45 protein-coding genes and 1 riboswitch are annotated in these 43,944 nt (G+C 72.0%); of the genes, 33 read left to right on the plus strand and 12 right to left on the minus strand.

The features are described from left to right. Positions 1 to 527, minus strand: a 527-nt coding sequence (locus AOJ26_RS03665; RefSeq protein WP_053846708.1) for a hypothetical protein, incomplete at its 3' end; no start/stop codon positions are given. A 293-nt stretch (positions 528 to 820) separates the two neighbouring features. On the opposite strand from AOJ26_RS03665, the gene fmt reads away from it, so the two are divergent. Together fmt and AOJ26_RS03675 are read left to right on the plus strand one after the other, a co-directional pair. Further along, positions 821 to 1,753: a methionyl-tRNA formyltransferase gene (gene fmt / locus AOJ26_RS03670; RefSeq protein WP_053846709.1), complete on the plus strand. Its 933-nt coding sequence runs from the start codon at positions 821 to 823 to the stop codon at positions 1,751 to 1,753. A 106-nt stretch (positions 1,754 to 1,859) separates the two neighbouring features. Next, positions 1,860 to 3,278, plus strand: a complete 1,419-nt coding sequence (locus AOJ26_RS03675; RefSeq protein WP_053846710.1) for an RsmB/NOP family class I SAM-dependent RNA methyltransferase — start codon at positions 1,860 to 1,862, stop codon at positions 3,276 to 3,278. Position 3,279: 1 nt separating this feature from the next. Here AOJ26_RS03675 and AOJ26_RS03680 read toward each other — a convergent pair whose 3' ends face one another. Continuing rightward, a complete protein-coding gene (locus AOJ26_RS03680; RefSeq protein ID WP_053846741.1) occupies positions 3,280 to 5,436 on the minus strand; it encodes an MMPL family transporter in 2,157 nt (718 codons plus the stop codon). Between the two features lie 134 nt (positions 5,437 to 5,570). Here AOJ26_RS03680 and rpe point away from each other — a divergent pair, with 134 nt between their 5' ends. From rpe to AOJ26_RS03720, 8 genes are all read left to right on the plus strand, one after another. Further along, complete coding sequence (gene rpe / locus AOJ26_RS03685) at positions 5,571 to 6,257, plus strand: ribulose-phosphate 3-epimerase (protein WP_053846711.1); 687 nt, start codon at positions 5,571 to 5,573, stop codon at positions 6,255 to 6,257. Between the two features lie 78 nt (positions 6,258 to 6,335). Continuing rightward, positions 6,336 to 7,379, plus strand: a complete 1,044-nt coding sequence (locus AOJ26_RS03690; RefSeq protein WP_053846712.1) for a sugar-binding transcriptional regulator — start codon at positions 6,336 to 6,338, stop codon at positions 7,377 to 7,379. A 40-nt stretch (positions 7,380 to 7,419) separates the two neighbouring features. Next, positions 7,420 to 7,785, plus strand: a complete 366-nt coding sequence (locus tag AOJ26_RS03695; RefSeq protein ID WP_053846713.1) for a ribonuclease domain-containing protein — start codon at positions 7,420 to 7,422, stop codon at positions 7,783 to 7,785. After that, complete coding sequence (locus AOJ26_RS03700; RefSeq protein ID WP_053846714.1) at positions 7,782 to 8,084, plus strand: barstar family protein; 303 nt, start codon at positions 7,782 to 7,784, stop codon at positions 8,082 to 8,084. Before AOJ26_RS03695 ends, AOJ26_RS03700 begins: the two co-directional genes overlap by 4 nt. Positions 8,085 to 8,216: 132 nt before the next feature. Then, complete coding sequence (locus tag AOJ26_RS03705) at positions 8,217 to 9,659, plus strand: GuaB1 family IMP dehydrogenase-related protein (protein WP_053846742.1); 1,443 nt, start codon at positions 8,217 to 8,219, stop codon at positions 9,657 to 9,659. Positions 9,660 to 9,757: 98 nt separating this feature from the next. Continuing rightward, entirely contained in the window at positions 9,758 to 10,021 is a 264-nt protein-coding gene (locus AOJ26_RS03710) for a hypothetical protein (RefSeq protein ID WP_234358431.1), read from the plus strand. A gap of 167 nt (positions 10,022 to 10,188) precedes the next feature. Then, positions 10,189 to 11,646, plus strand: a complete 1,458-nt coding sequence (locus tag AOJ26_RS03715) for an amino acid permease (RefSeq protein WP_053846715.1) — start codon at positions 10,189 to 10,191, stop codon at positions 11,644 to 11,646. A 10-nt stretch (positions 11,647 to 11,656) separates the two neighbouring features. Then, complete coding sequence (locus AOJ26_RS03720; RefSeq protein WP_020117426.1) at positions 11,657 to 12,109, plus strand: Lrp/AsnC family transcriptional regulator; 453 nt, start codon at positions 11,657 to 11,659, stop codon at positions 12,107 to 12,109. Here AOJ26_RS03720 and AOJ26_RS43745 read toward each other — a convergent pair. Next, a complete protein-coding gene (locus tag AOJ26_RS43745) occupies positions 12,102 to 12,560 on the minus strand; it encodes a hypothetical protein (RefSeq protein ID WP_053846716.1) in 459 nt (152 codons plus the stop codon). The two genes, AOJ26_RS03720 and AOJ26_RS43745, sit on opposite strands and share 8 nt — an antisense overlap. Before the next feature lie 202 nt (positions 12,561 to 12,762). Here AOJ26_RS43745 and AOJ26_RS03730 point away from each other — a divergent pair, with 202 nt between their 5' ends. The 3 genes from AOJ26_RS03730 to AOJ26_RS03740 all read left to right on the plus strand — a co-directional run bounded on the left by AOJ26_RS03730 (position 12,763) and on the right by AOJ26_RS03740 (position 16,619). Continuing rightward, a complete protein-coding gene (locus AOJ26_RS03730; protein WP_053846717.1) occupies positions 12,763 to 13,986 on the plus strand; it encodes an MFS transporter in 1,224 nt (407 codons plus the stop codon). A gap of 114 nt (positions 13,987 to 14,100) precedes the next feature. Further along, positions 14,101 to 14,889, plus strand: a complete 789-nt coding sequence (locus AOJ26_RS03735; protein ID WP_053846718.1) for a carbon-nitrogen hydrolase family protein — start codon at positions 14,101 to 14,103, stop codon at positions 14,887 to 14,889. Positions 14,890 to 14,921: 32 nt separating this feature from the next. Continuing rightward, a complete protein-coding gene (locus AOJ26_RS03740) occupies positions 14,922 to 16,619 on the plus strand; it encodes a flavin monoamine oxidase family protein (protein ID WP_053846719.1) in 1,698 nt (565 codons plus the stop codon). On the opposite strand, the gene AOJ26_RS03745 is transcribed toward AOJ26_RS03740, so the two are convergent. Both AOJ26_RS03745 and AOJ26_RS03750 read right to left on the minus strand, forming a co-directional pair. Further along, positions 16,616 to 17,548, minus strand: a complete 933-nt coding sequence (locus tag AOJ26_RS03745; protein WP_053846720.1) for an LLM class F420-dependent oxidoreductase — start codon at positions 17,546 to 17,548, stop codon at positions 16,616 to 16,618. The genes AOJ26_RS03740 and AOJ26_RS03745 overlap by 4 nt on opposite strands. A 76-nt stretch (positions 17,549 to 17,624) precedes the next feature. Continuing rightward, positions 17,625 to 18,311 (minus strand): DUF5995 family protein, encoded by a 687-nt coding sequence (locus AOJ26_RS03750; protein ID WP_053846721.1) that lies wholly within the window; start codon positions 18,309 to 18,311, stop codon positions 17,625 to 17,627. 158 nt (positions 18,312 to 18,469) lie between these two features. Here AOJ26_RS03750 and AOJ26_RS03755 point away from each other — a divergent pair, with 158 nt between their 5' ends. Beyond that, a complete protein-coding gene (locus AOJ26_RS03755) occupies positions 18,470 to 19,615 on the plus strand; it encodes a glycoside hydrolase family 6 protein (RefSeq protein ID WP_373413194.1) in 1,146 nt (381 codons plus the stop codon). Between the two features lie 88 nt (positions 19,616 to 19,703). Beyond that, on the plus strand, positions 19,704 to 20,162 hold the full coding sequence (locus tag AOJ26_RS03760; protein WP_053846723.1) for an acyl-CoA thioesterase: 459 nt from the start codon (positions 19,704 to 19,706) through the stop codon (positions 20,160 to 20,162). Here the strand turns inward: AOJ26_RS03760 and AOJ26_RS03765 are convergent. Then, positions 20,122 to 21,333 carry an MFS transporter gene (locus tag AOJ26_RS03765; protein ID WP_053846724.1) on the minus strand — a complete coding sequence of 404 codons (1,212 nt, stop codon included), beginning with the start codon at positions 21,331 to 21,333 and terminating at the stop codon, positions 20,122 to 20,124. The genes AOJ26_RS03760 and AOJ26_RS03765 overlap by 41 nt on opposite strands. A 113-nt stretch (positions 21,334 to 21,446) precedes the next feature. On the opposite strand from AOJ26_RS03765, the gene AOJ26_RS03770 reads away from it, so the two are divergent. Then, entirely contained in the window at positions 21,447 to 22,664 is a 1,218-nt protein-coding gene (locus tag AOJ26_RS03770; RefSeq protein ID WP_053846725.1) for an ROK family transcriptional regulator, read from the plus strand. Here AOJ26_RS03770 and AOJ26_RS43305 read toward each other — a convergent pair. After that, positions 22,640 to 22,807 carry a hypothetical protein gene (locus tag AOJ26_RS43305; RefSeq protein WP_159044205.1) on the minus strand — a complete coding sequence of 56 codons (168 nt, stop codon included), beginning with the start codon at positions 22,805 to 22,807 and terminating at the stop codon, positions 22,640 to 22,642. The genes AOJ26_RS03770 and AOJ26_RS43305 overlap by 25 nt on opposite strands. 200 nt (positions 22,808 to 23,007) lie before the next feature. Further along, positions 23,008 to 23,138, plus strand: a riboswitch (FMN riboswitch). Positions 23,139 to 23,285: 147 nt separating this feature from the next. On the opposite strand from AOJ26_RS43305, the gene AOJ26_RS03775 reads away from it, so the two are divergent. The 9 genes from AOJ26_RS03775 to AOJ26_RS03815 all read left to right on the plus strand — a co-directional run bounded on the left by AOJ26_RS03775 (position 23,286) and on the right by AOJ26_RS03815 (position 30,585). Next, positions 23,286 to 23,891 (plus strand): riboflavin synthase, encoded by a 606-nt coding sequence (locus tag AOJ26_RS03775; protein ID WP_053846726.1) that lies wholly within the window; start codon positions 23,286 to 23,288, stop codon positions 23,889 to 23,891. Then, entirely contained in the window at positions 23,888 to 24,529 is a 642-nt protein-coding gene (locus AOJ26_RS03780; RefSeq protein ID WP_053846727.1) for a nicotinamide mononucleotide transporter family protein, read from the plus strand. Before AOJ26_RS03775 ends, AOJ26_RS03780 begins: the two co-directional genes overlap by 4 nt. Further along, positions 24,526 to 25,815 carry a bifunctional 3,4-dihydroxy-2-butanone-4-phosphate synthase/GTP cyclohydrolase II gene (locus tag AOJ26_RS03785; RefSeq protein ID WP_053846728.1) on the plus strand — a complete coding sequence of 430 codons (1,290 nt, stop codon included), beginning with the start codon at positions 24,526 to 24,528 and terminating at the stop codon, positions 25,813 to 25,815. The genes AOJ26_RS03780 and AOJ26_RS03785 overlap by 4 nt, the downstream gene beginning before the upstream one ends. 24 nt (positions 25,816 to 25,839) lie before the next feature. After that, complete coding sequence (gene ribH, locus AOJ26_RS03790; RefSeq protein WP_020138141.1) at positions 25,840 to 26,325, plus strand: 6,7-dimethyl-8-ribityllumazine synthase; 486 nt, start codon at positions 25,840 to 25,842, stop codon at positions 26,323 to 26,325. Positions 26,326 to 26,359: 34 nt separating this feature from the next. Continuing rightward, a complete protein-coding gene (locus AOJ26_RS03795) occupies positions 26,360 to 26,632 on the plus strand; it encodes a phosphoribosyl-ATP diphosphatase (protein ID WP_020117406.1) in 273 nt (90 codons plus the stop codon). A gap of 44 nt (positions 26,633 to 26,676) precedes the next feature. Then, the gene (gene hisG / locus AOJ26_RS03800; RefSeq protein WP_053846729.1) at positions 26,677 to 27,525 is read left to right on the plus strand and encodes an ATP phosphoribosyltransferase; all 849 of its coding nucleotides are present in this window, start codon (positions 26,677 to 26,679) and stop codon (positions 27,523 to 27,525) included. Between the two features lie 14 nt (positions 27,526 to 27,539). Continuing rightward, on the plus strand, positions 27,540 to 27,998 hold the full coding sequence (locus AOJ26_RS03805) for a PH domain-containing protein (protein ID WP_053846730.1): 459 nt from the start codon (positions 27,540 to 27,542) through the stop codon (positions 27,996 to 27,998). Positions 27,999 to 28,177: 179 nt separating this feature from the next. Next, positions 28,178 to 29,512 (plus strand): hemolysin family protein, encoded by a 1,335-nt coding sequence (locus AOJ26_RS03810; protein ID WP_053846731.1) that lies wholly within the window; start codon positions 28,178 to 28,180, stop codon positions 29,510 to 29,512. Then, positions 29,509 to 30,585, plus strand: a complete 1,077-nt coding sequence (locus AOJ26_RS03815; protein WP_053846732.1) for a hemolysin family protein — start codon at positions 29,509 to 29,511, stop codon at positions 30,583 to 30,585. Before AOJ26_RS03810 ends, AOJ26_RS03815 begins: the two co-directional genes overlap by 4 nt. Before the next feature lie 146 nt (positions 30,586 to 30,731). On the opposite strand, the gene AOJ26_RS03820 is transcribed toward AOJ26_RS03815, so the two are convergent. Together AOJ26_RS03820 and AOJ26_RS03825 are read right to left on the minus strand one after the other, a co-directional pair. Next, positions 30,732 to 32,612: an AAA family ATPase gene (locus AOJ26_RS03820; RefSeq protein ID WP_053846733.1), complete on the minus strand. Its 1,881-nt coding sequence runs from the start codon at positions 32,610 to 32,612 to the stop codon at positions 30,732 to 30,734. Between the two features lie 432 nt (positions 32,613 to 33,044). After that, the gene (locus AOJ26_RS03825) at positions 33,045 to 33,752 is read right to left on the minus strand and encodes a uridine kinase family protein (protein ID WP_234358432.1); all 708 of its coding nucleotides are present in this window, start codon (positions 33,750 to 33,752) and stop codon (positions 33,045 to 33,047) included. A 135-nt stretch (positions 33,753 to 33,887) separates the two neighbouring features. Between AOJ26_RS03825 and AOJ26_RS03830 the strand changes: the two genes are divergently transcribed. The 3 genes from AOJ26_RS03830 to AOJ26_RS03835 all read left to right on the plus strand — a co-directional run bounded on the left by AOJ26_RS03830 (position 33,888) and on the right by AOJ26_RS03835 (position 36,261). After that, a complete protein-coding gene (locus AOJ26_RS03830) occupies positions 33,888 to 35,249 on the plus strand; it encodes a peptidase C39 family protein (protein WP_053846735.1) in 1,362 nt (453 codons plus the stop codon). Between the two features lie 141 nt (positions 35,250 to 35,390). Then, positions 35,391 to 35,531 carry an SCO1431 family membrane protein gene (locus tag AOJ26_RS42660; RefSeq protein ID WP_107092806.1) on the plus strand — a complete coding sequence of 47 codons (141 nt, stop codon included), beginning with the start codon at positions 35,391 to 35,393 and terminating at the stop codon, positions 35,529 to 35,531. A gap of 67 nt (positions 35,532 to 35,598) precedes the next feature. After that, positions 35,599 to 36,261 (plus strand): TetR/AcrR family transcriptional regulator, encoded by a 663-nt coding sequence (locus tag AOJ26_RS03835; RefSeq protein WP_053846743.1) that lies wholly within the window; start codon positions 35,599 to 35,601, stop codon positions 36,259 to 36,261. Between the two features lie 102 nt (positions 36,262 to 36,363). Here AOJ26_RS03835 and AOJ26_RS03840 read toward each other — a convergent pair whose 3' ends face one another. Next, on the minus strand, positions 36,364 to 37,596 hold the full coding sequence (locus AOJ26_RS03840) for a glycoside hydrolase family 18 protein (protein WP_053846736.1): 1,233 nt from the start codon (positions 37,594 to 37,596) through the stop codon (positions 36,364 to 36,366). 343 nt (positions 37,597 to 37,939) lie between these two features. On the opposite strand from AOJ26_RS03840, the gene AOJ26_RS03845 reads away from it, so the two are divergent. Further along, a complete protein-coding gene (locus tag AOJ26_RS03845; RefSeq protein WP_053846737.1) occupies positions 37,940 to 39,112 on the plus strand; it encodes an acyl-CoA dehydrogenase in 1,173 nt (390 codons plus the stop codon). On the opposite strand, the gene AOJ26_RS44100 is transcribed toward AOJ26_RS03845, so the two are convergent. Beyond that, on the minus strand, positions 39,075 to 39,308 hold the full coding sequence (locus AOJ26_RS44100; RefSeq protein WP_078959733.1) for a hypothetical protein: 234 nt from the start codon (positions 39,306 to 39,308) through the stop codon (positions 39,075 to 39,077). The two genes, AOJ26_RS03845 and AOJ26_RS44100, sit on opposite strands and share 38 nt — an antisense overlap. A gap of 169 nt (positions 39,309 to 39,477) precedes the next feature. Here AOJ26_RS44100 and AOJ26_RS44105 point away from each other — a divergent pair, with 169 nt between their 5' ends. After that, positions 39,478 to 39,642, plus strand: a complete 165-nt coding sequence (locus tag AOJ26_RS44105) for a hypothetical protein (RefSeq protein WP_234358433.1) — start codon at positions 39,478 to 39,480, stop codon at positions 39,640 to 39,642. Positions 39,643 to 39,652: 10 nt separating this feature from the next. Here AOJ26_RS44105 and AOJ26_RS03850 read toward each other — a convergent pair whose 3' ends face one another. Continuing rightward, entirely contained in the window at positions 39,653 to 40,087 is a 435-nt protein-coding gene (locus AOJ26_RS03850; RefSeq protein ID WP_053846738.1) for a hypothetical protein, read from the minus strand. 268 nt (positions 40,088 to 40,355) lie between these two features. On the opposite strand from AOJ26_RS03850, the gene AOJ26_RS03855 reads away from it, so the two are divergent. The 3 genes from AOJ26_RS03855 (at position 40,356) to AOJ26_RS03865 (ending at position 43,856) form a co-directional block, all read left to right on the plus strand. Next, the gene (locus tag AOJ26_RS03855) at positions 40,356 to 40,796 is read left to right on the plus strand and encodes an Lrp/AsnC family transcriptional regulator (RefSeq protein WP_037714765.1); all 441 of its coding nucleotides are present in this window, start codon (positions 40,356 to 40,358) and stop codon (positions 40,794 to 40,796) included. Positions 40,797 to 40,913: 117 nt separating this feature from the next. Beyond that, positions 40,914 to 42,509 carry an amidohydrolase gene (locus AOJ26_RS03860; RefSeq protein WP_053846739.1) on the plus strand — a complete coding sequence of 532 codons (1,596 nt, stop codon included), beginning with the start codon at positions 40,914 to 40,916 and terminating at the stop codon, positions 42,507 to 42,509. Between the two features lie 552 nt (positions 42,510 to 43,061). Continuing rightward, positions 43,062 to 43,856, plus strand: a complete 795-nt coding sequence (locus AOJ26_RS03865; protein WP_053846740.1) for a polyprenol monophosphomannose synthase — start codon at positions 43,062 to 43,064, stop codon at positions 43,854 to 43,856. The last annotated feature ends 88 nt before the right edge of the window (positions 43,857 to 43,944 follow it).

A 43,944-nucleotide genomic window follows, 5' to 3' on the forward strand; every position in this document is an offset into this window, starting at 1 on the left:
GCTGTGGGTCCAGCCTCCTCGCGGAGGGCGGGGCTGCCCGCGGTCGGCTGGGTCGGCATGGAGCGGGCCGCGGGCACCGTGGGGACCGACGGCACGCTGGGGACACCGGTGTTGACGCTGACCGTGCGGGTTCCCGACGGCTCCGTGGCGCGCTCGGCGTCGGCCGTCGCCTGGGCGGCGGCGCGGCGGGCGCCGTAACGACGGTGGACCGCCTGCTTGGTGACGCCGAGGGCGGAACCCACCGCGTCCCACGAGAAGCCGAGCGAGCGGTCGAAGTCGACCGCGGCCGTCACCAGGGTCTCGACGCTGTCCCGCAGTTCCTGCGCGAGACGGACCGTGGGGGCGGGGGCGCGTCCGTAGACGACGAAGCCCGTGGAGGGACCGGAGCGGCGCGGGCGGTAGACGTTGCCCAACTGGGCGGTGAGGGTGCGCAGTGCGTCCACCTGCCGGCGGACCCGCTCGATGTCCCGCACCAGCAAGTGCAGGCTGGCCCGAGCCTGGGCGTCGTGGGTTGCGTGGTCGGCCATGAACAAGCCTCTCGAACCGGCGTTGAAAAGGACGTTGAAAAGGACGTTGCGAAGGACGGGGCCGCGCCAGCGGCCCGTTGTGGTCAACTCTTTCTTGACCAACGCGTCTACGCTCCGCTGGTCACGCAGTGGGGGCGTACCGGCATATGCGTGCGCCGGGGGTGGGGGGTTCGCGCCTTGGCCGCAAGGGCGGGTCTCGTCTGCGGGGGCGCTCTCCGGCGGTGCGGCGATCGTGCCTCGCCATAGACTTGTGTGCTGCCCGTCGTCACCCGTCCGAGAGGCCCTGCCCACCCATGAAGCTCGTCTTCGCCGGCACCCCCGAGGTCGCCGTTCCCGCTCTGGACGCTCTCATCGCCTCCGGGCGGCACGAGGTCGCCGCCGTCGTCACGCGTCCCGACGCGCCGGCCGGGCGGGGGCGCAGGCTGGTCGCGAGCCCGGTCGCGGAGCGGGCCGAGGAGGCGGGCATCGAGGTGCTGAAGCCCGTCAGGCCGCGGGACCCGGAGTTCCTGGAGCGGCTGCGCGAGATCGCCCCGGACTGCTGCCCCGTCGTCGCCTACGGCGCCCTGCTGCCCCGCGTCGCCCTCGACATCCCCGCCCACGGCTGGGTCAACCTGCACTTCTCGCTGCTGCCCGCCTGGCGCGGGGCCGCGCCCGTGCAGCACTCCATCATGGCGGGGGACGAGATCACCGGCGCCTCGACCTTCCTGATCGAGGAGGGCCTGGACTCCGGGCCCGTCTACGGAACCGTCACCGAGGAGATCCGGTCCACCGACACCAGCGGTGACCTGCTCACACGGCTCGCCTTCGCCGGGGCGGGACTGCTGGCCGCGACGATGGACGGCATCGCCGACGGCACGCTGAAGGCCGTACCGCAGCCGGCCGAGGGCATCACCGTCGCCCCGAAGATCACCGTCGAGGACGCCCGGATCGACTGGGCCGCGCCCGCGCTGCGGGTGGACCGGGTCGTGCGGGGGTGCCACCCGTCGCCCGGCGCCTGGACGACCTTCCGCGGCGAGCGGCTCAAGCTCATCCAGGTCCAGCCGGTTCCCGACCGTACGGATCTCGCTCCCGGCGCGCTGTCCGTCGGCAAGAACAGCGTGCACGTCGGGACCGGGTCGTACGGTGTGGAGCTGCTGTGGGTGCAGGCGCAGGGGAAGAAGCCGATGAAGGCCGCCGACTGGGCGCGGGGCGTCAGGATCGCGGAGGGGGAGAGCGTCGGCGGGTGACCGGGCGGGCCGGGTAGCCGCGCCCCTGCCCCTCGGAGGGTGAGGGAACCCGCGCTGGACGTACGCTTGGGGCGTATCCAGACCTTGAACCCGGAGCACCTTTTTCGTGAGCGAGCAGCCCCGGCAGGCCGGTAAGCCCGGCAAGCCCTACCGTCGGCCCCAGAAGGACCCCGTCCGCATCCTCGCCTTCGAGGCGCTGCGGGCCGTGGACGAGCGCGACGCGTACGCCAACCTCGTCCTGCCGCCGCTGCTGCGGAAGGCGCGGGAGAAGGGCGGTTTCGAGGCGCGGGACGCGGCGCTCGCCACCGAGCTCGTGTACGGGACGCTGCGGCGGCAGGGAACCTACGACGCGATCATCGCCGAGTGCGTCGACCGGCCGCTGCGCGAGGTCGATCCGCCGGTGCTCGACGTGCTGAGCCTCGGGGCGCACCAGCTCCTCGGCACGCGCATCCCGACGCACGCCGCCGTGTCCGCCTCCGTCGAGCTCGCGCGGGTCGTGCTCGGCGACGGACGGGCCAAGTTCGTCAACGCCGTGCTGCGCAAGATCGCACAGGACGACCTCGACGGATGGATCGCCAAGGTCGCGCCGCCCTACGACGACGACCCCGAGGACCATCTCGCCGTCGTGCACTCCCACCCCCGCTGGGTCGTCTCCGCGCTGTGGGACTCCCTGGGCGGCGGACGCGCCGGTATCGAGCGGCTGCTGGAGGCCGACAACGAACGGCCCGAGGTGACCCTCGTCGCCCGGCCCGGGCGGGCCACCACCGAGGAGCTGCTGCGCGAGGAGTCCGCCGTGGCGGGGCGCTGGTCGCCGTACGCCGTCCGGCTGGCCGAGGGCGGGGAGCCCGGAGCCGTCGGCGCCGTACGGGAGGGCCGGGCCGGGGTGCAGGACGAGGGCAGCCAGCTCGTCGCGCTGGCGCTGGCGAACGCCCCCCTGGAGGGGCGGGACGAGAAGTGGCTCGACGGGTGTGCGGGGCCCGGTGGCAAGGCCGCCCTGCTCGCCGCGCTCGCCGCCGAGCGCGGGGCCGTGCTGCTCGCCTCCGAGAAGCAGCCGCACCGGGCCGGACTGGTGGCCAAGGCGCTGGCCGGGAACCCGGGGCCGTATCAGGTCATCGCCGCGGACGGGACCCGGCCGCCGTGGCAGCCGGGGAGCTTCGACCGGGTGCTGATGGACGTGCCGTGCACGGGGCTCGGCGCGCTGCGGCGGCGGCCGGAGGCCCGGTGGCGGCGTCGGCCCGCGGATCTGGAGGGGTTCGGGCCGTTGCAGCGCGGCCTGTTGAACACCGCGCTGGACTCCGTCCGGGTGGGCGGGGTCGTCGGGTACGCGACCTGTTCTCCGCATCTCGCGGAGACGCGGGCCGTCGTGGAGGACGTGCTCAAGCAGTGGCCGACCGCTGAACTCGTCGACGCCCGGCCGTTGTTCCCCGGTGTGCCGGAACTCGGTGAAGGGCCGGACGTGCAGTTGTGGCCGCATGTGCACGGGACCGATGCGATGTACATGGCGGTCATTCGCAGGACGGGCTGAGCTAGTCGTTCGTCTGCCGCACCGTTTCGGCTGGTCGCGCAGTTCCCCGCGCCCCTGGGTCGGCACCGTCCGCCTTGGACAGGCTGTGCGGCCACCAGACCTTCTCGCCCACGTCCAGGAACAGGGACGTCACCAGGACCGACCTCACGATGAACGTGTCCAGCAGGACCCCCAGCGCCACCGCGAAGCCGATCTCCGCGAAGGCGACCATCGGGAGGGTGCCGAGGGCGGCGAAGGTGCCGGCCAGGACCAGGCCGGCGGAGGTGATGACCGCGCCGGTCGCGGCCAGACCGGTGACCACGCCCGCACGGGTGCCCCGGTGGGCGGCCTCCTCGCGGATGCGGGTGGTCAGGAAGATGTTGTAGTCGATGCCGAGGGCCACCAGGAAGACGAACACGAACAGCGGGAAGTCCGTGGACTCGCCCGCGTAGTCGAACAGGTGGCGGAAGGCCAGGGCGCTGATGCCCAGGGCCGCCGCGAAGGACAGGATCACCGTCCCGATCAGCAGCAGCGGGGCGATCAGGGCGCGCAGCAGGGCGCACAGGATCAGCATCACCACGACCAGCACCAGCGGGATGATCAGGATGTTGTCGTGCGTGGTCGCCCGGTCCATGTCCAGCAGGGCGGCCGTACCGCCGCCGACCTGAGCGTCGGCGTCGGGAACCGCGTGGACGGCGTCCCGGACGCGCTCCACCGTCTGCTTCGCCGCCTCGCTGTCGGCCGGGGCGGTCATCGTCGCCTCGAAGAGGACCTTGCCCTCGTACGAGGGTTTCGTGCCCGGGGGCAGGCCCAGTGACTCGGGTGCGACTCCCCGCGTGCCCGCGACCGCCTCGCCGACCTGGCGTGCCTGGGCCTGGTCGCTGACGATGACCAGGGGGTCGCCGCTGCCCGCCGGGAAGTACTTCGCCGAGACCTCCTGGCCGACGATCGAGTCCGGTTTCCCGGTGAACGCGTCCGCGTTGCCGATGCCCTCGGCGCGCAACTGGATCAGGCCGAGGGAGCAGACCGCCAGGACCACGGTCGTGATGATCCAGATCATGCGGGGGCGCTGGGCGATCTGGCGGCCGGTGCGGGCCCACACGCCGGTCTCGATGCGGTCCGGGGCGCCGAAGCGCGGGGTCACCGGCCAGAAGATCCAGCGGCCGAAGATCACCAGCAGGGCCGGGAACAGCGTCATCATCGCCAGCAGGGCGACCGTGACACCGATCGCGGCGACCGGACCGAGACCGCGGGTCGAGTTCATCTCGGCGGCCAGCAGGACCAGCATGCTCAGGACCACGGTCGCCCCCGAGGCGATCACCGCGGGGCCCGCGCGGTGCAGGGCGAGGGCCATCGCCTCGTGGCGGTCCTCGTGGCGGTGCAGCTCCTCGCGGTAGCGGGCCACCAGCAGCAGGGCGTAGTCGGTCCCCGCGCCGAAGACGAGGACCGTCAGAATGCCCGCGCTCTGGCCGTTGACCGTCAGGCCCGCGTGCTCGGCGAGCAGGTAGATGAAGGCCTGCGCGGTGAACAGCGCGGCGACCACGGAGAGCAGCGGGACCAGGAGGAGGGTGGGGCTGCGGTAGGTGATGAGCAGCATGACGATCACGACGCCCATCGCGGACAGCAGCAGCGTCGAGTCGATGCCCTCGAAGGCCTCGGAGAAGTCCGCCGAGGTGCCGCCCGGGCCGGTGATGTGCACGGCGAGGCCGTCGCCGCCCTCGCCGACGACGTCACGGATGGAGTCGACCGCGGGCGCGATCTCCTCCCAGCCCTTCTCGTCCATGGTGATCGGGACGAGGATCTGGGCCGCGCGCGGGTCGCTCTGCCGGTCGTAGACCGGGCCCCGGGTCTCCGCGCCGCGGATGCCGTGCGCCGTGAGCTGCTTGATCTCGGCGGCGTCCGCGGCGATCGCGGCCCGTTCCTGCGGGGTGAGGCCGCTCTCGCGCGCGTAGACGACCACCGCGGGGATCTGCTCCGGCCTGAAGTCCTCGCTGATCTGGAGGACCTGGGTCGACTCGGCGGAGCCGGGCAGCCAGGAGGCCGCGTCGTTGTCCTGGGCGTCGGTGAGCTTGGAGGCGAGGGGCGCCGTCAGGAACAGCACCACCAGCCACAGCGCGAGTACCACCCACTTGGCACGCCGTCCGCAGACGAAGTGCGCGATGCCCCGATTCCCGGTCATGGCCACCCCCGGCGCCACCAGTCGAGCCGATCGGCCGCCCAGCATGGCACGCACAGCTCGTCCACAACATCCGATGAACGGCTTAGGTCCGGACCGGCGCGCCCCTTCGGGCCCCGGCATGGGAGGCTTGGGGCATGGCCGCGCAGATCAATCCCAGCATCCTGTCCGCCGACTTCGCCCGCCTCGCGGACGAGGCGAAGGCGGTCGAGGGAGCCGACTGGCTCCATGTCGACGTCATGGACAACCATTTCGTCCCGAACCTCACGCTCGGGGTGCCGGTCGTAGAGTCTCTGGCCCGTGCGACGGACACTCCGCTGGACTGCCATCTGATGATCGAGGCCCCCGATCGCTGGGCGCCCCAGTACGTAGAGGCGGGGGCTTCCTCCGTCACCTTCCACGTGGAGGCGGCCGCCGCTCCGGTCCGGCTCGCCCGGGAGATCCGGGCCAAGGGCGCCCGCGCCTCCATGGCGCTCAAGCCCGCGACGCCCATCGAGCCGTACGAGGACCTGCTCCCCGAGCTCGACATGCTGCTGATCATGACGGTCGAGCCCGGTTTCGGGGGACAGGCGTTCCTCGACATCATGCTCCCCAAGATTCGCCGGACCCGCGAGTTGATCAGCAAGCACGGTCTGGAGCTGTGGCTCCAGGTCGACGGCGGGGTCTCGGCGTCCACCATCGAGCGCTGCGCGGACGCCGGCGCCGACGTCTTCGTCGCCGGGTCGGCGGTGTACGGGGCGTCCGACCCGGCCGAAGCGGTACGTGCATTGCGCACCCAAGCGGAGGGGGCGACCGCGAAGGCCTCGTGGGCGTGCGACCACTGAGCGTCAGGAACGTGAACGGCTCCGATCAGGGCTGATCAAGTGCGCCGGATCTGCAAGGATGAACGGCGAATCCAGAGTGTGAACAGCAGTGAGGAGAACGCCGTGTCGGGTATGTCGGCGGGCCGGTCAGCCATGCGGATGGGACCCGCTGAGCTGGTGCAGGCGGCGGCCATGGCCCGCCGCTTCTACCTGGAGGGCAAGTCCAAGATCCAGATCGCGGAGGAGTTCGGCGTCAGCCGCTTCAAGGTGGCCCGGGTCCTGGAGACCGCCCTGGAACGGGATCTCGTGCGCATCGAGATCCGTGTGCCGGCCGAACTGGACGCCGAGCGCTCCGACGCGCTGCGCGCCCGCTACGGCCTGCGGCACGCAGTCGTGGTCGAGTCCCCGGCCGAGGCCCAGGACTCGCCCGACCCCGAGAACCTGGGAGAGGTGGCCGCCGACCTGCTCGGCGAACTGGTCGACGAGGGCGACATCCTGGGCCTGGCCTGGGGCCGCTCCACCATCCACATGGCGGCCGCGCTCGACCGGCTCCCGCCGTGCACGGTGGTGCAGTTGACCGGCGTGTACGACGCCGGGACCGCCGAGCGCGGTTCGGTGGAGGCGGTACGGCGGGCCGCCCAGGTGTCCGGCGGGGACGCCCACCCCATCTACGCGCCGATGCTGCTGCCGGACGCGGCCACCGCGGCGGCGCTGCGCAACCAGACCGGGATCGCCCGGGCCTTCGAGTACTTCGACAAGGTCACGGTCGCCTGTGTCTCCATCGGCTCCTGGGAGCCGGGCATCTCGACGGTGCACGACATGCTCAGCGACGAGGAGCGGGCGCACTACGCCTCGCTCGGTGTCGCCGCCGAGATGTCCGCGCACCTCTTCGACGCCGAGGGCCGCAGGGTCGGCCGGGACCTGGGCGAGCGGTGCATCACCGTCAAGACCGAGCAGCTCCGCCGTATCCCCGAGGTCGTCGCGATCGCGGGCGGTCAGCGGAAGGGGGCCGCGATCGACGCCGTGCTGCGGTCCGGTCTCGTCACCAGCCTGGTGACGGACACCTCCGCCGCGGACTACCTGATGACGGCGGGGACACCGCCGAAGCCGGCGCTGAACAGGGCGGACCCGGACGGGTCCTGACGCCGGGTCATGCGGGGACGGCCGTGGCAGCATCGGACGCATGCTGCTGCGGTTCGTCTCCCGGATTCTGCTCTGCGTCCTCGTGCTGGCCGGCTGCTCGGCCGGACACGACCCGGCGCGGGGCGGCGACATGGCCACCGTCCAGGAGGCCCGGCTGCCGGCCGAGGCCCGGCAGACCCTCGAACTCATCGACAGGGGCGGCCCCTTCCCGTACCCGAAGGACGGCGCCGTCTTCGGGAACTTCGAGGGGCTGCTGCCCGCGCACCGGCGCGGCTACTACCACGAGTACACCGTGCCCACCCCGGGCTCGCGCGACCGCGGAGCCCGGCGGATCGTCACCGGGCGGGACGGCGAGATCTACTACACCGATGATCACTACGACTCGTTCAGGGCGGTACTGAGATGACGGCACGCGTGGTCACGCTGGACCTCGACGGGGTCACGGACAAGGCGGGCCTCATGGAGCGCTGCGCCCGGGACCTGCGGCTGCCGGACTGGTTCGGCCGCAACTGGGACGCGCTGGCGGACGTCCTGTCCGACCCGGGCCTGTGGTCCGGGGACGGCGCCGGGGCGGAGACCGTCGTGGTCGTACGGCACTGGGACGGGTACGCCGAGGCGCGGCCGGACGAGTGGGCGACCGCGCGCGAGGTGTTCGCGGAGGCGTCCGCGCTCACCGTGGCGCTCGCCCTTGGAGGTTCGTCCTAGGGCCCCCGCGGCCGGTCTGGACGATTCGCCCGTGGGTGGCGATCCGCCCGGCGTGGGAGAATGAAGTACGTGCTCTTTCCCCCTGGCTGACCTGTCCGGGGGCCACCTCTGATCGACTGGGATGTGCAGCACGTGCGTTTCCTCAACGACATCCAGCCCCCGTACGACCTGACGTACGACGACGTCTTCATGGTCCCGAGCCGCAGCGCGGTCGGCTCGCGGCAGGGGGTGGACCTCAGCTCCCCGGACGGCACGGGCACCACGATCCCGCTGGTCGTCGCCAACATGACCGCCATCGCCGGGCGCCGCATGGCCGAGACCGTGGCGCGGCGCGGTGGCCTCGTGGTCATCCCGCAGGACATCCCGATCGAGGTCGTCACCGAGGTCGTCTCCTGGGTGAAGAGCCGCCACCACGTCCTGGACACCCCGATCGTGCTGGCCCCGCACCAGACCGTCGCCGACGCGCTCGCCCTGCTGCCCAAGCGCGCGCACAACGCCGGTGTGGTCGTCGACGAGGGTGGGCGGCCCGTGGGTGTCGTCACCGACCAGGACCTGTCCGGCGTGGACCGCTTCACGCAGCTCGCCGAAGTCATGTCGCGCGACCTGCTGCTGCTCGACGCGGACATCGACCCGCGCGAGGCCTTCAACCGCCTCGACGCGGCCAACCGGCGCTACGCCCCCGCCGTGGACCGGGACGGCCGTCTCGCCGGCATCCTCACCCGCAAGGGCGCCCTGCGCGCCACGCTGTACACGCCCGCCGTCGACGCGCAGGGCAGGCTGCGCATCGCCGCCGCCGTGGGCATCAACGGCGACTTCGCGGAGAAGGCCAAGCAACTGCTCGACGCGGGCGTGGACACGCTCGTCATCGACACCGCGCACGGCCACCAGGAGTCGATGATCACCGCGATCAGGACGGTCCGGGCGCTCGACCCGCAGGTCCCGATCGTGGCGGGCAACATCGTGGCCGCCGAGGGCGTGCGGGACCTGATCGAGGCCGGCGCGGACATCATCAAGGTCGGTGTGGGCCCCGGTGCCATGTGCACCACCCGCATGATGACCGGTGTCGGGCGGCCGCAGTTCTCGGCGGTCCTGGAGTGCGCGGCCGAGGCCCGGAAGTACGGCAAGCACGTGTGGGCCGACGGCGGTGTCCGGCACCCGCGCGATGTCGCCATGGCGCTGGCCGCGGGCGCGTCCAACGTGATGATCGGGTCCTGGTTCGCCGGCACCTACGAGTCGCCGGGCGACCTCCAGCAGGACGCGAGCGGACGGCTCTACAAGGAGTCCTTCGGCATGGCGTCCGCGCGGGCCGTGCGCAACCGCACGTCGGACGAGTCCGCGTACGACCGGGCCCGCAAGGCGCTGTTCGAGGAGGGCATCTCGACCTCCCGGATGTTCCTCGACCCGGCCCGCCCGGGTGTCGAGGACCTGATCGACTCGATCATCGCGGGCGTCCGCTCCTCCTGCACCTACGCGGGCGCGGGCTCCCTGGAGGAGTTCGCCGAGAAGGCGGTCGTGGGCATCCAGAGCGCGGCCGGCTACGCGGAGGGCAAGCCGCTGCACGCGAGCTGGAGCTAGGTCCGCGGCGAAGGGCCCCCGCCGGGACGCGGGGGCCCTTCGCGTGTCCCGCCGTCGTCGGCCCCGCGCCCGTCAGGCTGCCCTGACGTCAAGCCTCCTTGACGAGACTCGCACTGAGCGAGGTCGTGGCCCGCAAGGCCGTCTACGGTCGTCAGCTGACCGTGCGGGCGGCCCGTGCGGCCGGGGCCTCCTGGTCGCAGATCGGGGCCGCGCCGGGCACCGGCAAGCAGGCCGCGTGGGAGGCGCACACGCGCTGGATCGACGGCCAGGCCGCGGCCCACGGCAAGCCCGGCCGGACGGGGTTGGACGAGGCCGACGCGGCGGAGGCACGAGCGGTCGCCGGGGAGCCGGAGGACCGCTGACGCGGGCGAAAGGGCACCGGAGGCGGGTGCGCGCAACGAACTCCCACCCAGCGGCGCGGAACGCAACGATCTTGCGAGGGCGTGCAAGGTTGCTGCATTACGGCTGTGAGGTCCGGGCTCGTAGGGTGCTTCGCTGTACTCACCTGCAACGACGAAGGAGTCAGCGCGTGCTCGACCAAGGCGCACCCCCACGACAGCGCACACCCCGGGCGACGGGGCTCGGTGCGCGCCTCATGCGGCGCAAGCCGGTGGAGCGCCTGGTGGCGGAGGGCGGCCAGGGTGAGGGAGGAGCACTCAGGCGTTCCCTCGGGCTCTGGCAGCTCACGATGATCAGCATCGGCGCCACCCTGGGCACCGGCATCTTCGTCGTCCTCGGCGAGGCGGTCCCCAAGGCCGGCCCGGCCGTCACCCTCTCCTTCGTGATCGCCGGCCTCACCGCCCTCTTCTCGGCCCTCTCCTACGCCGAGCTCGCCGGCACCATCCCGGTCTCCGGGTCCTCGTACTCGTACGCGTACGCAACCATGGGCGAACTGATCGCCTGGATCTGCGGCTGGTGCCTGGTCCTGGAGTACGGCGTCTCGGTCGCCGCCGTGGCCGTCGGCTGGGGCGAGTACCTCAACGAGCTCCTCGACGGCACCATCGGCGTCACCATCCCCGACGCCCTGTCCGCCCCGCCCGGTGACGGCGGCGTCTTCAACCTGCCGGCGCTGATCGTCGTCCTCCTCGCGATGGCCTTCCTGCTGGGCGGCGCCCGCGAGTCGGCCCGCGCCAACACCGTGATGGTGGTCGTGAAGATCGCCGCTCTGGTGCTGTTCTGCGCGATCGGCGTCCAGGGCTTCCGTTCGGGCAACTACGAGCACTTCATGCCGCTCGGCATGGCCGGGGTCAGCGCGGCCGGTGCCACGCTCTTCTTCTCGTACATCGGCTTCGACGCCGCCTCCACGGCCGGCGAGGAGGCGAAGAACGCCCAGCGCGACCTGCCGCGCGCGATCATGCTGTCGCTGGTCATCGTGACCGCGCTGTACGTCCTTGTCGCCGCCGTCGCGGTCGGCGCGAAGCCCTGGCAGCACTTCGACGACTCGGAGGCCGCGCTCGCCCAGATCATGCGCGAGGTCACCGGGCAGACCTTCTGGGGCACCCTGCTGGCGTTCTGCGCGGTCATCGCCATCGCGAGCGTCGTCCTGACCGTGCTGTACGGCCAGACCCGCATCCTCTTCGCGATGTCCCGGGACGGACTGGTGCCGAAGGTGTTCGCCCGGGTCCACCCGAAGACCGGCGCGCCCCGCGCCAACACGGTGATCGTCTCCCTGTTCTGCGGGGTGCTGGCGGCGGCCATCCCGCTCGGCCAGCTCGCCGACGCCACCAGCATCGGCACGCTCTTCGCCTTCGCGCTGGTCAACATCGCCGTCGTGGTGCTGCGCCGGACCCGTCCCGACATGCCCCGGACCTTCCGGGTCCCGCTCTCGCCGGTCTTCCCCGCGCTGGGCTTCGGCTTCTGCGTGTGGATGATGGGCAGCCTGTCCACCGTCACCTGGGTGGTCTTCGGGGTCTGGATGGCCGTCGGGCTCGTGTTCTACTTCGTGTACGGCCATCGCCGTTCCCGACTCGCAACACCCGAAAGCTGATCCGCCCACCGTGCTGAACGATCTCGACGAACGCATCGTGCACGCCCTCGCCGAGGACGCCCGCCGCTCCTACGCGGACATCGGGCAGATCGTCGGCCTGTCCGCGCCCGCCGTGAAGCGGCGCGTGGACCGGCTGCGTGCCACCGGGGCCATCACCGGCTTCACCGTACGGGTGGACCCGGCGGCCCTCGGCTGGGAGACCGAGGGGTTCGTCGAGATCTACTGCCGGCGCAACACCTCCCCGGAGACCATCCAGCGGGGCCTGGAGCGCTACCAGGAAGTCGTGGCCGCCTCCACCGTCACCGGCGACGCCGACGCCGTGGTGCAGGTCTTCGCCTCCGACATGCGGCACTTCGAACGTGTCCTGGAACGGATCGCGGGCGAGCCGTTCGTGGAGCGCACCAAGTCGGTCCTCGTCCTCTCCCCGTTGCTGCGCCGCTTCTCGTCGGGCTCGCCTACCTGACCTCCTCGGCGCGGCGCCGGACCGCGGCCACCAGCCGCCCGGTGAGCAGGGCGTGCGCCCCCGTGCCGACGACCAGCAGCCGGTAGAGGGCACCGCCGGGCCCGGGAAAACGGGCCCGGCTCTCCGCCCGCAGCCGCGTCCGGCCGCCCTCGGCCGCCTCCATGCGGAAGACCAGGGCGTACGTCGAGAAGTGGTGCCGCCCGACGAGGACCAGCTCCCGTCCCGGTTCCGCGTCGGCCACCCGGAACCCGGGGAACGCCGAGCCCCGGCCGAGGGGCCGTGGCCCGGACGCCGTACGGTCGGCGACCCCGACGAGACGGGCGTAGCGGGCGGAGCGGGGGCGGCCGAAGGACTCCTCCAGGACCGCGCCGAGCGCGTCCCAGACCTCCCCGGCCGGGGCCGCGACCAGCGTCGCGTGCTCGTCGATCCGGGGGAGTGCGGCGATGTCCACGGGAACCTCCGTCTCGGGTGCCGGCGACCGCCGGGCCGTTCACCACAGATCGTCGCAGACCGCTTTTTCGCTGGGCAGCGGGCCCGGGACTGTCTAGCATCGTGGACATGACCTGGCGACATTGATCCCCCAGCCGTGCCTCCCGAGGGCCGCCTCGGACGCCGTACCGACGACGTCCGATCCGCCCTTCCGGGAAGGCCTCATGACACTCTCACCCGCACGTGTGCCCGCGACTGGCGTCCGCCGGCTGACGACCGTGCTGTACGGCTACGCGTTCCTCGACGATCTCGTCCTGCTCTACCCGGTGTACGCGCTGCTGTTCGCCGACACCGGTCTGCCGCTCTGGCAGATCTCCTCGCTGTTCGCCCTGTGGTCCCTCACGGCCGTCGTCCTGGAGGTGCCCTCGGGCGCCTGGGCCGACACCGTCTCGCGGCGCCGGCTGCTGTGGCTCGGCCCGCTGCTCACGGCCGCCGGCTTCACGCTGTGGGTCACCGTGCCGTCGTACGGCGCCTTCGCGCTGGGCTTCGTCCTGTGGGGGGCCGGCGGCGCGCTCGGCTCCGGCTCGCTGGAGGCCCTGGTCTACGACGAGCTGGAACGGCTCGGGGCCGCCGAGCGGTACGCCCGTCTGATGGGGCGGACCCGTGCGGCACGGCTGCTGGCCACGGTCGCGGCGATGGGGCTCGCCGGACCGGTCCTCGCCCTCGGCGGCTACCCGGCCGTGGGCGCCGCGAGCGTCCTGGCCTGTCTGCTGGCCGCGCTGACGGCGACCCTGCTGCCGGAACACCGGGTGCCGGCCGAGCACGGGAACACCCGCTGGTCGGCGACGCTGCGGGCCGGACTCGCCGAGGCGCGCGGGGACCGGCGCGTCCAGGCCGCCCTGCTGCTCGTGCCGGCCGTCGCCGCGGTGTGGGGCGCGCTCGACGAGTACGTCCCGCTGCTGGTCCGCGACCTCGGCGTGGCCGACACCACCGTGCCCTGGCTGGTCCTGCTGGTCTGGGCGACCGTGACCGTCGGCAGCCTCTTCGCCGGTCCCGCCGAGCGCCTCGGCACCCGGGGCCTCGCCGCCCTGATCGCGGGTGCCGCGCTCGCCCTGGCCGTGGGCGCCGGGCTCCGCACCCCGGCCGGCATCGCCCTCGTGGGCCTCGCCTTCGCCGGGTTCCAACTGGCCGAGGTGCTCGCCGACGTCCGCCTCCAGCACCGCATCGACGACGCCCGCCGGGCCACTCTCACCTCGGTGGCGAGCCTGGGCACGGAACTGGTCACGGTCGCGGTGTTCGGCCTGTACACCGTGCTCGGGGCGTCCCTGGCGCACAGCACGGTGTTCGTGGTCCTGTCCGTCCCGTACGCGGTGACGGCGCTGGTGCTGTTCCGGGGCCGCGGCCGCCCGCGCAACGAATCGCCGCGGGAGCGCCCCCGGACGCAATGAACCGCTCCCGGGCGCGCAACGGCTCCTTCTTGTCCGCCCTGGTCAGCCGCCCGTACCGTCTATGTGGCCCTCCTCTGCGGCCCCCATCCGCCTTCCGCCCGGTGAGGATCACGCATGCGCACCGCCCTGCTCCAGAGCTCCGGCCGCCCCGGCTCCGTCGAGGGGAACCTCAAGGTCCTCGACGAGGCCGCGGGCCGGGCCGCCGCCGCGGGCGCCGCGCTGCTGGCCGCACCCGAGATGTTCCTCACCGGGTACGCCATCGGCGACGACATCGCCCGCCTCGCCGAAGCGGCCGACGGCGACTCGGCGGACGCGGTCGCGGAAATCGCCGAGCGGCACCGGATCGCCATCGCGTACGGATATCCCGAGCGCCTCGCCGACACGGTCCACAACTCCGCCCAGCTCATCTCCGCCGACGGCGCCCGGCTCGCCAACTACCGCAAGACCCACCTCTTCGGCTGCTTCGAGCGCGACCACTTCGAGCCCGGCGAGCAGCCGGTCGTCCAGGCCGAGGTGGGCGGACTCACCGTCGGCCTCATGATCTGCTACGACGTGGAGTTCCCGGAGAACGTCCGGGCCCACGCCTTGGCCGGCACCGACCTGCTGATCGTGCCGACGGCGCAGATGCACCCCTTCCAGTTCGTCGCCGAGTCCCTCGTGCCGGTGCGGGCCTGGGAGAGCCAGATGTACGTCGCCTACGTCAACCGGGTCGGCCCGGAGGGGGAGTTCGAGTTCGTCGGACTCTCCACGCTGGCCGGTCCCGACGGGGTGGCCCGCGCCCGTGCCGGACGCGCCGAGGAGCTGGTGTTCGCCGACGCCGACCCCGCGTTCCTCGCCGCCTCCCGGGCGGCCAACCCGTACCTGACGGACCGCCGCCCCGGTCTCTACGGGTCCCTCGTCTGAACCACCCCTTTGTGCCAAGGAGTCCGTACCCCATGACGTCCACCGTGCCCAACGCCGTCGAGCACGCAGACGAGCAGCAGCCGCCGATCACCATGTTCGGACCGGACTTCCCGTACGCCTACGACGACTTCCTCGCCCACCCGGCGGGCCTCGGCCAGATACCGGCGACCGAGCACGGCACCGAGGTCGCGGTGATCGGCGGCGGTCTCTCCGGGATCGTGGCCGCGTACGAGCTGATGAAGATGGGCCTCAAGCCGGTCGTGTACGAGGCCGACCGGATCGGCGGACGGCTGCGGACCGTGGGCTTCGAGGGCTGCGATCCCACGCTGACCGCGGAGATGGGCGCGATGCGCTTCCCGCCCTCCTCCACCGCCCTCCAGCACTACATCGACCTCGTCGGTCTGGAGACCCGCCCCTTCCCCAACCCCCTTGCCGAGGCCACCCCTTCGACGGTCGTCGACCTCAAGGGCGAGTCCCACTACGCCGAGACGATCGACGACCTCCCGCAGGTCTACCGCGATGTCGCCGCCGCCTGGAACAAGTGCCTCGAAGAGGGCGCCGACTTCTCCGACATGAACCGCGCGATGCGCGAGCGGGACGTGCCGCGCATCCGCGAGATCTGGGCGAAGCTCGTCGAGAAGCTCGACAACCAGACCTTCTACGGCTTCCTCTGCGACTCCGAGGCCTTCAAGTCCTTCCGGCACCGGGAGATCTTCGGCCAGGTCGGCTTCGGCACCGGCGGCTGGGACACCGACTTCCCCAACTCCATCCTGGAGATCCTCCGGGTCGTCTACACCGAGGCCGACGACCACCACCGCGGCATCGTCGGCGGTTCGCAGCAGTTGCCGCTCCGGCTGTGGGAGCGCGAGCCGGAGAAGATCGTGCACTGGGCGTACGGCACCTCGCTCGCGAAGCTGCACCGGGACGGCCGGCCCCGTCCCGCGGTCACCCGGCTGCACCGCACGGCCGGCAACCGGATCACCGTGACGGACGCCGACGGCGACATCCGCACCTACCCGGCGGCGATCTTCACCGCGCAGTCCTGGATGCTGCTGTCCAAGATCGCCTGCGACGACTCGCTCTTCCCGATCGACCACTGGACCGCCATCGAGCGCACCCACTACATGGAGTCGTCGAAGCTCTTCGTCCCGGTCGACAGGCCCTTCTGGCTGGACAAGGACGAGCACACCGGCCGGGACGTCATGTCGATGACCCTCACCGACCGCATGACGCGCGGGACCTACCTCCTCGACGACGGCCCGGACAAGCCCGCCGTCATCTGCCTCTCCTACACGTGGTGCGACGACAGCCTGAAGTGGCTGCCGCTGTCCGCGAACGAGCGGATGGAGGTCATGCTGAAGTCGCTCGGCGAGATCTATCCCAAGGTCGACATCCGCAAGCACGTCATCGGCAGCCCGGTGACCGTCTCCTGGGAGAACGAGCCCTACTTCATGGGCGCGTTCAAGGCCAACCTGCCCGGCCACTACCGCTACCAGCGGCGCCTGTTCACCCACTTCATGCAGGACACGCTGCCCGCGGACAAGCGGGGCATCTTCCTCGCCGGCGACGACATCTCCTGGACCGCGGGCTGGGCCGAGGGCGCGGTCCAGACCGCGCTGAACGCGGTCTGGGGCGTCATGCACCACTTCGGCGGCGCGACCGACGCGACCAACCCGGGCCCCGGGGACCTGTACGAGCAGATCGCGCCGGTCGAACTGCCGGAGGACTAGACCCCGGCGGCCCGCGCCTTCTCGAACAGCTCGGCGGCGACGTCCTCCAGCTCCCGGGCGTCCCGCATCCCGCCCTGGAGCTCGAAGAAGAACTCCTCCAGGCCGATCCCGGCGTGCGCGACGAGATCCTCCACGATCTGGTCGACGCTGCCCTGGAAGGGCGCGCGGTCCGGGCCGTCGTACGCCTTCGGGCCGTACTGCGCGTTGACCCGCACCGAGGTCCGGATCGGGCGGGTGCGGCCGCGCTCGGCCGCGAGGTCCTGCAACTGCCGCCATTCCTGGGCGAGCCGGTCGGCGCCCGCCATCGCGATGGGCATCCAGCCGTCGGCCCGGTCGACCAGCCGGCGCATCGCCTTCCCGCTGAAGGCGGGCAGCAGGACGGGGATCGGGCGGGCCGGTTTCGGGCCCACCACGGCCGAGGCGATCCGGGTGTGCCGGCCCTCGTAGCGCACCGGGTCCGGGCCCCACACGGCCCGGCAGACGTCGATGATCTCGTCCAGGACCTGGCCGCGCTCGGCGAAGGTGCCCACGCCCGCGGCCGCGTACTCGTCGGTCGACCATCCGGTGCCCAGGCCCGCCACCACCCGGCCGCCGCTCGCCGCGTCCAACGTGGCGAGGGACTTGGCCAGTTGGAACGGCCCGTGCAGCGGGGCCACCAGGACGCTGGTGCCGAGTTCGGCCCGCTCGGTCGCCGCGGCGGCCAGCGTCAGCGTCACCAGGGGCTCCGGGACGGCGCGGTACTGGTCGGGCCAGGGCACACCCTCCATGCCGCCCAGGCCCTGCGTCGGGGGGTCCGGGAACAGGGCGCGTTCGTAGACCCAGAGACTGTCGTAACCGATCCGCTCGGCGGTGCGTGCCACGTGGGGCACGTCCCGTCCGAGGTCGTACTGCCGTGCTTGGGGAAGGCTCAGTCCCAGCCGGACGGCCATGGGTACGCTCCTTTGCGTCGGGTCGCATCGGGCGGTGCTCCGGCCAACGTAACCCCCCTGGGGCGCGAAAGCCGGGTCAGCCGGGCAGCGGAGTGAGCAGCATGCGTCCCGCGAACCCCACCGCGGTGTCCAGCCGCTCGGTGAACTCCCCGGCCACGTCCGGCAGTCCACGCAGCGCCCACAGCGCCCGGGCCGCCGTCCAGGTGGCGTCGCGGGCGCGCTCCAGGCTCCAGGAACCCAGCAGATGCGTGAGCGGGTCGGCGATCTGGAGGAGGTCGGGGCCCGGCATCAGCTCTTCGCGGATGCGCTCCTCCAGCGAGACGAGGAGATCGCCCACGCGGTCGAACTCGTCCTCCACGTCGGCGGGTTCGCAGCCGAGGCTACGACAGGTGTCCACCACGGCGAGCGCCAGGTCGTGCCCGATGTGCGCGTTGATGCCCGCGAGCGCGAACTGCAGCGGTCGTACGCCGGGGTGTCGGCGGAACTGGAACACGGGCCGCCAGCAGGCCGGCGCGCGGTGCTCGCGGGCGGCCGCGTCCACCGCCGCGAGATAGCGCTCGGCGAACCGCACGTCCAGCGTGATCGCGGCCCGCGGGTCCGCGAACCGGCCCCGGTCGACGCACCGGCCGACGGCCTCCGTGACGGCGAGGTAGACGCGGTTGAAGACGGCCACGCCGTCCCGCTCCGGCAGGGTCTCGTCCAGGGCGCGCATACGGGAGACGACCGTGTCGAGAGAAGTGGTGAACTGTTCCGATTGCGCCATAGCGGCAGGGTCCCAGTCCTAGGCTGGCCGGAGTGCCGGCGGGCCCGGGGCTTCCCCAGAACGGGGGAACGCGACCGTCGCGCGAGGGGGGGAGCGAGAGGGTGTCAGGCTTACGTGCCCAGCGGCTGGCCGCGCGCCGCGCCGCACGCAGGCGTGCCGTGGGCCGCGGGGTGGCGGTCGCGGCGGCCTCCCTGGTGGTCGCCGTCGGCACGGCGACCGGGGTGCTCTCCGCGCTCGACGACGGCGACGGCTCCGACGAGGCGCGGCCGGCCCCCGTGAGCGGCTCCCCGTACGCGGCCCTGAGTTCGCCGTCGGTGGTGCCGTCGGCCTTCGAGCCGCCCCCTTCCGCCACCTCCGCCCGGCCGTCCGCGAAGGCGAGCGCGTCCCCGTCCCCGAAGAAGGCCGGCCCCGGCTCGGCGAAGGCCCGGACCACCAAGGCCGCCCGCCTGTACCGCCACCCCTCCTCGCAGGTGCTCGACTGGGTGCGGGACAACCCCGGCGACCGGCGTGCCGAGGTCATAGCGGCCCGGATCGCCGACCGGCCGGCCGCGGTCTGGTTCGCCGACCACACGCCCGCGACCATCACCTCCCGGGTGCGCGCGGTCACCTCGGGCGGCGCCGCGCAGGGCCGGGTCCCGGTGGTCGTGGCGTACGCGATCCCGGACCGCGACTGCGGCGGTGCCTCCCAGGGCGGGGCTCCGGACCTCGGCGCGTACGACGCCTGGATCGACCGGTTCGCCGCGGGGCTCGGCTCCCGCGAGGTCGTCGTCGTCCTGGAGCCCGACTCGATCGCCCAGTCGGAGTGCCTCCCGGCCGCGGCGCGCGCCGACCGCTTCGCCTCGCTGGCCCGCGCGGGCCGCGTCCTGAAGGCCGCTAACCCCAGGGCCCGCGTCTACTACGACGCCGGTCACTCGGGCTGGCGTCCGGCGGCCGAGCAGGCGGCCCTGCTGAGGCGGGCGGGCGCCGCGTCGGCCGCTTCCTCCGACGGGATCTTCAGCAACGTCTCCAACTTCCACACCACGTCCGCCGAGATCGCCTACGACCGGCAGGTCCTCGCCGCCCTGGGCGGACCGTCGAGCCTGGGCGCCGTGATCGACACCAGCCGCAACGGCAACGGCGCCCCGCCCGACGGCGAGTGGTGCGACCCGGCGGGCCGGAAGATCGGCCGGCCGCCCACCCTGGACACCGGCGAGCCGAGGATCGACGCCTACCTGTGGGTGAAGCTGCCGGGGGAGTCGGACGGCTGCAAGGGCACACCGGGCACGTTCAGCCCGTCGTACGCCTATGAGCTGGCCGCTCCCTGATGCCGCTGATGCCGGGGGCTCCGGCAGGAGGGTGAGCGACCGCTTAGGATAAGGGTCGTTGTCCTATACACCCAGGAGCTCCGCACCCGTGACCGCCGAAGCCGCCCCCGCCCCCGCCCTGTCCTACGGCCGACTGATCCCGGTCACCGTCCACTTCGATGACCTGGACGCCCTGGGCATGCTCCACAACGCCCGGTACCCGCTGCTCGTGGAGCGGGCCTGGACCGAGTTCTGGGAGGGGCACGGCATCCGCTTCGACGGCGACTGGGCGAGCGCCGGGGACGCCTGCAACGTCGTCAGGGAACTGCTCATCTCCTACGACGCCCCCGTCACCCGCAGCGGCGCCTACGCCGTCCACCTCTGGCTGGAGCGCCTCGGCACCACCGGCCTGACCTACGGCTTCCGGTTCTGTTCCGCGGACGGGGCCACGACCTACGCGCGCGGCACCCGGGTGCTGGTCAGGCTGGACGCGCGGACCCTGCGGCCCGCCCCCTGGAGCGAGGGCTTCAGGACTGCCGGTCGGGAACTGCTGCGGCCGGCGCACTGAGCTTCGGCCGGTCCCGGTCGCCGGCGCGCAGCACCCCCGCGAAGGCGACGAGGCCGCCGGCCAGGACGGTCACCAGGACGAACGACACCATCAGGCTGGTGGCCTGGGCCAGCGTGCCGATCGCGCTCGGGGCGATCAGCCCCGAGGTGTAGGTGATCGTCGCGACGCCGGCGATCGCCAGGCTGGGGTTGGGTCCGCTGCGGCCCGCCGCGGCGAAGCACAGCGGCACGACCACCGCGATGCCGAGACCCATCAGCGCGAACCCGCCCATCGCCACGGCCGGGTGGCCCCCGACGACGATGAGCAGCCCGCCGAGGACGGCGAGCGCCCCGCCCGTCCGGACCGTGCGCACCGAGCCGAACCGGTCCACCACCCGGTCTCCGACGAACCGCGCGATCGCCATGGTGAGCGTGAAACCGGTGGTGCACGCGGCCGCGAGCCCGGCCGAGGTGTCGAGCTGGTCCCGCAGATAGACCGCCGACCAGTCCAGGCTCGCGCCCTCCGCGAACACCGCGCAGAAGCCCACCGCGCCGATCAGCAGCGCCGACTTCGGCGGCAGCGCGAACCGGGGCGGCGGCTCCTCGTCCTCGGTGGGCTGGAGGTCCAGGACCCACCGGCAGAACAGCAGGCCGAGCACGGTGAGGGCGGCCGACGCGAGCGCGTGGTGCACACGCGCGTCCGAGCCCAGGTGTGCGGCGAGCGTGCCGGCCGCCGAGCCGATCAGGGCGCCCGCGCTCCACATGCCGTGCAGCCCGGACATGATCGAGCGGCCCAGGCGGTTCTCGATCTCCACGCCGAGCGCGTTCATCGCCACGTCCGCCATGCCGGCCGTGGCGCCGTAGACGAAGAGGGCGAGGCAGAGCGTGAGGAGGTTCGGGGCCAGGGAGGGCAGGACCAGGGCCAGCGTCCACAGGGCGATCAGACCGCGCAGGGCGTTCCGGGCACCGAAGCGGTGGCTGACACTGCCCGCCAGCGGCATGGCCACGGACGCACCGAGCGCGGGGAAGGCGAGCGCCAGGCCCAACTGCCCGGCGCTGACCGAGGAGTGGTCCTGGATCCACGGCACCCGTGTCGCGAACGATCCGGTCACGGCCCCGTGCACGGCGAACACGGCGGCCACGGCGTACCGGGCCCGCCGTACCTCGGCCGGCGCGTACACCACATCGCTCATGGTCGGGCCCCTCCCGGATCCTCGTCGTCCCCTTGCTTCCGCCGTAAACTATCAGGAACCCTGCCTGATAGATAGCGCGTATCCGGCAGTGCGGATCTGAGAGGATTCCCGGCATGCCCGCATCCCCGAGCACCGCCCGGGCCATCAACGACCGGCTCGCCCTGCGCCTGCTCCAGCAGGAAGGCCCGCTGACGGCAGGGCAGTTGAAGCAGCTCACCGGACTGTCCCGGCCGTCCGTGGCCGACCTCGTCGAGCGCCTCGCCGCCGCCGGACTGATCGACGTGGTCGGGGAGTCGGGGGAGCAGCGCCGCGGCCCGAACGCGAAGCTGTACGGCATCGTGGCCGGCCGCGCCCACCTCGCGGCCCTCGACGTCCGCACCGAGGGCGTCTCCGTCGTCGTCTCCGACCTGCTGGGACGGGTGCTCGCCGAGGCCTCGGTGCCCATCGGCGAGGAGACCGGCACCGGGCCCGCCGTCGAGCAGGCCGTCGCCCTGGTCGAACGGGCGGCGAAGGAGGCGGGGGTGCCCGAGCTGCACACGGTCGGCATCGGCGCCCCCGGCCTGATCGACCCGGCCACCGGCGAACTCCGCGACTCCGGCGGGCTGCCCGCCTGGCACCGGCGCCTGGTGCTGGCGCTCCAGGAGCGACTCCCCGCGACCCGCGTCCACGTCGAGAACGAGACCAACCTCGCGGCCCTGGCGGAACAGCGCGAGGGCACGGCCCGGGACCGGGACACCTTCGTCCTGCTGTGGCTCGGCCACGGCACGGGCGCGGCCGTCGTCCTGGACGGCACCCTGCGCCGGGGCGCGTCGGGCGGCACGGGCGAGATCGGGTTCCTGCCGGTGCCGGGCACGACGGTCCTGCCCTCGGCCCTGGACTGCGAAGGGGGCTTCCACTCCCTGGCGGGATCGGCGGCGATCGTGGAACTGGCGGGGCGGCACGGGCTGACGGCCGGGGCGGAGGGCTCCGAGCCACCGGCCGCAGGCGTGGTCCGGGAAGCGGTGGCCGGCGCCGCGACGGAGTTCCTCGACGCCCTCGCGGACCGCCTCGCCGTGGGAGTCGCCGCGGTCGTCGCCATCCTCGACCCCGGATGCCTGGTCCTGGGCGGCGAGGTGGGGCAGGCGGGAGGGGAGGACCTCGCGGCCAGGGTGGAGCGACGGGTCCGCCGTATGTCACCGCTGCCCACCGAGGTGCGGGCGAGCGCGCTGGGAGGCGGGGCGGTGCTCCGGGGAGCCCTGCTCACGGCGAGGGAGAGGGCTCAGGACGAGGTGTTCGCGCCCCTCCCGGGGTCCGGGACGCTGCCCGGTCAGCCTCCGGTGACCCGCACGTAGTCCTCGAACGCCCGCTTCCCCACGGCCCGTTCGGGCCCGCAGCCGCCCGGGCCGCCCTGGATCGTCGGGGTCGACAAGGTGCCGTTCCCGTACGCGTCCTGGCGGGCGAAGGAGACCCGGCGGCGGGCAAGGGCCGTCGTCACCGCCGCCGGGCCCGTCTCTACGGGTTTCCACGCACGGCGACCCTAAAAAGGACTAGACCATTTCGTCAATGGATCTGCGCCAACCGCCCGTTGAGGAACCGGCCGCCGCACAAGTCCATCCACGTCGCCTGTGAGCCACCCCACACCCTTCGCCTGTATGGACGTCGATCAGGCGTGGCAGACTGGCTCTGTACCAGAAGCAGCGCACTCCGGGGTCGGTGAAAGTCCGAACCGGCGGTTACAGTCCGCGACCCGACCGCTTCCAGCGGCCGGTTGACCAGGTGAAATTCCTGGACCGACGGTTAAAGTCCGGATGGGAGGCAGTGCGCGGCGGGCGGGCATTCGTGCGCGCCGCCGTATCCGTTCGTCCTGAGGGACGAGTGCGTCCGGCGTCGCCCCCGGTGTTCCCGCTCGTTCATTCTGTCGTCATCGACAGCCCCGGAGTCCGTGCCCGAATGAGGCAGGGAGGACCCGGGAAGTGTTCACCGGAATCGTCGAAGAGCTGGGCGAGATCACCGCCGTCGAGAACCTCGGCGACGCCTGTCGCTTCCGACTGCGCGGCCCCGTCGTCACCGAGGGTGCGAAGCACGGGGACTCCATCGCCGTCAACGGCGTCTGCCTCACCGTCGTCGACCACGAGGGCGACGAGTTCACCGCCGACGTCATGGCCGAGACCCTCGACCGCTCCAGCCTCGGCGCCCTGGGCGTCGGCTCCCGCGTCAACCTGGAGCGGCCCACCGCCGTGGGCGCGCGCCTCGGCGGGCACATCGTGCAGGGCCACGTCGACGGCACCGGCGAGATCCTGGAGCGCAAGCCCTCCGAGCACTGGGAGATCATCAAGATCTCGCTGCCCGCGGACCTCTCCCGCTATGTCGTGGAGAAGGGCTCCATCACGGTCGACGGCATCAGCCTCACCGTCGTGGACGCGGGCCCCGACTACTTCACCGTCAGCCTCATCCCCACCACCCTCGCCCTGACCACGCTCGGCCTCAAGCAGCCCGGCGCCCCGGTCAACCTCGAGGTGGACGTCGTCGCCAAGTACGTCGAGCGCCTGCTCGCGAGCAGTCAGGGGGCGGGCAAGTGAACTCCCTCAACACCGAGGCCTTCACCCTGTTCGGCCAGCACATCCTCTGGTCGGACATGATCGGCAACATCCTGGGTCTCATCGCCCTCGCCCTCGGCTGGCGGCGCAACCTGTGGAGCTGGCCGGTGCAGTTCGCCTCCGGCCTCATCCTCTTCGGCGCCTTCTACGGCCACCTCACCGGCAGCGCCGGCAAGCAGGCCGTCGTGATGGTCGTCGCCCTGTACGGCTGGTGGCAGTGGAACCGCAACAAGGGCCAGTCGGGCGACGGGCACATCGCGCCCCGCTTCGCCACCTGGCGTGAGCGCGGTGCCCTGGTCGGCGCCGCCGCCGTCGGCACCGTCGCCGTCGCCCTGCTCTTCAAGGCCTACCCGACGCTGTCCTGGGACCCCTGGCCGGACGCCTACATCTTCATCGGCACCGTCGTCGCCATGTACGCCCAGGCCCGCGGCATGGTCGAGTTCTGGTTCGCCTGGCTCCTCGTCGACCTCGTCGGCGTCCCGCTGAACTTCGCCAACGGCTACGCCTTCTCCGGCTTCGTCTACGTCATCTACGGCGCGCTCGTCCTGTGGGGCATGCGCGACTGGTGGCTGCGCTCCCGCGAGTCCGCGCGGCCCGTCATGGAAGGAGCGCCGGCATGACCGCCGCACCCATCTTGTACAGCACCGACGGGTTCGAGGACTTCGCGCTGGACCCCGTCGAGCAGGCCATCGCCGACATCGCCGCCGGCCGGCCCATCGTGGTCGTCGACGACGAGGACCGCGAGAACGAGGGCGACCTGGTCGTCGCCGCCGAGAAGGTCACGCCCGAGATCGTCGCCTTCATGATGAGCGAGTGCCGCGGCCTGATCTGCGCCCCCATGGAGGGCGGTGAACTGGACCGGCTCAAGCTGCCGCAGATGGTCGACGACAACACCGAGTCGATGAAGACCGCGTTCACCGTCTCCGTGGACGCCTCGGGCGCCCACGGCGTGACCACCGGCATCTCGGCGTCGGATCGCGCGACCACGCTCCGGCTCCTGGCGAGCGGCGGCGCCGAGCCCACCGACTTCGTCCGCCCCGGCCACATCTTCCCGCTGCGCGCCAAGGACGGAGGCGTCCTCACCCGCAATGGCCACACCGAGGCCGCCGTCGACCTGGCCCGCCTCGCGGGCCTGCGCCCGGCGGGCGCGATCGTGGAGATCGCGGGCGAGGACGGCCGGATGCTCCGCCTGCCCGAGCTGATCCCCTTCGCCCGCAAGCACGGCCTGACGATCATCTCGATCGAGGACCTGATCGCCTACCGCCGCAGCAGCGAGCCCGCGGTCCGCCGCGAGGCCCAGACCCGGCTGCCCACCGCCCACGGCACCTTCACCGCGTACGGCTACCGCTCTACCGTCGACGGCGTCGAGCACGTCGCCCTCGTCCACGGCGAGATCGGCGACGGCGAGGACGTCCTGGTCCGCGTCCACTCCGAGTGCCTCACCGGAGACGTCTTCGGCTCCCTGCGCTGCGACTGCGGCCCCCAGCTCGACGCCTCCCTGGAGCGCATCCAGGCCGAGGGCAGGGGAGTGGTGGTCTACCTGCGCGGCCACGAGGGGCGCGGCATCGGCCTGCTGTCCAAGCTGCGGGCGTACGAACTCCAGGAACAGGGCCACGACACCCTCGACGCCAACCTGGAACTCGGCCTGCCCGCCGACGCCCGGGACTACGGAGCCGGCGCGCAGATCCTGGAGGACCTCGGTGTCCGCAGCCTGCGCCTGATGACCAACAACCCCGACAAGTCCGACGCCCTCCTGCGGCACGGCCTCAAGGTCACAGGCCGGGAGCCGATGCCCGTCCAGGCGGGCGAGCACAACCTCCGCTACCTGCGCACCAAGCGGGACCGGATGGGCCACGACCTTCCCTGGCTGGACACCGCCCCGGTGTCCACCTGCAGCAACCAGTAAGCACTTCGAGGAGAGTTCGAGAACGTGAGCGGCAAGGGTGCACCGGAGCTGTCCGTACGCAACGTGGGCGACCTCAGGGTCGCCGTCATCGCGGCGCAGTGGCACGAGAAGGTGATGGACGGACTGGTCGACGGCGCCCTGCGGGCCCTGCACGACCTGGGCATCGACGAGCCGACCCTCCTCAGGGTCCCCGGCAGCTGGGAGCTCCCGGTCGTCGCCAAGGTCCTCGCGGGCCGCGGCTACGACGCGATCGTCGCCCTCGGTGTCGTCATCCGCGGCGGCACCCCGCACTTCGAGTACGTGTGCCAGGGCGTCGTCCAGGGCCTCACCCAGGTGTCCGTGGAGACCGGCGTCCCCGTCGGCATGGGCGTCCTCACCTGCGACACCGAGGAGCAGGCCCTGGACCGGGCCGGCCTGGAGGGCTCCAACGAGGACAAGGGGCACGAGGCGGTGACCGCCGCGGTGGCCACGGCGGCCACCCTCCGCTCAGTATCTGAACCGTGGCACTAGGTGGTCCGGGCTTACGCGTAAAGTGGGCGCCACCATGTCCAATAAGACGTTCGAGGAGCTCTTCACCGAGCTCCAGCACAAGGCCGCCAACGGCGATCCCGCCACCTCCCGCACCGCGGAGCTGGTCGGCAAGGGCGTCCATGCCATCGGCAAGAAGGTCGTCGAAGAGGCCGCCGAGGTCTGGATGGCCGCCGAGTACGAGGGCAAGGAGGCGGCCGCCGAGGAGATCTCGCAGCTGCTCTACCACGTCCAGGTGATGATGGTCGCGCGCGGCATCTCCCTCGACGACGTCTACGCCCACCTGTAAGCCGTTCGCCGCACCCACCCCTCAGAGCAAAGGAAGCCGACCTCATGCTGCGCATCGCCGTCCCCAACAAGGGTTCCCTGTCAGGACCTGCGGCGGACATGCTGCATGAGGCCGGCTACCAGCAGCGCCGCGAGTCCAAGGAACTGCGGATCGTCGACCCGGTCAACGACGTGGAGTTCTTCTACCTCCGCCCCCGGGACATCGCCATCTACGTCTCCTCCGGCCAGCTCGACATCGGCATCACCGGCCGGGACCTGCTGGTCGACTCCGGCGCCGACGCCGAGGAGATCCTCCCGCTCGGCTTCGCCCGCTCCACCTTCCGCTTCGCGTCCAAGCCGGGCACCGCCAACGGCGTCGAGGACCTCAAGGGCAAGACGGTCGCCACGTCCTACGAGGGGATCGTCGCCGGACACCTCGCCGAGAACGGCATCGACGCCGCCGTCGTCCACCTCGACGGCGCGGTCGAGACCGCCATCGAGCTCGGGGTCGCCGAGGTCATCGCGGACGTCGTCGAGACCGGCACCAGCCTGCGCAACGCGGGCCTGGAGGTCTTCGGCGAGCCCATCATGAAGTCCGAGGCCGTGGTCGTCCGCCGCACCGGCGCCGACGGCGAGGACCCCAAGGTCCAGCAGTTCCTGCGCCGCCTCCAGGGCGTGCTCGTGGCGCGGACGTACGTGATGATGGACTACGACTGCCGCGTCGAGCAGCTCGAGAAGGCCGTCGCGCTCACCCCGGGCCTCGAGTCCCCGACCGTCTCCCCGCTGCACAACGAGGGCTGGGTCGCCGTCCGCGCGATGGTCCCCGCCAAGGAGGCGCAGCGGATCATGGACGACCTGTACGACATCGGCGCACGGGCCATCCTGACGACGGCCATCCACGCCTGCCGGCTGTGAGGGAAGTACCGCAGATGTCCTCCGAACCGCCCACCCTCCCCGTCACCTTCCGGCCGGGCCGCACCCGTGCCGTGCTGATCAGCGCGGGTGTCGCGATCTTCGTGACGATCACGGTGATCGCGCTCCTGCTGGAGCAGCTCGGTCCCGGCGAACGCCTGAGCTTCATCCTCACGGCGGCCCTGCTCGCCGGTGTGCTGTTCCTGCTGGCGAGGGTGAAGGTCGTCGCCGACGAGTCCGGTGTCACCGTCCAGAACATCGCGGGCCGGCGGCATCTGGAGTGGGCCGAGATCATCCAGGTGAACCTCCGCCCGGGCGACCCGTGGGTGTTCCTCAACCTCAGCGACGGCACCAGCCTGCCGGCGCTCGGCATCCAGCCGGGCATCGCGAAGCAGCAGGCCATCGCCGACGCCAAGGCCCTGCGGGCACTCGCCGAGGCCCGTTCCACAGCCCGCACCGACGAAGATCAGGGCTGACTCAGGGGCTTCCACCCTGCCGCAGTCGCCCGTGTCTTGATTAATCTGTTGGCGGAGGCGTTTTCACCGCGCCTCCGCCTCTCGTTGTTCCTGCTACCCGAGGAGTGACTCCCTCCAGCGATGGACGGATCGTCCTGTAGTACCTGCGCCGCCCCCTCCCGGCATACCGAGGCGGCGGCATGACCATCCCCCTGCTGCTCCTGGCAGCGGCGTTCCTGCTGATTCTCGCCAACGGCTTCTTCGTGGCGGCCGAGTTCGGCCTCGTCACCGTCGAGGCCACCGACGCCGAGAAGGCCGCCGCGGAAGGCGACCGACGGGCCCGGCGGGTCGCCGAGTCGCTCAAGGAGCTGTCGTTCCAGCTCTCCGGCACCCAGCTCGGCATCACCATCACCTCCCTCGTCGTCGGCATGCTCGCCGAACCGGCGCTCGCGGAACTCCTGCACGGCCCGTTCACGGCCGTCGGCGTCCCCGAGGGCGCGGTCTCCGGGGTCGCCGTCGTCGTCGGCATGCTGCTGGCCTCGGCCGTGCAGATGGTGATCGGCGAACTCGTGCCCAAGAACTGGGCGGTGTCCAAGCCGATGCAGGTCGCCCGCTTCGTCGCGGGCCCGCAGCACGCCTTCGCCCGGCTGTTCCGCCCGGTGATCGCCGCGCTGAACGCGGTCGCCAACCGCCTGGTCCGCGCCCTCGGCATCGAACCCGCCGAGGAGCTGGCCTCCGCCCGCACCCCCGGCGAGCTGGTCTCCCTGGCCCGCCACTCGGCCCAGGCCGGCGCCCTGGAACAGGACACCGCGGACCTCTTCGTGCGCACCCTGTCCCTCGGTGAGCTCACCGCGCAGCACGTCATGACGCCGCGCGTGAAGGTCAGCTCGCTCCAGGCCTCGGCCACCGCCGAGGACGTCGTCAACCTCACCCGTGCCACCGGACTGTCCCGCTTCCCCGTCTACCGGGAGAAGATCGACGAGATCGTCGGCATGGTCCACCTCAAGGACGCCCTGGCCGTGCCCGTCCAGGACCGGCTGCGCACCCCCGTCGGCCGGATCGCCCGTCCGGCGCTGCTGGTGCCCGAGACCCTCCCGGTCCAGCCCCTGCTGGCCCGGCTGCGCAGCGAGCAGCCCATCGCCGTCGTCGTCGACGAGTACGGCGGTACGGCCGGCGTGGTCACCCTGGAGGACATCGTCGAGGAGATCGTCGGCGAGGTCCGCGACGAGCACGACGGTCAGGACGTCCCCGAGCTCGTCGCCGCCCCGCCCGAGGACGGCCGCCTCGCCTGGGACGCCGACGGCAGCTGCCGGGTCGACATCCTCCAGCGCATAGGCTTCGACGTGCCCGAGGGGCCGTACGAGACCGTCGCCGGGCTGGTCGCCGACCTGCTCGGCCGTATCCCCGCCGTCGGCGACCGGGCCGAGCTGCCCGGCTGGCGGCTCACCGTCCGCCAGGTCGGGCACTACCGCGCCGAGCGGGTCCGCCTGGTGCGCACCGTCCCCGCGGTCAACGTCATGGAGGCCGCCCGATGAGCGTGCTCCAACTCCTCTTCGCTGCCCTGCTCGTGCTCGCCAACGGCTTCTTCGTCGGCGCCGAGTTCGCGCTGGTCTCGGTGCGCCGCAGCCAGATCGAACCGCTCGGCACGGCACGCGCCCGCCAGGTCCTCTACGGCCTCGAACGGCTCCCCCAGATGATGGCGGCGGCCCAGTTCGGCATCACGGTGTGCTCGCTGACGCTCGGCGCGGTCGCCGAACCGACGGTCGCGCACCTGCTGGAGCCGGTCTTCGAGTGGATCCACCTGCCGCACGGCATGATCCATCCGCTGGGCTACGTCATCGCCCTGGCCGCGGTCGTCTTCTTCCACCTCGTCATCGGCGAGATGGTCCCGAAGAACCTCGCCATGGCGGCCCCGGAGAAGGTCGCCCTGTGGCTCAGCCCCGGCCTGGTCTGGTTCGCCCGCTTCTGCAGGCCGATCACCATCGCCCTCGGCGCCTGCGCCCGGGGCATCCTGCGGCTCTTCCACGTCGAGCCCAAGGACGAGGTCGAGGCGGTGTTCACCAGCGAGCAGCTGAACCGGCTGGTGGAGGACTCCGGCCAGGCGGGCCTGCTGGACCCCGAGGAACAGGAACGCCTGGAGGACGCGCTGGAACTGGGCTCGCGCCCGGTGACGGACGTCCTGCTCAAGCGTGAGTCCCTGGTGACGGTGCGGCCCTCGGTGACCCCGGGCCAGATCATCGAGCTCACCGGCCGTACCGGGTACTCACGCTTCCCGATCGCCGCGGAGAACGGCGCCTTCATGGGATACCTGCACGTGAAGGACGTACTGGACCTGGAGGACTCGCAGCGGGCGGTGCCCCAGCAGATCTGGCGGCCGATGACGAAGCTCCGCTCCGACCTGCCGCTGGACGACGCGCTCACGGTGATGCGGCGGGCGGCGACCCACCTCGCTCAGGTGGCGGACGGGTCGGGCAAGGTGCTGGGTCTGGTCGCCCTGGAGGACGTACTGGAGCTGCTGGTGGGAGAGGTCCGGGATCCTGCGCACCGGGAGCTGCCGGAGGTCCGGGTCACCGAGCCCCGAAGCAGCGAGGAGGCGTTGGCGTCGTAATTCGTCGGCTGCGGCCGAGTGGGGGCTGACCGCGCAGTTCCCCGCGCCCCTGAGTGGGTGCATGCAATGTCTGCCCAGCTGCACCCACTGCTTTCAGGGGCGCGGGGAACTGCGCGACAAGCCCCCACCGGCCCGCGGCCGACGAACTACATCGCCGAAGGGTCCTGCGGCCCCCGCCCCGACAGGACCTCCCCGTACGCCTGCATCAGATCCGGCAGCCGCAGTGTCGACAAGTCGTCCCGCGTCGGCATCCCCGGGTACGTCGACAACCGAAGATCCCGGTACGCGCAGCTCTTCTCGTACAGCGTCCGCAGGAACCGCCCGTTGCCGAGCTCGTCGATCCACCCCTGGTCCACCACGTGCCCGGCGATGGAGCGCAGCTCGTCCAGCGCCTCCTCGTCCCAGGCGTCGCCGTTCTCCGCCGCCAGCACCTCGCCGATGGAGGTGAGTTCCAGGGGGCGGTAGGACGGGAAGTCCACGCGGGTCGTGAAGCGGGACGACAGACCGGGGTTCGCGGCCAGCAGGCGGTCCATGCCCTCCGGGTAACCGGCGAGGATCACGACCAGGTGGTCCCGGTTGTCCTCGGCCCGCTTCAGCAGGACCTGGAGCGCCTCGTCGCCGTACGCGTCGCCCTTGCCGTAACCGGAGTTGGAGAGCGAGTACGCCTCGTCGACGAAGAGCACCCCGCCGAGGGCCGAGTCGATCAGTTCGTTCGCCTTGACCGCCGTCTGGCCGAGGTACTCCCCTACCAGGTCGGCCCGCTGCGCCTCCACCAGATGGTCGCCGCCGAGCAGCCCGAGGGCGTAGAAGACGCGGCCCAGGATGCGGGCCACCGTGGTCTTGCCCGTGCCGGAGGGTCCGGAGAAGACGAAGTGACGTTTGGGCGGCTGCACCGGCAGGCCCTGCCCGGCGCGCAGGCGGGCCATGTTCAACTGGGCGGACAGGGCCTTGACCTGGCGCTTCACGGGCTCCAGCCCCACCATGCGCTCCAGTTCGGTGAGCGCCTCCTCCAGTAAGACGGGATCGGTCGGCCCCGCGGGCAGCGGCCCCGCGTGCAGCGGTCCCGCGGGCGGGCCGGACCTCTCGCGGCCTGTCGGATCGGTCATCGAGGGCAGCGGACCGGCTGGCGGCGGCTCCGGATCGGAGAGCTTCAGCTCCCGTCCCTCGACGCCGAAGAGCGGCTCGATCCCGTCGGGCCCCTCCAGCACGTCCTGGCCGAACCCGGTGAGCGTGATCGCCGCGAGGTCGGCGGGGTCGTCGTACCCGTCGCCTTCGGCGATCGCGGCGAGCCGGGCCGAGGTGTCCATGAAGGCGGGGTCGACGCGGTGCACGGCCCGGTAGAGGGGGAGCGCGGCGGCGGAGCGGCCGGTCCCCTCGTGCGCCCGGGCCAGCCAGTAGCGCAGCTCCTTGCGCTGGGGCTGTTCGCTGCGGCAGCGCATGAGGGCCGCCGAGAGCAGGGGCTCGGCCTGTCCGTACATCTCCAGGCGGACCCGGGCCATGCCGCCGAACAGGCCGGCCTCGATGCCGAGCATGGGGTCGTCGATCAGCGGGTCGGTGTGCCGGACCAACTGCTCCCAGTCCTTGACCAGGTAGGCGCGGCAGGCGTGCAGGAACCGGACCTGGTGGTCGGTGTCCACCGGGGGCAGTCCCGCGAGGGCCCGGTCGAGCTCGGGGACATGGCGTCCGTCCAGCCAGTGCGAGGCGTGCGCGAGCAGCAGGTCACGCGGGCTCTCCAGCACCGGTTGCACCCACCAGCCCAGCCAGTACCAGGAGTTGAGGGTGCGCCGGTGCCGGGCGCGCTGTTCGCCGAAGCGTTCGCGGTGCCGGAACATCCTGAGCAGCGCGGTCGTCGTGTCGACGCGCAGCGCGTGCAGTCCGAGCCAGCCGTCGGCCATCCCGGGGTCGATCCGCACCGCGGCCCGGAACTCCTCCTCGGCCTGCGGATAGGCGCCCATCGTGTAGGCGTCCACACCTCGCAGCCAGGCGAGGTCGGCCGGGGCCTCGGGACCCTGCGTGCCGAAATCCATCACGTCCCCCACAAACCGTGCCCCCGTGGTTTCACCACCGGGCCGACGCCCGGTGGCCGACTTCGTCCAACCGCTGTGCCGCGGACCGGAGTTGCAACGGTGCGCAGAGCAGTCGTCCGTAGGTCGCACCGAGGGCATCGTACCTGCGGTGGTGTCGCCCGCCGTAGGGTGCCGCACAGGCCGTTTGGCGAGGTGGGAGCAGATGAGGCGCACCGGGGGCGGTGACCGAGGGTGAGCGAATCGCGGCTCACAGCGTCCGGAAACCCGGGTGAGGGCAGAACGAAGCCCCCGATCACGGGGGAACAACCGGGGGCTTCGCGACTGCGGGCGACCTCGAACGGCCGCTCATTGAGAACGTAAGACCTGTACGGCCCCTCGGTCAAGCGGAGTTGGGCGACTGAGGCAAGTTCCTACTGGCGGGTCTTCACAGGTTCAACACATCGCCGCTGGACCGTCACCGTGGGTGACACCGTGGTCCGGTCCAATGGTCCCGGCGGGCCCGTTGGTGATCGCGTATCTCTCCCTGCACTGCCGTACCAGGAGGTCGGCGAAGGGCCGGGAGGGGTCTTCGGCGAAATGCCGCTGTTCCGCCACGACCCAGCGGTCCCAGAAATCCCGCAGTTCCGATCCGTCCCGGGAACGGCCGCGCGCCCAGGACTCCTCGCGGGGCAGCTCCATCCACAGCAGCCGCGCGAGGTGCGGCCGCAGTGCGCGCCGGCCGGCGCCGACCCCTTCCAGGAGGATCACCGGTGCGGGCGGCAGAGCGCGGGGCCGCCCGAAGCGGCGGGCGTGCCAGTCGTAGACGGCGTAGTGCGCGGTCTCGCCGCGGGCGAGCGGAGTGATCACCTCGTCCAGCAGCCGCCCGGTCCAGTCGAACAACTCGTCGTGGCTGGCGATGTCGTCGAGGTGCAGCACCGGCGCGCCGCCGAGGGCGTCGGCCAACTGACCGCAGAACGTGGACTTCCCGGAACCGGCGTGCCCGTCGATACCGATCAGACGGACCGGGCCGCAGGACGGCGGGAGCCGGCGGAGCCGGGAGGCGAGGTCGTGCACGATGTTCCTGAGGGCCGGGCGGGCGGGGCGCGGCCAGTCTAGTGACGGCCCGGCGCCGCTCGGCGGAACCACGGCTTCCCAGGTCATGCCAGTGGACCAGACCAATATTCGTGGGCGTGGCATGGGCCGAAGTGCTGGCAGGAGCATGCCGCCTCATCCATAGTTGGCGCACAACCGTGCATTGGCCCGCCCCGAATCGGACACCTGGGGGTCTTCCCGCCCATGAGCAGAGCCGAACAGCCGTCCCGCAGAACCGTTCTGGCCGTCGCGGTCGCCGCCGCGGTGGCAGGCACCACGGGTTCCGCGACCGCCGCCGGCCACCCGGCCGTCGCGGAATCCGACGAGACCGCCGGCCGCCCGGTCGACAACCACGCCTGGACCACCTACAGCGACTGGCGCGCAGGCACCGCGAGCGGCACCCGCGCCGTCGCCGGGAGGCGCCCCGGTGTCGTGATCGGCGCTCCCGCCGGGACCACCGAGTACACCGACCCGCACACCGGGACCACCGCCACCTGGGAGTACGCGACCTGGACCTCCCCGGTCCACACGCTCACCGTGCCCTCGACCGAGGTGATCGCCTCCTGGAACGCGCACACCCCGGCCGGCACCTGGATCCAGATCGAACTCCAGGGGACCTACTCCGACGGCACGGCCACCCCCTGGTACGTGATGGGCCGCTGGGCCGCCGGTGACGGGGACATCAAGCGCACCTCGGTGGACGACCAGACCGACGACAAGAGCTCGATCTGGACGGACACCTTCGCGATCGACGACCCGTCGACCGGCCTGCGCCTGGCCTCGTACCGACTGCGGCTGACCCTGTACCGCAGGCCCGGCGCGAAGAACACGCCGACGGTCTGGCGGCTCGGCGCGATGGGCTCGGACGTCCCGGACCGCTTCACCGTCCCGGCCTCCACGCCCGGTCTCGCCAAGGAGCTGATCGTCCCGCGCTACTCGCAGGAGATCCACAAGGGCCAGTACCCGGAGTACGACAACGGCGGCGAGGCCTGGTGCAGCCCCACCTCCTCGCAGATGATCATCGAGTACTGGGGCGGCCGGCTCACCGAGGAGCAACTGGCCTGGGTCGACCCGTCCTACGCCGACCCGCAGGTCTGCCACGCGGCCCGCTACACGTACGACTACCAGTACGCGGGCTGCGGCAACTGGCCGTTCAACGCGGCCTACGCGGCCACCTTCAAGGACCTCCAGGGCGTGGTGACCCGGCTCGGCTCGCTCACCGACCTGGAGACCCTGATCGCGGCCGGCATCCCGGCCATAACGTCCCAGTCGTTCCTCAAGGAGGAGCTGACGGGGGCCGGTTACGGCACTTCGGGCCACCTCATGACGGTGATCGGCTTCACCGCCGAGGGCGATGTGATCGCCAACGACCCGGCCTCGCCGAGCGACGAGGCGGTGCGGCGCGTCTACAAGCGGCGCGAGTGGGAGAACATCTGGCTGCGCACCAAGCGCTACAACGCCAGCGGCAAGGTCGTCTCCGGCACCGGGGGCGTCTGCTACCTGTACTTCCCCGCCTGCCCGACCCCGCGCCAGCGCAAGGCGCTCGCGGCGGTGGGCGTGCGCTGAACCGGCCCTGGAGCGGCCCCCGGCATCCGCCGGGGGCCGCTCCGCTGTGACCAAGGTCTCGGCCGCAAAAGCCGCCAGGAGTGGCAAGGTGGACGGATCGGCGGGGGAGTCCACTAGTACATCCGAGATCAGCGAGACGCCATGACCGCACACTCTGCCACCGCCGCCCGCGCCCGTACCGGCGGCCCCGAGGACCACGGTCCGAAGATCCTCGAACATGTCGCGGGCTGGACCCTCGTCGCGGTGATCGCGATGCTCGTCACGCAGCTCGGTCTCCTGTGACCTGATCCACAAGTCACCTGCCATACTGCGGATGTCCCGCCGCCAGCCCGAGACCAGGGGCGAAAACTTGAATATCAGTGATCAGCGTGAAGCCGCCCGGCTACGGGCCCGCGGCACCGAGCGCTCGGTTGCGCGCCGCGCCGAACTCATCGCCATCGGGCGGAAGTTGTTCGCGGACACGTCCTACGACGCGCTCTCCATGGACGACATCGCCAAGCAGGCGCATGTCGCCAAGGGGCTGATCTACTACTACTTCCAGTCCAAGCGGGGCTACTACCTGGCGATCATCCAGGACTCCGTGGCGGACCTGGTCACCTACGCGGCGAGCGGCCTGGAGATGGAGCAGGTGGACCGCGTCCACCGCACCCTGGACAGCTATCTGCGCTACGCCGAGCACAACCAGGCGGCCTACCGCACGGTCGTCAGCGGCGGGGTCGGTTTCGACGCCGAGGTGCACGCCATCCGGGACGGGGTGCGCGACGCGATCGTCGCGACCATCGCCGAGGGGGCGTACGGCCGTACCGACATCTCCCCGCTGGCCCGCATGGGCCTGCTCGCCTGGGTGTGCAGCGTCGAGGGCGCCACCCTCGACTGGATCGACCGCCCGCCCCAGCTCTCCCGCGACACCATGCGCGACCTCCTGGTGAAGACGCTCGGCGCGTCGATGCGGGCCATCGAGGAACTGGACCCCGCCTACCCGGCCCCGGAGCCGGCCCGTCGCGGCGACTGACCCCCCGACGGGCGGTGCCCGGGACCCGGCGAGGGGCGGAGGCTCGTGGTCCCCCGCCCCAAGTCCCCCCGTGGGGCCGGTCAGTTCATGACCCGGCCCCGGCTAGTTGATCGCCTTGATCAGCTCGCCGCCCGAGGTGTCCCCGCTCAGCTCCCAGAAGAAGGTGCCGCCCAGGCCCTGCTGGTTCTTGTACGTCATCTTCGTCGCGATGGTCGCGGGGGTGTCGTAACTCCACCAGTTGTTGCCGCACTTGGCGTACGCGGTGCCGCCGACCGTCCCCGTCGCCGGGCACTTGGTCTTGAGCACCTTGTAGTCGTCGATGCCCTGCTCGTAGGTGCCCGCCGCCGGACCCGTCGCGGTGCCGCCCGGTGCCGACTGGGTCACGCCGGTCCAGCCGCGGCCGTAGAACCCGATGCCGAGGAGCAGCTTGGAAGCCGGGATGCCGAGACCCTTGAGCTTGTCGATGGTCGCCGAGGTGTGGTAACCGGCCCTGGGAATGCCGGAGTAGGAGTTCAGCGGCGAGTGCGGGGCCGTCGGTCCTGCCGCGTCCCAGGCGCCGAAGTAGTCGTACGTCATCGGGTTGTACCAGTCGACGTACTGGGCCGCGCCCGCGTAGTTCGCCGCGTCGATCTTGCCGCTGGCCGTGGCGTCCGCGGTGATCGCGGCCGTCACCAGCGAACCGCTGCCGAACTTCGAACGCAGCGCCGCCATCAGGTTCTTGAACGCCTCCCGGCCACTGGTGTCACAGGTGTTGCCGCAGGCGTTCGGGTACTCCCAGTCGATGTCGATGCCGTCGAAGACGTCGGCCCACTTGGAGTTCTCGACCAGGTCGTAGCAGGACTGCGCGAACGCGGCGGGGTTGCGGGCGGCCTCACCGAAACCGCTCGACCAGGTCCAGCCGCCGAACGACCAGAGGACCTTCAGGCCCGGGTGCTTCTTCTTCAGCTCGCGCAGCTGGTTGAAGTTGCCGCGCAGCGGCTGGTCCCAGGTGTCCGCGACGCCGTCCACGGACTCGGCCGCCGTGTAGGTCCGGTCGGTCGCCGCGTAGGCGTCGCCCATCGCGCACTTTCCGCCGGTGACGTTGCCGAAGGCGTAGTTGATGTGGGTCAGCTTCGCCGCGGAGCCCGAGGTCTCGATGTTCTTGACGTAGTACTTGCGGTCGTAGGTGCCCCATTCGGTGAAGTAGCCGACGACCTTGGAGCCGGCCGCCTTCGCCTGGGGAGTCTCGGGGGTCGCGGTGGCGCTGCTCGCGCCGGCCAGCAGGCCCGCGCCGAGGACCGCGCAGCACGCGGCGGAGACGAGCGCCCGGAAGCGGGTGCGGTGGGGAATGTGCATCGGTGTCTCCTCGTGGGGGAGAGGGGAACGCCAGCCGATTGGCATGAACGCGGTAACGCGTTGCCGGAACAGTAGGAGGACTAGACCACCACGTCAATGGTTCGGACCAATCCCGGGTCGATTCGAGGCCGGTTGCCGGTGCGCTGGGATATCTTGAAGTAAGCGGTCGTTAACCAGTGACCGGGTGTCTCCTTTCGGGCATACTCACAGGGCGCAGCCGCTGGTCAGCAGCTTCCGAGACCCGGGAGACGCGAGCAGCGACCGGCGTCCAGTGAGACCGGCGGAGCCGCCCCACCCCACGGCGCGCGTCCGCCAGCGCCCCAACAGGGAGGAGAGCGTCGCCATGCCCGACCGCGCCCCGCAGCCGGTGGACCGGCAACTGCCCACGGACGAGGCCCGGGATCTGATCTCGCTCGTCCGCGACATCGCGCACCACGAGATCGCCCCGAAGGCGGCCGAGGAGGAGGACGCCGGGCACTTCCCGCGCGAGGTCTTCACCCTGCTCTCCCGGACCGGACTGCTCGGTCTGCCCTACGACTCCGAACACGGCGGCGCCGACCAGCCGTACGAGGTCTACCTCCAGGTCCTCGAGGAGCTCGCCGCGGCCCGCCTCACCGTCGGCCTCGGCGTCAGCGTGCACACCCTCGCCTGCTACGCGCTCGCCACCTACGGCACCAAGGAACAGCAGGTCGAGCATCTGCCCGCGATGCTCGGCGGCGGACTGCTCGGCGCCTACTGCCTCTCCGAGCCGTCCTCCGGCTCGGACGCGGCCTCACTGCGCACCAGAGCCGTCCGGGACGGCGAGGACTGGGTGATCACCGGCACCAAGGCGTGGATCACCCACGGCGGGGTCGCCGACTTCTACACGGTCATGGCGCGCACCGGCGAGGAGGGCCCGCGCGGGATCACCGCGTTCCTGGTGCCCGCCGACGCGGACGGCGTGAGCGCCGCGGCGCCGGAGAAGAAGATGGGCATGAAGGGCTCGCCCACCGCCCAGGTCCACTTCGACGGGGTGCGCGTCCCGGACGCGCGCCGCATCGGCGACGAGGGGCAGGGCTTCGCCATCGCCCTCTCCGCGCTCGACTCGGGGCGGCTCGGCATCGCGGCCTGCGCGATCGGCGTGGCCCAGGCGGCCCTCGACGAGGCGGTCGGCTACGCGACCGGGCGACAGCAGTTCGGGCGGCCGATCGCCGACTTCCAGGGGCTGCGCTTCATGCTCGCCGACATGGCGACCCAGATCGAGGCGGGCCGGGCGCTGTACCTCGCGGCGGCGCGGCTGCGGGACGCCGGACGGCCCTTCGCCAAGCAGGCGGCCATGGCCAAGCTGCACTGCACCGACACCGCGATGAGGGTCACCACCGACGCCGTCCAGGTCCTCGGCGGGTACGGCTACACCGCGGACTTCCCGGCCGAGCGGTACATGCGCGAGGCCAAGGTCCTCCAGATCGTCGAGGGCACCAACCAGATCCAGCGGATGGTCATCGCCCGTCACCTGGCAGGTCCGGAGACGCGCTGAACTGACCGGGCCTGACCTGCGGCGCCGCGAGCCGTACCCACTCCGGGTCGTGGCGCCCCGGCAGCGTGCGCCCGCCGCTCGCCCAGGTGCGCATCAGGTCCCGGTAGATGGGCGGGTCCTGGGGCGGCGGTGGGGCCGGACGGTAGCGCGGGTTCGACGGAACCGATTCTGCGACCGGTGCATACGTACGGTTCATACCGGGGCAACGCGGAAGCCGGTGGCCGGGTCACGGTGCCCGCAATCGAGCGTGAGTTCACGGACGTCCCGCCGGGCGCCGCGGTCTGACGTACCGTCAGCGAACCGCCTACGAGGGCAACGGGCCGCATGCCGAGCGCGAACACCTGTGGGCGGCCACGATCGGGCTGTTGGCCCGCCTGCACGCCTGCTACGACTGGGCGGTCGCCGGACTCGCCCGCTCACCCCTCGTCGAGGCGGCGTTCGAGCGGCTGGCGGTACCGGCTGACCCGGACACACTGATCCTGCACCACGGCGGCCTGCGGGCCATGGTGCAGGGCAGCTACGGGGGTTGAGCGAGACCGCTCAGGCGGCCTGGCGGCGCATCACCGGCACCCGCATGGGACGCGAACCGGGGCCACCGACGTGCGAGAACGGCTGGGTCCGCCAGTCGAGCCCCTGAGGGAGCGTCAATAGCAGGGCGGTGTCCTGCTCCTGGGGCTGGGCCGACTCGTCCGCCGACCGGGCCTCGGAGGCCTTGCGGCCCGTACCGGCGCAGACCGTGAGGCCGAACGGGTTCCACGGCGAGGCGCACAGCGCGTGCTCCGGCAGCACCTCCTCGTCCGCCAGCAGGGCGATGGGCTGCGCGCAGTCCGGGCAGATCACCCGGTACATCTCGAAGGTGTCGTACGCGTCGAACTCCTCGTCGAGGGCGTCCGGTTCGACGCCCTCCGGCTGGGACTCGACAACTGCCTGGAGACGCTTGGGCGCGGTACGACCAGGACGCTGAAGACTCTGCATTGGGTTCTCCCCCTCGGGCTGGGCCGTGAAGGCGCTGCGGCCTCGACCACAGCAAGCACTTCCCGCCCCGTCGCGGCGGTAATCACGAGAACATCACGGAGGCCCTCGCCGGGGTGTGGCCTTCGTCACATGCCCCTCGCAGATGCCCCGGGCGGTCGCTTTCTCCCCCGGACGGCTCACGGGCGCCGCTCGGTCACATCACGAACCGGGCATGACCTGGGCCGCTCAGGTATCCGAGGAGATCAGGCGCACTGTAGGTTCTTGCGCCATGGAGGAGCTGGACCGACAGATCGTGCAGCTGCTCGTCAAGGACGGGCGGATGAGTTACACGGACCTGGGCAAGGCCACGGGTCTGTCCACCTCGGCCGTGCACCAGCGGGTGCGACGGCTGGAGCAGCGGGGTGTCATCCGCGGGTACGCCGCGGTGGTCGACCCCGAGGCGGTGGGCCTGCCCATGACCGCCTTCATCTCGGTGAAACCGTTCGATCCCAGCGCCCCCGACGACATCGCGGACCGCCTGAAGGGCGTCCCCGAGATCGAGGCGTGCCACAGCGTGGCGGGCGACGAGAACTACATCCTGAAGGTGCGGGTGGCGACCCCTCACGAGCTGGAGGAGCTGCTGGCGCGCCTGCGGTCGCTGGCGGGTGTCTCGACCCGCACCACGGTCGTGTTGTCCACCCCGTACGAGGCCAGACCGCCGCGCATCTGATCCCACGGGTGCCACGACTCCTCAGGGCGCGGGGACCCGTGTGACCGGCCACGACGCACCGGCGCCGACCGTCGACCCGCACCCGTGCGGTGCGAAGCCCCCTGCGAAACTGTCCCCATGAGTGAACCGAAGACCGTCCTCCTCCGCCGCGGCGAGGTCCACAGCCCCGCCGACCCGTTCGCCACGGCGATGGTCGTGGAGCGGGGCCAAGTCGCCTGGGTCGGCTCGGAGGGCGCCGCCGACGCCTTCGCGGACGGTGTCGACGAGGTCGTGGACCTGGACGGCGCTCTGGTCACCCCCGCGTTCACCGACGCACATGTGCACACGACCGCCACGGGTCTCGCGTTGACGGGCCTGGACCTGTCCGACACGCCCTCTCTGGACGCGGCCCTGACTCTCGTACGGGAGTTCGCCGCCGCCCGCCCCGACGACTCCGTCCTCCTGGGGCACGGCTGGGACGCCGCCCGCTGGCCCGGCAACCGCCCGCCCACGCGCGCGGAGCTCGACGAGGCCACCGGCGGCCGTCCCCTCTATCTGAGCCGCATCGACGTCCACTCGGCGGTGGTGACGACGGCCCTGCTCGACATGACCTCCCTCGGAGCGGTGGACGGCCCCCTCACCGCCGACGCCCACCACGCGGTCCGCGCCAAGGCCCTCGGCTCGGTGTCCCCGGCCCAGCGTGTGGAGGCACAGCGCGCCGCACTCGCCCGCGCCGCCTCCCTCGGCATCGGGACCGTTCACGAATGCGCAGGCCCCGAGATCTCCTCGGAGGACGACTTCACGGGCCTGCTGCGGCTGGCCCGTGAGGAGCCCGGCCCGCGGGTGGTCGGCTACTGGGCCGAGCAGGGCGACGAAGGGGTGGCCAGGGCGCGTGAGCTCGGCGCGCTCGGCGCCGCCGGTGATCTCTTCGTCGACGGGGCCCTCGGCTCCCACACCGCGTGCCTGCACGAGCCGTACGCCGACGCCGGCCACACCGGACTCGCCTACCTGGACGCCGACGCCGTGGCCGCCCATGTCACCGCCTGCACCGAGGCGGGCCTCCAGGCCGGCTTCCACGCCATCGGGGACGCGGCCGTGACCGCCGTGGTCGAGGGTGTCCGGGCCGCCGCTGAGAAGCTCGGCCTCGCCCGCGTCCGGGCCGCCCGGCACCGCGTCGAGCACGCCGAGATGCTCACCCCCGAGGCCGTCGCCGCCTTCGCCGAGCTCGGGCTGACCGCCTCCGTCCAGCCCGCCTTCGACGCCCTGTGGGGCGGCGAGGACGGCATGTACGCCCGGCGCCTGGGCCGGGAGCGGGCGAGCCGGCTCAACCCCTTCGCGGCCCTCCTGCGGGCCGGTGTCCCGCTCGCCTTCGGCTCCGACAGCCCCGTCACCCCGCTCGACCCGTGGGGCACGGTCCGCGCCGCCGCCTTCCACCGCACCCCCGAACACCGCGTCTCCGTGCGCGCCGCCTTCACCGCGCACACCCGCGGCGGCTGGCGGGCCGTCGGCCGGGACGACGCGGGCGTCCTGGTGCCCGGCGCCCCCGCGGACTACGCGGTGTGGCGCACCGGCGAACTGGTGGTGCAGGCCCCCGACGACCGGGTGGCCCGCTGGTCCACCGACCCGCGCTCCGGCACTCCCGGCCTGCCCGACCTGAGCCCGGGCCGTGACCTGCCCGTCTGTCAGCGGACCGTGGTCGGCGGACGGACGGTCTTCGTACGGCCGGGCGAGTGATCTGTGGGGGTGGCGCGGTACCGGTCGCCCGCCGACCCGCTGTCGCGCGACCTGCGCATCCTCCGCCCTGACCAGGGCTTTGACGGAAGATCCGCAGGTCAAACGACTGTTGACAGCTGACGGCAGGAGGCGGGTAGGTTCGGCCGGGTCCACCACCGGACGCCCGACCGGGGAACCTCCGCCCAGTCGTCGCAGCGCCGCTGGGTCAGGGACGGTGTGCCGCACCGGAGCACCGCCACTGGGAGCCAGGCTCAGCGCTCGCGCCACGGCGAGGGAACGTTCCGTCCGGCCGGGGAGGTGTGACCCGGGTGGGGCCCGGGCGCTCAGTAGACAACGGCTTTCGGTCGACCCGCAGCCAGCGGGCCCCAGGTCGGCCCGAAGGGCGCCGGGCCCCCATCCGCAGCGGGAGCGGAGGATTCCGCCAAAACGGCCAAAACTCCTAGCCTTACCCCGCTCTTGTGGAAACGACACCAGCATACGAACGCCTTGTCACGTCATCGCAGGCCGTGCGCACTATGGTGGACGCCTGCGCGATGACTCGAAGGGGCAGCGGTGAACGAGGGCGACGGGACCCACACGGGCCAGGAGAGGCGATTCGGCCCGCTCGGCACGGCGTTGGTGATCATTCCGACCTACAACGAGGCGGAGAACATCAAGGCCATCGTCGGCCGGGTGCGCAAGGCCGTCCCGGAGGCGCACGTCCTCGTGGCCGACGACAACAGCCCCGACGGCACCGGCAAGCTCGCCGACGAACTGGCCGTCGAGGACGACCAGGTCCACGTCCTGCACCGCAAGGGCAAGGAGGGCCTCGGCGCCGCCTACCTCGCGGGCTTCCGCTGGGGCCTGGAGCACGACTACGGCGTCCTGGTCGAGATGGACGCCGACGGCTCCCACCAGCCCGAGGAACTGCCCCGCCTGCTGACCGCCCTCAAGAGCGCCGACCTCGTCCTCGGCTCCCGCTGGGTGCCCGGCGGCCGGGTGGTGAACTGGCCCAAGTCCCGCGAGGTCATCTCCCGCGGCGGCAGCCTCTACTCGCGCGTCGCCCTCGACCTGCCCCTGCGTGACATCACGGGCGGCTACCGCGCCTTCCGCCGCGAGACCCTCGAGGGCCTCGGCCTCGACGACGTGGCCTCCCAGGGCTACTGCTTCCAGGTGGACCTCGCCCGCCGTGCGGTCAAGGCCGGCTACCACGTCGTCGAGGTGCCGATCACCTTCGTCGAGCGCGAACTCGGCGACTCCAAGATGAGCCGCGACATCCTCGTGGAGGCCCTGTGGCGGGTCACCACCTGGGGCGTGGGGGAGCGGGTCGGCAGGCTCACGGCGCGCGGAAAGCGCGCACAGCCGTAGCCCCAGGACCCCGCGGGCGCGGTTGATCGGTCCCTTATGCCGTGCTGAGCCGCGCCCAGGCACACTGGACGCATGACGACAGGCACCC

The sequence above is a fragment of the Streptomyces sp. NRRL B-24085 genome (genome assembly GCF_001282115.1).
Classification (GTDB): Bacteria; Actinomycetota; Actinomycetes; order Streptomycetales; family Streptomycetaceae; genus Streptomyces.

Excerpts from the sequence above, each read along its gene's own strand:
- fmt (WP_053846709.1), top strand. The coding sequence starts at position 821 with ATGAAGCTCGTCTTCGCCGGCACCCCCGAGGTCGCCGTTCCCGCTCTG.
- AOJ26_RS03680 (WP_053846741.1), bottom strand. The coding sequence starts at position 5,436 with ATGACCGGGAATCGGGGCATCGCGCACTTCGTCTGCGGACGGCGTGCC.
- rpe (WP_053846711.1), top strand. The coding sequence starts at position 5,571 with ATGGCCGCGCAGATCAATCCCAGCATCCTGTCCGCCGACTTCGCCCGC.
- AOJ26_RS03695 (WP_053846713.1), top strand. The coding sequence starts at position 7,420 with ATGCTGCTGCGGTTCGTCTCCCGGATTCTGCTCTGCGTCCTCGTGCTG.
- AOJ26_RS03700 (WP_053846714.1), top strand. The coding sequence starts at position 7,782 with ATGACGGCACGCGTGGTCACGCTGGACCTCGACGGGGTCACGGACAAG.
- AOJ26_RS03730 (WP_053846717.1), top strand. The coding sequence starts at position 12,763 with ATGACACTCTCACCCGCACGTGTGCCCGCGACTGGCGTCCGCCGGCTG.
- AOJ26_RS03735 (WP_053846718.1), top strand. The coding sequence starts at position 14,101 with ATGCGCACCGCCCTGCTCCAGAGCTCCGGCCGCCCCGGCTCCGTCGAG.
- AOJ26_RS03740 (WP_053846719.1), top strand. The coding sequence starts at position 14,922 with ATGACGTCCACCGTGCCCAACGCCGTCGAGCACGCAGACGAGCAGCAG.
- AOJ26_RS03745 (WP_053846720.1), bottom strand. The coding sequence starts at position 17,548 with ATGGCCGTCCGGCTGGGACTGAGCCTTCCCCAAGCACGGCAGTACGAC.
- AOJ26_RS03750 (WP_053846721.1), bottom strand. The coding sequence starts at position 18,311 with ATGGCGCAATCGGAACAGTTCACCACTTCTCTCGACACGGTCGTCTCC.
- AOJ26_RS03765 (WP_053846724.1), bottom strand. The coding sequence starts at position 21,333 with ATGAGCGATGTGGTGTACGCGCCGGCCGAGGTACGGCGGGCCCGGTAC.
- AOJ26_RS03770 (WP_053846725.1), top strand. The coding sequence starts at position 21,447 with ATGCCCGCATCCCCGAGCACCGCCCGGGCCATCAACGACCGGCTCGCC.
- AOJ26_RS03785 (WP_053846728.1), top strand. The coding sequence starts at position 24,526 with ATGACCGCCGCACCCATCTTGTACAGCACCGACGGGTTCGAGGACTTC.
- AOJ26_RS03795 (WP_020117406.1), top strand. The coding sequence starts at position 26,360 with ATGTCCAATAAGACGTTCGAGGAGCTCTTCACCGAGCTCCAGCACAAG.
- hisG (WP_053846729.1), top strand. The coding sequence starts at position 26,677 with ATGCTGCGCATCGCCGTCCCCAACAAGGGTTCCCTGTCAGGACCTGCG.
- AOJ26_RS03805 (WP_053846730.1), top strand. The coding sequence starts at position 27,540 with ATGTCCTCCGAACCGCCCACCCTCCCCGTCACCTTCCGGCCGGGCCGC.
- AOJ26_RS03810 (WP_053846731.1), top strand. The coding sequence starts at position 28,178 with ATGACCATCCCCCTGCTGCTCCTGGCAGCGGCGTTCCTGCTGATTCTC.
- AOJ26_RS03815 (WP_053846732.1), top strand. The coding sequence starts at position 29,509 with ATGAGCGTGCTCCAACTCCTCTTCGCTGCCCTGCTCGTGCTCGCCAAC.
- AOJ26_RS03820 (WP_053846733.1), bottom strand. The coding sequence starts at position 32,612 with ATGGATTTCGGCACGCAGGGTCCCGAGGCCCCGGCCGACCTCGCCTGG.
- AOJ26_RS03825 (WP_234358432.1), bottom strand. The coding sequence starts at position 33,752 with ATGACCTGGGAAGCCGTGGTTCCGCCGAGCGGCGCCGGGCCGTCACTA.
- AOJ26_RS03830 (WP_053846735.1), top strand. The coding sequence starts at position 33,888 with ATGAGCAGAGCCGAACAGCCGTCCCGCAGAACCGTTCTGGCCGTCGCG.
- AOJ26_RS42660 (WP_107092806.1), top strand. The coding sequence starts at position 35,391 with ATGACCGCACACTCTGCCACCGCCGCCCGCGCCCGTACCGGCGGCCCC.
- AOJ26_RS03840 (WP_053846736.1), bottom strand. The coding sequence starts at position 37,596 with ATGCACATTCCCCACCGCACCCGCTTCCGGGCGCTCGTCTCCGCCGCG.
- AOJ26_RS03845 (WP_053846737.1), top strand. The coding sequence starts at position 37,940 with ATGCCCGACCGCGCCCCGCAGCCGGTGGACCGGCAACTGCCCACGGAC.
- AOJ26_RS44100 (WP_078959733.1), bottom strand. The coding sequence starts at position 39,308 with ATGAACCGTACGTATGCACCGGTCGCAGAATCGGTTCCGTCGAACCCG.
- AOJ26_RS03850 (WP_053846738.1), bottom strand. The coding sequence starts at position 40,087 with ATGCAGAGTCTTCAGCGTCCTGGTCGTACCGCGCCCAAGCGTCTCCAG.
- AOJ26_RS03855 (WP_037714765.1), top strand. The coding sequence starts at position 40,356 with ATGGAGGAGCTGGACCGACAGATCGTGCAGCTGCTCGTCAAGGACGGG.
- AOJ26_RS03860 (WP_053846739.1), top strand. The coding sequence starts at position 40,914 with ATGAGTGAACCGAAGACCGTCCTCCTCCGCCGCGGCGAGGTCCACAGC.